The sequence below is a fragment of the uncultured Aliiroseovarius sp. genome, assembly GCF_947492455.1.
Lineage (GTDB): Bacteria > Pseudomonadota > Alphaproteobacteria > Rhodobacterales > Rhodobacteraceae > Aliiroseovarius.
In genome coordinates this window covers 111,814-168,265 of record NZ_CANLNB010000004.1, presented here as the reverse complement: position 1 = coordinate 168,265, position 56,452 = coordinate 111,814, and the positions used below count along the sequence as shown (strand labels likewise).

Here is a 56,452-nt window from a genome sequence, read left to right as displayed (position 1 = left end):
TTCTTTGGCCAAACCCCGACCTCTTTGGTTGTCGTCATCGCCGCCGCGTTTGGCGCCTATATGGCGCTGAACATCGGCGCGAATGACGTTGCCAACAACATGGGGCCTGCGGTGGGCGCAAACGCGCTGACGATGGGCGGCGCGATCGTGATTGCCGCGCTGTTTGAGAGCGCCGGTGCGCTTTTGGCGGGGGGTGATGTGGTCTCGACCATCTCGAAGGGGATTATCGACCCGTCGGGCTTTGACCACTCGCGCACCTTTGTCTGGGCGATGATGGCGGCGTTGATTTCGTCCGCGCTATGGGTGAACCTTGCAACTTGGGTTGGCGCTCCGGTCTCGACCACGCACTCGGTCGTGGGCGGCGTCATGGGCGCGGGCATCGCGGCGGCGGGTTTTGCTGCGGTAAGCTGGCCCACCATGGGTAAGATTGCCGCCAGCTGGGTGATCTCGCCGGTTCTGGGCGGTGTAATTGCGGCCTGCTTCCTTGCCCTGATCAAGCACAAGATTGTCTATCAGGAAGACAAGATTGCTGCTGCAAAACGCTGGGTGCCGATCCTGATAGGGATCATGGCCGCTGCTTTCGGCGCCTATCTATCGATCAAAGGTCTGAAGCGGATTATCAAGATTGACCTTGGCACTGCCCTGCTGATCGGCGCTGCCGTGGGTGGCGCGGCCTACGTGATCACCGCCCCGCTGATCGCCCGTCAGGCCGAAGGGCTTGAGAACCGCACCAAATCGCTAAAGACGCTGTTTGCCTTGCCGCTGATTTTCTCGGCAGCCCTGCTGTCCTTCGCACACGGCGCAAACGACGTGGCGAACGCGGTTGGCCCGCTGGCCGCCATCGTGCACGTGGAAAGCGTGGGCGACTTCGCCGCCAAGGTCTCGATCCCCACATGGGTGATGGTGATCGGCGCGTTCGGCATCAGCTTTGGCCTGATGCTGTTCGGCCCGAAGCTGATCCGCATGGTCGGCAGCCAGATCACCAAGCTGAACCCTATGCGCGCCTATTGCGTGGCACTGTCCGCCGCCATCACCGTGATTGTCGCCAGCTGGCTGGGCCTGCCCGTCAGCTCGACCCACATCGCAGTTGGGGGTGTCTTCGGCGTCGGTTTCTATCGCGAGTTCCACATGGAGCGCCGCCTGCGCAATTCACGCGCCGCCCGCCCCGAAGCCAAACGCATCGCGCCCGAAGAGCGCCGCCGCCGCAAACTGGTGCGCCGCTCGCACTTCATGACCATCGTGGCCGCATGGGTCATCACCGTGCCTGCCGCCGCGATGATGTCGGCAGTAATCTTCTACATCCTGAACGCGGTCGTGGCGTGATCAAACCCACATAGGATCAAAAAAGGGCGCCCAGCGAGGCGCCCTTTTCTATTGGAACAATAGTGCTGCTTACTTGCCCAAACACCAGCGCATGACGGCTTTCTGGGCATGCAGGCGGTTCTCGGCCTCGTCAAAGATCACCGACTGCGGACCATCCATGACAGAGTTCGTCACTTCCTCTTCCCTATGCGCGGGTAGGCAGTGCATGAACAGCGCGTCGGGTTTGGCGTGCGCCATCAGCTCGTCATTGATCTGATAGGGACGCAGCAGGTTGTGGCGACGTTCGCGGGCCGAGGGCGCGTCGTGCATCGACACCCAGGTATCGGCGACCAAAAGATCCGCACCTTCCACGGCCTTCACCGGATCGCGCACGATCTCGACATTCACGCCTTTGGCGCGGGCTTCCTCGACAAAGGCCATTTCCGGGTCCAGAGGTTCCGGTCCGGTGAAGGTCAGGTCAAACCCGAACTGGCCAGCGGCGTGCAGGAACGAGGCACAGACATTGTTGCCGTCACCCGCCCAGACCACTTTCTTGCCCTCGATCGAGCCGCGATGTTCCTCATACGTCAGGATGTCGGCCATGATCTGGCAGGGGTGCGAGCGGTTGGTCAGCCCGTTGATCACCGGCACGTCGGCATATTCCGCCATCTCGAGCAGGGTCGCTTCTTCGAAGGTCCGGATCATGATCATGTCAACATAGCGGGACAGCACCTTGGCGGTGTCGGCAACAGTTTCACCATGACCCAGCTGCATTTCAGAGCCGGACAGAACCATGGTTTCACCGCCCATCTGGCGCACACCCACGTCAAAGCTGACGCGCGTCCGGGTCGAGGGCTTTTCGAAAATCAGCGCGACCATGTGGCCGTCCAGCGGCTTTTCGTCGTCCAGGGCGCCTTTGGGGCGGCCCGCACGCGCGGCTTTGATCCGGTGCGCTTCCGAGATGATGTTTTTCAGCTCGCCCGTTTCCGTGGCGTTGATGTCGAGGAAATGTTTCATGCGCTTTGGCCCTCCACAGCCTTGGCAGCGGTTTCAAGGCGGGTGATCGCCTCGGCAATGTCTTCGTCTTCGATGGTCAGCGCGGGCAGGATGCGCAGCACGTTGTCGCCTGCGGGGACGCACAGCAGGTTCGCGTCATAGCATTTCGCCAGCACGTCCATGTTGGTCGCCTTACACTTCAGACCCAGCATCAGGCCCGACCCGCGGACGCTTTCGAAAACATCCGGGTGCGCAGCGACAAGGCCCTCCAGCTTCTGACGGAACAAACCGGCCTTGCGGCTGACCTCGGCCAGAAATTCGGGATCGGCGACGATCTGGGTCACTTTCGAGCCGATGGCACAGGCCAGCGGGTTGCCGCCATAGGTGGACCCGTGGGTGCCCGCGACCATGCCGCTTGCCGCGTCTTCGGTCGCCAGCACAGCACCCAACGGGAAGCCCCCGCCGATGCCTTTGGCGACCATCATGATGTCCGGTGTGACGCCCGAGAACTCGTGCGCGAACAGCTTGCCCGTCCGGCCCATGCCACATTGCACTTCATCAAAGATCAGCAATGCGCCAGCGGCGTCACAGGCGGCGCGGATGGCTTTCAGCTCGTCATCTGGGACGGGGCGGATGCCGCCCTCGCCCTGCACGGGTTCGATGATCACGGCGGCCACGTCGCCCTCGGCCAGTTCATTGGTCAGACCGTCGAGGTCGCCGAACGGCAGATGTGTGAAGCCGGGCAGAAGCGGGCCAAAACCCGCGGTCAGCTTTTCGCCACCCGCGGCGGCAATGCCCGCCGACGAGCGTCCGTGGAACGAGCCCTCAAAGCCGATGATCCGCGCGCGGTCTTCGCCTTTGTCCGACCAGTATTTCCGCGCCATCTTCACCGCCAGTTCGCACGCTTCGGTGCCCGAGTTGGTGAAGAACACGGTGTCGGCAAAGGTCAGATCGACCAGCTGATCGGCCAGCGTCTGCTGCTGCGGGATCTTATAGAGGTTCGACACATGCCACAGCTTCGCACCCTGCTCGGTCAGCGCCTCGACCAGCGCAGGATGGGCGTGGCCCAGCGCGTTCACCGCGATGCCCGCGCCTAGATCCAGATATCGCTCGCCCCCATCCGTGACAAGCCAGCTGCCCTGGCCACGCTCGAAAGCAAGGTCAACACGGTTATAGGTCGGCAGAAGCGACGGGATCATGGTGGTATCCTCTTCAAAAAGAAGCCTTTGGGTGCCGGATGGCGGGCCTCAAGTCAACAATTTCCAGATGGTTTTGGATGGGTTTGCGCAAACGTTGCGCAGGAACAAACGAACGGGACGTCAGGCGCGGGTGCGTCGGCGTCGGGTTTCAGCGATATGCAGGCGTTTGATCATGGGGGCGAGATAGGGGATCGCGCCTGTTCTGTCCAGCCTTTTCAATCGGGATGCGCACGCGTAGAGGGAAAGGATGGAAACGCGCAACTCTCCCCTCGCTGCTGTTGGCTTCATGCTGGTGGCCACCGTGTTCATCGCGGGCACGACGCTGATGGCGAAGCTGGCGGGAAAGGATTTGCTGGGCGATCCCCTACACCCGCTTCAGATCACGCACGGGCGGTTTACCTTCGCATTTCTGGCGATCGGCAGCTTCGCGCTGTTTCGACGGCTGCGCATCACGCGCCCCAACCTGAAACTCCACGCCGCGCGGTCTGCTGCCGGGTTCGCGGGTGTGACGCTGATGTTTGCCGCCGCCACGCTGATCCCGCTGGCGGATGCCACGGCAATCTCGTTCCTGAACCCTGTCTTCGCCATGCTGCTAGCAATCCCTCTGCTGGGCGAGCGCGTCGGCCCGTGGCGCTGGTTGTCGGTCGCGATGGCGCTGACCGGAGCGCTGATCCTGATCCGCCCGGGTGCCTCCAGCTTCGACCCGGCGGCGCTGCTCGCCCTTGGGGCCGCAGCAATCTTGGGGCTCGAAACCATCTTCATTAAACGACTGGCAGGGCGCGAGGCACCCCTGCAGATCCTCGTCATCAACAACGCGATCGGCCTAACCATCGCGTCCTGCGCGGTTCTGTTCGTGTGGCAGGCCCCCACCCCCGCGCAATGGACCGTGCTGGCAGCGCTTGGTTTCATGATGGCCGCGGCGCAGGCGTGCTATGTGCAGGCGATCCGGCGCGCCGATGCCAGCTTTGTCGTGCCGTTCTCGTATGCAACACTGATCTTCGCCGCCCTCTATGACTTTGGCCTGTTTGGCGTGGCGCCCGGGTGGCTCAGCGCGCTTGGTGCGGGGATTATCGTGGCGGGTGGTGCCATTCTGGCGTGGCGCGAAGGACGACAGGCCAAGTAAAGCGGCTTCTTGGCTTGTATCCGCCGCGTGGGTGACTAGTATAGGGGCTTGTGAATTCAAAGGGGCCTGACCGAGAACGGCCGCCCCCAAGCAGACGGGAAGAAAGCATGTCCTGGACAGACGAGCGCGTAGAAATCCTGAAGAAGATGTGGGGCGAGGGTCAATCGGCCTCGGTCATCGCGAAGGAACTTGGTGGCGTGACCCGCAATGCGGTCATCGGCAAGGTGCATCGTCTGGGCCTATCCAACCGCTCGAGCGGTGGCAGCAAAGCTCCTGCGGGCGACAAGGCAACGGCCAAGACAGCCGCCAAGCCTAAGGTAGCGGCCAAGCCCAAGGCTGCCCCGAAGAAAGCCGCTGAACCTGCGCCGAAAGCCGAAGAGGCGCCTGCAGCTGAAGCCAAGCCTGCAACGCCCGCGCGCAAGGCGATCATTCCGGCAGGCCAACCCCTGCCCCCGCAGCCTTCGGCCAACGAGATCAGCCCCGAGGCCCTGGCCAAGGTCAGCGAAGTGGAAAAAGGCGCCAAGCGCCTGAACCTGATGGAACTGACCGAGAAGACCTGCAAATGGCCCGTGGGTGACCCGGCCACCGATGACTTCTGGTTCTGCGGTCTGGCCGTGCAGCAGGGCAAGCCCTATTGCGAAGCACACGTGGGCGTGGCGTTCCAGCCGATGTCCTCGCGCCGCGACCGCAAGCGGTAAGCATCCGCGACACAGCATTTCGAAAGCGCGTCCCACCGGGCGCGCTTTTGCATTCCGGCCCCGCGCCCTTCCCATAACGTTCTGCTTTAGCTATACGGCCCGCCATGACAGATCCTGTAAATCCGCCCAACCTGCGCCCCGACCTTGCCCCCAAGGCCCGCTTTTCCGAGCCCGCCCGCGCGGGTCAGCCCACCGTGGGCATGGTCAGCCTTGGCTGCCCAAAGGCGCTGGTCGACAGCGAACGCATCCTGACGCGCCTGCGCGCCGAAGGTTATGCGATCAGCCCGGACTATTCCGGCGCGGATGCGGTGATCGTAAACACCTGCGGGTTTCTGGACTCGGCAAAGGCTGAAAGCCTTGAAGCCATTGGCGAAGCCCTGAACGAAAATGGCAAGGTGATCGTCACCGGCTGTCTGGGCGCGGAAGAGGATTACATCCGCGGCACCCACCCCAGCGTCTTGGCCGTCACCGGCCCGCATCAGTACGAGCAGGTGCTGGACGCCGTGCACGGCGCCGTACCGCCCAGCCCAGATCCCTTCATCGACCTGCTGCCAGCCACGGGCGTCAGCCTAACGCCGCGCCACTACAGCTATCTGAAGATTTCCGAGGGCTGTAACCACAAGTGCAAGTTCTGCATCATCCCCGATATGCGCGGGAAACTCGCCAGCCGTCCGGCCCATGCGGTCGTTCGTGAAGCTGGCAAGCTGGTAGAGGCTGGCGTGAAAGAGCTACTGGTGATTTCACAGGACACATCGGCCTATGGCGTCGACATCAAACACGCGGAAGAGCGCGGCCACCGCGCCCACATCACCGATCTGGCGCGCGACCTTGGCGCGCTGGGGGCGGGCAAAGACCTGTGGGTGCGCCTGCACTATGTCTATCCCTATCCGCATGTGCGCAATCTAATCCCACTCATGGCCGAAGGCCTGATCCTGCCCTATCTGGACATCCCCTTTCAGCACGCCCACCCGGACATCCTGAAACGTATGGCCCGCCCGGCAGCGGCCTCCAAAACACTGGACGAGATCGCCGCATGGCGTGCGGACTGCCCAGACATCACCCTGCGCTCGACCTTCATCGTGGGCTACCCCGGCGAGACCGAGGAAGAATTCCAAACCCTTCTGGATTGGATGGACGAGGCCCAACTGGATCGCGTCGGCTGCTTCCAATACGAAAACGTCGACGGCGCACGCTCCAACGACCTGCCCGATCACGTCCCCGCCGAGGTCAAACAAGACCGCTGGGAACGCTTCATGGAAAAGGCGCAGGCGATCTCGGAAGCCAAACTGGCCGCGAAAGTCGGACAGGTGATGGACGTGATCGTCGACGACATCGACGAAGACGGCATCGCCACCTGCCGCACCAAAGCCGACGCGCCGGAAATCGACGGCAACCTGTTCATCGACGACGGCACCAAGGGGCTTTCGGTCGGGGATATCGTGTCCGTCGAGGTCGACGAGGCGGGGGAATATGATTTGTGGGGACAACTCAAGTCTTAATCCAAGACTTGCCCCCGCCACCCCCTCGGCTAAATTGATGCCGGACTTATCGGGAGCATTTGCACATGAAGCTACGTATCGGAATGGCGTTCGCCTTTACTCTGGCCGCTTTGGCGGGCTGCAAATCCACCGGTGGGCTGGAAAGCCAGTTTATGCTTAGAACGTCCACCGCGACGGCCTGTGGTCCTATGGCGGCGGCAAGGGTCGAGCAAGAACTGGCAGCGGTTGAGACGTTGCGCCGTGGCTATGACCGTTTCCAGATCCTGCGCAACACCGTGGCCAACAGCACCCGCGCGACCGTGACGGGTCCGACCCATGCGAACCCCTATGCCACCGCCGATGCCTCCAGCCCTTCGGCAAATGGGAACGTCACCTATTTCGGCAATCAGCGGGTGGTCATGACCGGTGCGCATGAGGCCATGATGTATGTCCAAATGTTCAAGCCGCGCGACAAGGGCTATAAGACCGCGATCGACGCCCGCGAGGTGTTGGGCCCGGATTGGAAAGCGATCGTCGCGCGCGGCATCCGGTCCTGCAACTGATCCAAACCGCGCCTCACCCCGTAATCGTCTTCGTAAAGGAGGTGATACACATGAGGTTTCCGACATCTCTTCTGCTGGGCTTGGCGCTGATGCTGACCCCAGCCTATGCACAGGATCAGAGCATCGAGGATGTGATCTCGTCCCAGATCGACGCGTTCGGGGCGCAGGATACGGACAAGGCGTTTTCCTATGCCTCGCCCAATATCCAAAGCCTGTTCGGCACGCCTGAAAACTTCGGCATGATGGTGCAGAACGGCTATCCCATGGTGCAGAACCCGGCCGAGCTGGAATATGTCGATCAGATCACCAATGGCAGCTACACGCTTCAACGTCTGCGCATTCAGGACCAGTCCGGCAAGGACCATTGGTTCGCCTACGAAATGATCGTCATTGACGGCAAATGGCGGATCAACGGCGTCTATCGGATCGAGCCGATTGGGCTGAGCGCCTGAAGGGCCGGCGCACTCCCGCAAAACGAGAGTCCGGCACCAGATGTCATTATTCCCTTGCACTGTTGACCCGATAGTCTATCGGAATGGCCTACCACCACAAAAGTAGGCCCATGACAGAGCTCTCAAACATTCCGCTGCCGAAAGACGAAGACCTTACCGCCCGTGATTGGGTCAGAACGCTGGCAAAGTATCGCGAACCCAGCACGCTGCGCAGTTCGTTCGAACTGGCCGTCAGCGCGGTTCCGTTTCTGCTGCTTTGGGCGCTCGCGTGGTATTGCCTGTCGATCAGCCCGTGGCTGAGCCTTGGCATCGCGCTGTTCAACGCGGCCTTCCTTCTGCGCCTGTTCGCCATCCAGCATGACTGCGGACATGGCTCGGTCTTCAAAAGCCGCACGGTCAGCGATTGGGTTGGCCGTGTGATCGGCGTCGTTACCCTGACGCCCTATGATGTCTGGAAGCGCACGCATTCGATCCACCACAACTCGGCTGGCAATCTGGGCAAGCGTGGGATTGGCGACATCATGACCCTGACCGTGGACGAGTACAACGCGCTGTCGCCGCTGCGCAAATTCCAGTACCGGCTCTATCGCAACCCGATCACGCTGTTTGGCTTTGCGCCCGGATACCTGTTCCTGCTGCAAAACCGCCTGCCCTTCGGGTTGATGAATGCCGCGAAGTATTGGGTCAGTGCGATGGCGACGAACATCGTGATTGTCGCGGCGCTTGTGGTGATCTGGTATTTCGGCGGTCTGATGCCGGTGCTTCTGATCTTCTTGCCCACCACGTTGCTGGCGGCCACCGCGGGCATGTGGCTGTTCTATATCCAGCACCAGTTTGAAGAAACGCACTGGAAGGCCGAGGAAGACTGGCAGCTGCACGACGCGGCCCTGCATGGCAGCTCGCATTACGTGATGCCCGCGATCCTGCAATGGTTCAGCGCGAATATCGGCATCCACCACGTACATCACCTGCACAGCCGTATCCCGTTCTATCGCCTGACCGAAGTGCTGAAGGATCACGAGTATCTGTCGACGGTGAACCGCATGACGATCCGCGAGAGCCTGGCCAGCGTGCGCCTGCACCTGTGGGACGAGAAAAGCAAGAAGTTGATGTCGTTCACGCAGGCACAGCAGCTGTACGGTTAAGACCCACTGGGAACGCTGAACAGAACCCAGCCGTCAATCCGCGCGACCTCGATGCCGCCGGTATCCACTTGGAACACGCCCAGACCTTCATAGTCTGCCGGGCAGCCGACCAAGGTTGCCGTGTGGTCCAGATAGTTGATGGTAAGCTCGTTCTCGCCCAGCTTTTCGCATTCATCCGCAGGGCTGCGATACCCGCCCATCAGCGGCAGGTCCGTGACGTTGGTGGTGGGCGTAGTGATTGGTTGCATCGCCTGACATCCGGACAGAAGGCCGGCAATTGCAGCAGGCAAGATCATGGGGGCAAAGGGTTTCATCACTGCTCTCCTTCTTATTGAGGAAAGCATAGCACAGCCCGCGCAGATCGAACGAGATTTTCACCCAGCCACGAAAAAGGGCGCGGAATTGCCGCGCCCTTTGTTCTGTCTTTGCTGAGAGACTTACGCCTCTTGCAGCGGCTTCACCGTGATCTCGCGTTCACCGCGGATTTTCATGGCGCGGGCTGCGGCGTGGCTTGCTGCCAGCGTGGTGAAATACGGGATCTTGTCCATCAGCGCGACGTTGCGCATTTCGCGGCTGTCGCTGACGGACTGGGCGCCCTCGGTCGTGTTCATGACCAGATGCACTTCGCCATCTTTCATGATGTCGATGATCATGCGGCCCGGCTCGTATGCCTTTGCAACCACATCCGCCTCGACCGCGTTTCCGGCCAGGAACTTGGCCGTGCCCGAGGTCGCGATGATGCGGAAGCCCTGTTCGGCCAGCAATTGTGCGGTTTCCACCAGCTGCGGGGTCTTGTCGCCATCCTTGATCGACAGGAACACAGTGCCTTCGGTCGGCAGCATGGTGCCTGCGCCCAGCTGAGCCTTCAGGAAGGCCATGGCGAAATCCTTGTCCGCGCCCATAACCTCGCCGGTCGAGCGCATTTCCGGGCCAAGGATCGTGTCCACTCCGGGGAAGCGGGCGAAGGGCAGAACGGCCTCTTTCACCGCATAGGTGTCGATGTTGGGATCAACCAGATCGAACGCGTCCAGCTTCTCGCCCGCCATGACGCGCGCTGCGATCGAGGCGATGGGCGACAGAACCGCCTTGGCCACGAACGGCACGGTGCGCGAGGCACGCGGGTTCACTTCGATCAGATAGATCTCGCCGTCTTTCACGGCGAACTGCACGTTCATCAGGCCAACCACGTTCAGGGCCAGCGCAAGCTCGCGCGACTGACGGCGCAGCTCGGCAATGATGTCTTCCGACAGGCTGTAGGGCGGCAGCGAGCAGCCCGAGTCGCCCGAGTGGACACCAGCTTCTTCGATGTGCTGCATGATGCCGGCAACGTGGACATTCTCGCCATCACACAGCGCGTCCACGTCAACCTCGATCGCGCCGGCCAGATAGCTGTCCAGCAGAACCGGGCTGTCGCCCGACACCACAACGGCCTCGGCGATGTAGCGCTTCAGCTGACCCATATCGCGCACGATTTCCATCGCGCGGCCACCCAGAACATAGGACGGGCGAATGACCAGCGGGAAGCCGATTTCCTCGGCGATTTCCAGCGCCTGTTCGTCAGTCGAGGCGATGCCGTTCTTCGGCTGCTTCAGGCCCAGCTTGTTGACCAGATCCTGGAACCGCTCGCGGTCCTCGGCCAGGTCGATGGCGTCCGGCGTGGTGCCCAAGATCGGAATTCCCTCGGCTTCCAGCGCGTTGGCCAGCTTCAGCGGGGTTTGACCGCCGAACTGAACGATCACGCCGTGCAGCGTGCCGTTGTCTTGCTCGACACGCAGGATTTCCATCACGTGTTCGAAGGTCAGCGGCTCGAAATACAGACGGTCCGAGGTGTCATAGTCGGTCGACACAGTTTCGGGGTTACAGTTGACCATGATGGTCTCGTAACCCGCGTCGGTCAGCGCGAAACAGGCGTGACAGCAGCAGTAATCGAACTCGATCCCCTGTCCGATCCGGTTCGGACCACCGCCCAGAATGACGACCTTTTTGCGGTCCGAGGGACGCGCTTCGCATTCGACTTCGCCCATCATCGGGGCTTCATAGGTCGAGTACATATAGGGCGTCTGCGCTTCGAATTCCGCCGCGCAGGTGTCGATGCGCTTGAACACGGCGTTCACGCCAGCGTTCCGGCGTACATCGCGCACGTCTTTTTCAGTGCGGCCCGACAGTTTGGCCAGACGGGCATCGGTGAAGCCCAGCATCTTAAGCTTGCGCAGACCAAACTCCGTAGTCGGCAAACCGTTTACCTTTACATTTTTCTCGTGAATCACAATCTCACGGATCCGATCCAAGAACCATGCATCGAAGGATGTTATTCGCTGAATTTCAGAGTTTGAAAAACCGAGCCGCATTGCTTGAGCAATCTTCAAAATCCGATCAGGACGTTGTTCTGAAAGAGCCTTGGTCACAGCTGCCTTGTGCTCATCGGTAAGGTGCTCTCCGATATCGGTATCAGCCAACTTGGCCATTACTTCGAGTTCGTTCTGATCAACGCCTTCGATTTCGACCTCGTCAAAGCCGGTCAGGCCCGATTCCATCGAGGCCAGTGCCTTCTGCATCGACTCGTGGATGGTGCGGCCAATCGACATCGCCTCGCCCACGGATTTCATCGCGGTGGTCAGTTCGGGCTTGGAGCCGGGGAATTTCTCGAACGCGAATTTCGGGATCTTGGTGACGACATAGTCGATGGTCGGCTCGAACGAGGCGGGGGTGACCTTGGTGATGTCGTTGTCCAGCTCGTCCAGCGTATAGCCCACGGCCAGCTTCGCCGCGATCTTTGCAATCGGGAAACCGGTGGCTTTCGAGGCAAGCGCCGAGGAGCGCGACACGCGCGGGTTCATTTCGATGACGACCATACGGCCATCGGCGGGGTTCACGGCCCACTGTACGTTCGATCCGCCGGTTTCCACGCCGATCTCGCGCAGCACGTTGATCGAGTGCGTGCGCATCAGCTGGTATTCCTTGTCGGTCAGCGTCAGCGCGGGCGCGACGGTGATCGAGTCGCCGGTGTGTACACCCATCGGGTCCACGTTTTCGATGGAACAGACGATGATGGCGTTGTCGGCAGTGTCGCGCACAACCTCCATCTCGTATTCTTTCCAACCCAGCAGGCTTTCATCCACAAGGATCTGGTTCACCGGCGAGGCATCCATGCCGGTGCGGCAGTAATGTTCGTATTCTTCGCGGTTATACGCCACACCACCGCCGGTGCCGCCCAAGGTAAAGGCGGGGCGGATGATCGCGGGCAGACCGATTTCGTCCAGCGTCTCGAGCGCCATCTTCACGCCAGCGTCCAGATCCGCGTGACCCTTTTCGTTGGTCGGTGCGGTGACGATGGTTGCGCGGGGGTTTTCGATGCCCAGACGGTCCATCGCTTCGCGGAACAGTTTGCGGTCTTCTGCCATCTCGATGGCGTCGCGCTTGGCGCCGATCAGTTCCACGTTGAACTTGTCCAGAACACCCAGATCATCCAGTTCCAGCGCGGTGTTCAGACCGGTCTGACCACCCATGGTGGGTAGCAGCGCATCGGGGCGCTCTTTTTCGATGATCTTGGCGACGACTTCTGCGGTGATCGGCTCGATATAAGTCGCGTCGGCCAGACCGGGGTCGGTCATGATCGTCGCCGGGTTCGAGTTCACCAGAATGACGCGGTAGCCTTCTTCGCGCAGCGCCTTACAAGCTTGGGCACCAGAGTAGTCAAACTCGCAGGCTTGCCCAATAATGATGGGCCCCGCGCCGATGATCATGATCGAGTTGATATCGGTTCTTTTAGGCATGGTATCCCCCATCGGCAGACTGAACGCGCGCGGGAATCCCTGCCGCACGCAAATTGTCGTGGGTTATAGACACCAGCGGGGTTTCTGCAAGCCCTGTTTGTGCGGAACCCATCATTGTTTCAGGTTCAGACGGAATTCTCGTTCATTGTGCGATAAAGACCAAGAAAATTGCACCTTGTGGCGGCTCTTTTGCGCCATTGGTGCCGCTGCGCCTTGACTTTGCCCGCCAAGGCAGGTGTATCGGCCCGAGACTTAAATCCGCTCGTGGGAGCCTGACATGCACGCCTATCGCAGCCACACCTGTGCTGAACTGAACAAATCCAACGTCGGTGAGACCGTCCGCCTGTCGGGCTGGGTCCATCGTGTCCGCGACCATGGCGGCATCCTGTTCATCGACCTGCGCGACCATTACGGCGTGACGCAGGTTCTGTGTGACCCCGACAGCCCCGTCTTTGCCGAGATGGAGAAGGTGCGCTCGGAATGGTGTATCCGCATCGACGGCAACGTGAAGGCGCGTGACGAAGATCTGGTGAACCCGAAAATCCCGACCGGCGAAGTCGAAGTCTTCGTCCGTGATCTGGAGGTTCTGGGCGCCGCTGACGAACTGCCGCTGATGGTCTTTGGCGATCAGGAATACCCGGAAGAAACCCGTCTGAAGTACCGCTTCCTCGACCTGCGCCGCGAAGTGATGCAGGAAAACATGAAGCTGCGTTCGGACGTTGTGGCCTCGATGCGCAAGCGTATGTGGGATCAGGGCTTCCGCGAATACCAGACCCCGATCATCACCGCCTCGTCGCCGGAAGGTGCGCGTGACTTCCTGGTGCCGTCGCGTCTGCACCCGGGCAAGTTCTATGCGCTGCCGCAGGCCCCGCAGCAGTTCAAACAGCTGATGATGGTTGCTGGCTTCGACAAGTATTTCCAGATCGCACCGTGCTTCCGCGACGAAGACCCGCGTGCCGACCGCTCGCCCACCGACTTCTATCAGCTGGACATGGAGATGAGCTTCGTCACCCAGCAGGACGTGTTCGACACGATCGAGCCAGTTCTGCGCGGCATCTTCGAAGAATTCGGCAAGGGCCGCAAAGTTGACCAGACGTGGGAGCAGATCTCGTACGCGGATTCCGCCCTGTGGTACGGCACCGACAAGCCGGACCTGCGTAACCCGATCAAAATGCAGATCGTCTCGGACCACTTCCGTGGCTCGGGCTTTGCGATCTTCGCCAAGCTGCTGGAACAGGACGGTACTGAAATCCGCGCCATCCCGGCCCCGAAAGGTGGCTCGCGCAAGTTCTGCGACCGCATGAACAAGTTCGCACAGCAAGAAGGCCTGCCCGGCATGGGCTATATCTTCTGGCGCGAGAAAACCGCCGATGCCGTGGCGCAAGAGCTGGGCATCACCGTGAAAGAAGCCCAAGCCAAGCTGAAATCCGGCGAAGTCGAAGGCGGCATGGAAGCGGCCGGTCCGCTGGCCAAGAACATCGGCCCCGAGCGCACCGAAGCCATCCGCCAGCAACTGGGTCTGGACATCGGCGACGCGGCCTTCTTCCTGGGCGGCAAGCCGAAAGCCTTTGAAGGTGTCGCGGGCCGCGCCCGTACCGTCATCGGTGACGAGCTTGGCCTGACCGACAAGGACCGTTTCGCCTTTGCTTGGATCGTCGATTTCCCGATCTTCCAGCTGGACGAAGAAAACGGCGGTCTGGACTTCGACCACAACCCGTTCTCGATGCCGCAAGGCGGTCTGGACGCGCTGCTGGGCGATCCGCTGCACGTCAAAGGCTTCCAGTATGACCTGGCCTGTAACGGCTATGAACTGGTGTCGGGCGCAATCCGGAACCACCAGCCTGAAATCATGTTCAAAGCCTTTGAACTGGCCGGCTATGGCAAAGACGAAGTGATCAAGCGCTTCGGCGGTATGGTCAACGCGTTCCAGTACGGCGCACCCCCGCACGGTGGCTGTGCCGCTGGTGTCGACCGTATCGTGATGCTGTTGGCCGATCAGGAAAACATCCGCGAAGTGATGATGTTCCCGATGAACCAGCGCGCCGAAGACCTGATGATGAACGCACCGTCCGAACCGCAGAACGAACAGCTGCGCGAACTGCACCTGCGGGTTATTCCGCAAGAGTGATCTGATCACGGTCATCGCACGCAACTAGAAAAAACAGACGGCCCGCATATTTTATGCGGGTCGTTTTGCGTCGGGAAACACGATGATTTCCGCGTCACCTGCAGCGGAAAAATTGGTCCGCAAGGGGTCGGGCTGGGCCGACTGCCCGGTCATTGGGCATCGCTCAAAGGATTAGAAAACGAATAGGGCGCACTTCAAGAAGTGCGCCCGATACACATAACAACAGAACGTTTACAAATAGAGGTAGGGTTAACCAGCCAAGGGCTGAACGTTGATGATCTGGCCCGTTGCCTCACTCACGGGTGCATTGGGTTCGACCACCGCAAGAACCACAGCAGTCACCATCATGACCGCACCCACAATCAGTACGGTCCAGTCAATCACGGCGTTGCCCAGCTCTTCGTCAGCAAATTTCTTGATCAAGTCTTTCACGATATCAACCTCGCAAATTGATTCTTATACCCTTCCTCATTCTTCAGAGTGCCCCTGAAAAAGGGCGGAAATGAGGAGGGTCGAGGAATATTTCGTGCCGGGTATTTTCGCGAAAACTAACTAAAGCTGTCGTCGTTCCTTTAGTCGATCCGCAACCAAATGCGTCACATGGGCCATGTCTGTCCCCGTGGACCGCCCCGCATGGCGGGCCGCAGCAAGCCGTTTGGCAGCGGCCGCAAGCGCCTGATCATGAGCGGAAACGGCAAGCCCCCCCAGAAACTGCGCGACATAGTCTTGCGTCGCATCATCATCGCCCTCGCGCATGATCTGCGCCAGATGCGACAGGTCGTCCTGCAGCGCCAGCGCATCCGGTGCAATCACGTCATTCGGAAGCCTGCGCGGGGTCGCCGGTCCTTCTTGCTGTGGCAAGACGCTTAAAATTGCCTCTTGGAATACGGCAAGGCTTTCTACGGGCTTCTCAAGGAACCCGTCTGCACCAGCCTGAAGCGCAGCATCACACGTGCCGGCATCTCCGCTCATTCCAAGGATCACGGGGACGCGGATGGCATCGCCCGAAAGCTCTTCTATCAGATCCGCGCCAAACCCGTCAGGAAGGCCCATATCAACAATCACGACCGTCGGCCGATAGACACGAAGATGTCGATGTGCGGCGGACAGATTATCGGCCCGCCGAATGCGCGCGCCGGATCGCAAACACAGAAGGCGGATCGCCTCGGACGCGAAGCGACTGTCTTCGACCACCAAAACGGTCATCCCGTTCAGGGGGCGCTCAGCGGTCGGCGGTTGGGTCATCATGAAGGCTTCCAGTTTATCGCTCATCTTCATGCTCCTTTCAGGGATCACCTTGGCGCAAAACTGCCTAACAACCGGTTAACCCCAGAAACGCAACGGCATTACGCGCCTGTGGCACAGTGCCGCTTGCCCTGAAGGGGCCGCTTATGCATAAGCAGCACAGCATTTGAATTGGGAGAGACAAGATGATCGGACGCCTGAACCACGTAGCCATCGCCGTGCCGGACCTTGAGGCCGCCGCCGCTCAGTACCGCGACACGCTGGGCGCGAAGGTAAACGCACCGCAGGACGAACCCGATCACGGCGTGACCGTCGTGTTCATCGAACTTCCCAACACCAAGATCGAACTGCTCTACCCGCTGGGGGACAACTCGCCCATCGCCGGCTTCCTGGAAAAGAACCCGTCGGGTGGCATCCACCACATCTGCTATGAAGTCGACGACATTCTGGCCGCACGTGACCAACTGCAAGCCTCGGGCGCGCGCGTTCTGGGCACGGGCGAACCGAAGATCGGCGCGCACGGCAAGCCGGTTCTGTTCCTGCATCCGAAAGACTTCACCGGTACTCTGGTGGAACTGGAACAAGTCTGATGTCGATCACCGCCGCCGCCGTCCTTTATGTCGTAATCTGGTTCGTGACCATGTTCGTGGTCCTGCCGATCCGCTTGCGTACCCAAGGCGACGAGGGCGAGATCGTGCCCGGCACCCATGCAGGCGCCCCGGCCAACTTCAAGCTGGGACGCACGCTTTTGATCGTGACCATCGCGGGCACGATCGTCTGGGCGATCATCGCGGGGATCATCATCTCGGGCTGGATCGGGGTCGAGGATATCGACTGGTTCGACCGCTACGATGACACCAGCGGATAAGAAAAGGGCGCCCAGCGGGCGCCCTATTTCGTTCTAACGTCCTGCAAGACGGTGGAACATATGCGTGAAGCTCGCGGCTCCTAGAATGGGGATCAGCAGGTTCACCAGCGGCACCGACAGCGGCACCGCCATCAAACATCCGGCAAACCAGATCTGCGCGTTGTGACGACGGCGCAGGGCGTGGGCATCCGCACGGGGCATGCGGCGCATGGCGGCCATGGTGAAGTATTCCCGGCCCAGCAGGTATCCGTTCACCGCGTAGAACAAGATGGGGGCCAACGGACCCACAAAGAAGAACAGGATCAGTGCGATCAGGTTCACCCCGACGATCACGCCGAAAAAGCCAAGGCTTTCACGGACGTCATTCAGGATCGAGGTCTCGGGATTGGGCGGGAGGTGGGGATAGTACTTGGCCTCGACCGCATCGGCGACCTCATCCAGAAACAGACCGGTAAAGGCACCCGCGACGGGCACCATCAGAATGACCGACAGCACCAGCATCAAGAGCACCGACGCCCAAAGCGCCAGCCCGTTCACCCAAGAGATCTCGCCCACGAAGGGCAGCGACAGCGTGTCTGGGACCAGAAAGCCGACAAGCCACGTCATCGCCATGGTGATCGCCGCCAGAAGGCCGACGGTTAGGCCAAGCCCCTTCAGCAGCACATTACGAAAGCGCGGGTCGCCAAGCTGGCCGAGGGCGCGGAAGAAATCGTCAAACATTAGCTTTCAATCCAAGTGGTGATGGCGTCCAGATCCGGGCGCGGGCGCTCGGGCGGGGCAACGGTTTCGGTGCCGATATGGATGATCCCTGCAACGCTTTCGTGACTATCCACACCAAACGCATCGCGGGTGAAATCCGCGTCAAAGCTGGCCCAGCCAGACAGCCAGTTCGCCCCCCAGCCCGAGGCCAAGGCGGCGTTCAAGAGCGCCAGACAGACGGCACCGGCAGAATAGGTCTGCTCGATCGCTGGCACCTTCTCGCTGTCGACAGGGCTTTCCACCACCACGACGGCCAGGGGGCTGCGCTCATAAGCGATCTGTTCTTTCTCGATCTTGGCGGGGTCATGTCCCAGTGCCGCACCCCGTTCGGCCACCAGCGCATGGGCGCGCATCAAAGCGGGCTTTTCCAGAACCACGAAGCGCCACGGCTCAAGCTTGCCGTGATCCGGCGTGCGGGCGGCGGCAGTCAAGATGGTTGTCAGCGTGTCGCGATCCGGGCCGGGACCGGTCAGGGTTTTGGCGGGGCGGGACCGGCGGGTCAGAAGGAAATCAAGCGCCGCTTGGTTGCGTTCAGGCATCGTTTTGTCCTTGGTCAGAGCAATATCTTGCTTGGCCGCGGGCGCGGCTGGCTTGGGGGATATGTCGGGTCTGCGCGGCCCGACGTCAAGATGTTAAGTCACTTCACATTGAAGAAATCAGACAGGTCGGCCAACTGGCTGGAGAAGAACGCCTCGGCCTTGGCGTTGGGCTGCCGGATCGCGAAGGCCTCGGCCAGCGGATCAGCGGCGTGAATGCCCGCGCCCGACATCTCTTCCAGAACGGCGTGGCCACAGAACGGGACGTAGACCTCGGAATAGCCGCCTTCATGCGCCATCATCACGCGCCCGTCGCAGATGTCATCGGCCAGCGCCATGACCATGCGGGTCATCTGGCGGAACGTGTCAGCGGTGGCCAACATGCAGGACAAGGGATCAATCACCGCCGCGTCATAGCCGTTCGCCACCACGATCACCTCGGGCTCGTGGGCACGGATGGCGGGCAGGATGATCCGCTCCATTGCCTCCAGATAGGTCGCATGCCCCGCACCCGGCGGCAGCGGGAGGTTCATGTTGGCCCCTTCCCCTTTCCCCTCGCCGCGCACATCTGCATCGCCGGTATCCAGCGGGTAGTTCCGCTCTTGATGGATCGAGATGGTCAGCACGTCGGGATCATCCAGAAAGATCGCCTCGGTCCCGTTGCCGTGATGCACGTCCCAATCCAGCACAACAAAGCGTTTGGCCAGCCCCTTGGCCTGCGCGTTGCGGATCGCGATGCCAAGGTTGGCCAGCAGGCAGAACCCGTTGGGGAAATCCGGCAAACAATGATGCCCCGGCGGGCGCGACAGAGCATAGGCGTTATCGACCTCGCCCCGCAGAACGGCCTCAAGCGCCGCAACGGACAGACCTGCCGACAGCGCCGCGATCTCGAACCCGCCTTGGCCGAAGGGGGTGCGCAGGCCCAGCTCTCCCCCGCCCGTGTCCGAGGCCGCTTTGAAGTCGGACAGGAAGGACGCCGGGTGGACGCGTGCCAGCGTCTCGATATCTGCTTCGGCAGCGGTGCGTTGGACCAGTGCGCGCGACAGCCCGGTCACATACAGCAGGTTTTTCAAGCGCCGTTTGGTCTCGGGGCTTTCCGGCAAGCCACCTGCCGCCAAGGGCTGCACCAACCCGCCAACGGGCAAGTTGCCAGCATAGTTGCCGCCCGAATGCCAAAAACACTTCTCGTCCCAGAAAAACCCTGTCTTGCGCATGTCGCCCTCCGTCATTTTCTGCACAGTGACCTACAGCCCTTGCGCCGTCCAGCCCCGCGCGGCACTCTGCGCGCATGAAGAAGGGCGAGCTGTCATATCTGGCGAAGGAAGGCGCGCGGATCGCGGTGCGGGTCACCCCGAAAGCATCGCGCAACGAAGTCACTTTGCGGGATGGACAGATCCGCGTTCAGACCACCACCGCGCCCGAGAACGGCAAAGCCAACAAGGCAGTCGCGAAGTTGCTGGCAGACGCGCTTGGCATCGCAAAATCGCGCCTTGAACTGGTCCAAGGCGCGACATCGAAAGATAAGGTGTTTCAGATCACTGGGTGATCAGTCACCGACATTCGGGATCGACGACGGCGCATAGTCGCTGTCATCGTAATCAGCCGGACCATCGCCGAACGGATCGTTACCAAACTGGTTCGGGCCTTGGGTGCCGGGCTGGCACATCCAATAGATCAGAACGATCCAGCCAACAATCGGGATCAGGATCAGCAGCATCCACCAGGCCGATTTGTCGATATCGTGCAGACGGCGCGACGTGACAGCCAAGCTGGGCAAAATGGTCGCCAGCGAGAACAGGTCGCTCAGCGGCGAGAACATGCTTTCCCAACCAAAGAAAATACTGTCCACAATTCCCAGAGCGATCGACGCAAGGACGAGGAACAGGGAAAACCACCAATATTCACTTCGGATCGCGCGGCCTGAGAAGGTTACGTATTTCTGAAAGCAGATTCTAACTGATGTCTGAAAATCCATCGAGACTATTCCTTGTTACGTGCGGCGCTACTTGCGCCCAATACGCGGCTCTTCGCCCGCGATGATACGCGCGATATTCGCGCTGTGGCGGTAGAAAATCAAGGCAGCCAATGCAACTGAAATAAGAACAAGGCTGTTCCAGCCGAACGCCAACGCAATGACCGGCGACAGGGCTGCCGCGACCAAAGCGGCAAGCGAGGAAATGCGGAAGACCAGCGCGGTCACAAGCCACGTGGCACAAGCGGCCAGTCCCAGCGGGAAGGCCAGGGCCAGCATGGTGCCCAGCCATGTGGCGACACCCTTGCCGCCTTTGAAGCCCAGAAACACCGGAAAGCAGTGTCCAAGGAAGGCAGTGAAGCCCGCCAGTTGCGCGGCGTCTTCGGCAAAGAGCGCACGGGCCAGCAGAACGGCGGCGCCGCCTTTGCCGGCATCTCCGATCAGGGTCAGGAACGCGGCAACTTTATTACCCGTACGCAGCACGTTGGTCGCGCCGATATTGCCCGACCCTATCTGGCGCAAATCACCCAGACCGAACAGCCGCGCCATAACGATTCCAAAGGGGATCGAGCCCAGCAGATAGCCTGCGATGGCCACACCGATCAGCAGCGGAAACGAGGTGAGCAGATCAGGCATCATTGCCTCCAAACACGCGCTCGCCCGCGACCCATGTGCCCAGCACCTTGCCCTCCATCCGCGCGCCGTCGAACGGCGTGTTCTTGGATTTCGAGTTCAGCTTGAAACGGTCCAGAACGAACGGCGCATCAGGGTCGAACAGAACCAGATCTGCGGGGGCGCCGACGGTTAGCTCTCCGCCCGGCAGGTTAAACCGGCGGGCGGGGTTCAACGACAGCGCACGCCAAAGCGTCGGCAGGTCGATTAGCCCAGCATGCACCAGACGCATCGCAGCGGGCAGCAAGGTTTCCAAAGCCACCGCGCCCGAGGCCGCTTCCTCGAACGGCAGGCGTTTGCTTTCCTCATCCTGCGGGGTGTGCATGGACGAAATAATGTCGATCAGACCCGAGGCGACGGCCTCGACCATCGCCAAACGGTCGTCTTCGCTGCGCAAAGGCGGCTTCACCTTGAAGAAGGTGCGATAGTCGCCCACGTCCAGTTCGTTCAGGGTTAGGTGGTGAATGTTCACGCCTGCGGACACGTCAACGCCCGCGGCTTTGGCGCGCTCCAACGCAGGCAGCGATTTCGCGGTCGACAGGCTGTCGGCGTGATAGGCGACGCCCGTCATCTCGGCCAGAGCCAGATCGCGTTCCAGCCCCATGCGCTCGGCCAGTGGGTTCACAGCAGGCAACCCGCGCAAGGACGCAAACTTGCCCGAGGTCACAGCCGCCCCTTTCGACAGCTGCGGATCCTGCGGGTGGCCGATGATCAGCGCGCGCAGCGAACGGGCATAGGTCATGGCGCGGGAATAGACCTTATTGTCGGTGACGACGTGGTCGCAATCGGTGAAGGCAATCGCGCCTGCATCTAGCATGAAACCCATCTCGACCATCTCGCGGCCTTCGCGGCCTTTGGTCAACGCGCCCATGGAGTGCACGTTCACCGGCGTCACCTGCCCCGCGCGACGAGTGACAAAGGACAATGTCTCGGGCGTATCCACAGCGGGGGTGGTGTCGGGACGAATAACCATCGTGGTCACGCCGCCTGCCGCCGCCGCCAGACCGGCGGTGCGGAAGCTTTCCTTGTGCCGCTCGCCCGGCTCGCCGATCTTCACGCCGATATCCACGATGCCGGGGGCCAGACACTTGCCGCCGCAATCGATGACCTCGCCCGCCTCGCCCGCATTCAGGCCGACAATCAACCCGCCCTCGATGGTCAGGCTGCCAATCTCGTCCGTGCCGGTTTCCGGGTTGATCAGGCGGGCATTGGTGAAGGTGGTGGTCATGTCAGTCTCCTTACGCGCCTCGCGCACGATCAATCGCGGCTTGGGTGGCCTTGGCGTCGGCCTGATATTTCAGCATGTATTTGTCGCCCGTCAGGGTCACCATCTGCGCGGCGGTGAAAATCACGTTCACCTTGTCGATCGAGCTCAACAGAATGGTGCGCCCATCCGGGCCGATCAGGCGGCGGTTGGTCAGGTGCCACGTGAAGCCGAGCTGCTCCTTGGCGACATACAGCCCGCGCACCCCGATGGCTGCGACCGATCCGACGACACCCGTCCAGGCATGCGGATTGCCCATCGCCATCAACGCGCCCGAGATCGCGACCGCGCCCAGCGCGGCCAACATCACATGCTCTTTCACATAGGTCTTCGTGTTGCCCGAGAAGCTGTCGATCAGCTTTTCACCCGGTTCCAGATCAAGTGTGCGTTCCGACGTATCAGACATAGACGCCCTCGGTCCGGTTTTCGCGCTCCGCTTTCAGGTTGCGCGCAAGTAGGTCCATTGCGGCCATACGCACGGCGACGCCCATTTCCACCTGTTCCTGAATGACCGAACGGTTGATGTCGTCGGCGATGGTGCCGTCAATCTCGACCCCCCGGTTCATCGGGCCGGGGTGCATGACAATGGCGTCGTCCTTGGCATGGGCCAGTTTTTCGGCGTCCAGACCATAGCGGTGATAGTATTCGCGTTCCGAGGGGATAAATCCGCCATCCATACGCTCGCGTTGAAGGCGCAGCATCATGACGACGTCGGCGTCTTTCAGACCCTCTTCCATGTCGTCATAGACCTCGACCCCGAACTGGTCGATCTGGCTGGGCATCAGGGTCGGCGGACCCACAAGGCGCACGCGGTTTTCCATCTTGCCCAGCAGGATCAGGTTCGAACGCGCCACGCGCGAGTGCGCGATGTCACCGCAGATCGCCACGGTCAGACGATGCAGGCGGCCCTTCTCGCGCCGGATGGTCAACGCATCCAAAAGCGCTTGCGTGGGGTGTTCGTGCTTGCCGTCACCTGCGTTCAAGACGGCACAATTCACCTTCTCAGCCAGCAGGTTCACCGCGCCGGAATGCGGGTGGCGCACGACCAGCAGATCCGGGTGCATCGCATTCAGCGTCAGCGCCGTATCAATCAGCGTCTCGCCCTTCTTAATCGACGACGCCTGCATCGCCATGTTCATCACATCCGCACCCAGACGCTTGCCGGCGATCTCGAACGAGGCCTGCGTGCGGGTGGAGTTCTCGAAGAACATGTTGATCTGGGTCAGCCCGGCCAAAGCATCGGAATGCTTCACGGACGAGCGGTTCATCTCGGCATAGCTGTCGGCAAGATCGAGAACGGTTTTGATCTCTTCCGGGTGAAGCTGTTCGATCCCAAGAAGATGTCGTTGGCGGAATGTCATACGGGCCTCCGTCCTGTGTTCCACGCGCTTATAGGGTTGGGGCGCGGGTTCGTCTATCCCTTGTGTGCACGCATCGTGCGATCGTGGGGCGTTTACCTTCCCTTCGGCTGCACTTAGGCTGCGCACATGGAATCGGCACAAGACTGGCACAGCGCAAAAGCGCTTTTGGAATGGCAGATCGAGCTGGGCGCGGTGGATGCAATTTCCGACGCCCCGGTGGATCGCTATGCCTTGGCCCCGTCCGAGCCGAAACCCGCCCCCAAAGCCCAAGCATCCGCACCGGTCGAGCTGCCGAAACGGACCGCCCCAACACCGCCGCCTGCTGAGCCCAAGATCGACTATGTCGCGCTGGCCAAACAAGCCGCCGCAGGGGCGCAGGATCTGGACGGGCTGAAGGCCGCAATTAAAGCCTTTGACGGCTGCGAGCTGAAGAAAGGCGCACGCAACACGGTGATCTCGGACGGCAACCCCGCCGCGCGTGTGATGATCATCGGCGAAGCGCCGGGCCGGGACGAGGATATCGAAGGCCGACCCTTTGTTGGTCGCGCCGGTCAACTTCTGGACAAGATGTTCGCCGCCATCGGCATGGGCCGCGATGTGCCCCTGTCGAAAGACGCGATTTACATCACCAACGTCATGCCATGGCGCCCACCACAAAACCGCGATCCATCGCCCGAGGAAATGGCCATGATGGTCCCCTTCCTCGAACGTCACGTGCAGCTGGTCGCGCCCGAGCTGATCGTCTTGATGGGCAACACCCCGTGCCAAGCCGTCCTCGGCAAGCGCGGCATCACCCGCCTGCGCGGCCACTGGGACAACCAGTGGGGCAGGCCGATCATGCCGATGTTCCACCCCGCCTATCTGCTGCGCAACCCCGCGGCAAAACGCGAGGCATGGGCGGATCTTCTGGAAATCCAAGCAAAACTGAACGAGGGCGCATAGCCCGCCAAATCACAGGCCACATCATGTCCAAAGTTCCTGCCGACAACCAACGCGAGTTCATCCCGGTCCGCATCGCAGTTCTGACCGTGTCCGATAGCCGCTCGATGGACGAGGACCGCTCGGGCGATACGTTGGTCAAACGGTTGGAGGGGGCCGGGCATCTGCTGGCCGACCGCAAGATCATCCGGGACGAACGGGGCGAGATTGCCGACCAGCTGCGCGCATGGTCTTTGGACCCCGAGATTGACGTGGTGATTTCAACCGGCGGCACCGGCTTGACGGGCCGCGATGTCTCGGTCGAGGCGCATCGCGATGTCTATGAAAAAGAAATCGAGGCATTCGGGACAGTCTTCACCATCGTCTCGATGAAAAAGATCGGCACCTCGGCGGTGCAAAGCCGCGCCACGGGGGGCGTCGCCAACGGCACTTATTTCTTCGCCCTGCCCGGCAGCCCCGGTGCTTGCAAGGACGCTTGGGACGACATTCTGGTGCATCAGCTGGATTATCGCCACCACCCCTGCAACTTCGTCGAAATTTTTCCGCGTTTGGACGAACATAAGCGACGGAAGTAATCCGCTCATCCGTTTGATCCGTATGGATCATATGAGCCGACGCTATCGCACCTGTGACCACACGCCGCTTGCCCCGGCCTGAGGCGCGCGTCAGGATAGCATCGGATGAGACGGAGAGATGTATGCGATTTCTGGGACGCAGCCTGATTGGGCTTTTCCTGCTGGCTGCCACGATCGGCCTTTTGGCGATGGCCGGACTGATGGTGCAATCAGCCTTTAAGGCCCGCGCGGATCGCGACAACGCGGCCCCGTCTGGGCGCGAGCGGGTGTTTTCGGCCAATGTGGTCACGCTGGAGCCCGCGACCATTACCCCCATCCTGTCCTCGTTCGGGGAACTCGCCACGCGCCGGGGCCTGGACATCCGCGCCCGTGCCTCGGGCACCGTGGTTGAAATGTCCGAGACCTTCGTAAACGGCGGACAGGTCGAAGAAGGCGCGCTTTTGCTGCGCATCGACCCGACCGACTATAAAGCCGCGCTGGACTTGGCCGAGACAGACCTGACCCAAGCCAAGGCCGAGTTGCGTGATGCAACCGCCGCCTTGGATCTGGCCCGCGATGATCTGGACAACGCCCGACGTCAGGCCGAGCTGCGCGACGCCGCTTTGGCCCGACAAAATGACCTTGTTGAACGGGGTGTCGGCACCGAAGCGGCCGTCGAAAACGCAGCACTCGCAGCCTCGACCGCGGCGCAGGCCGTGCTGGGCAAGCGTCAGGCAGTCATCACAGCCGAAGCCCGTGTCGCCACCGCCGAAGCCACCCTATCCCGCCGCGAGATCGCCCGCGACGAAGCCCAGCGCCGACTGGACGAAACCGAGATACGCGCTTCATTTTCAGGAACTTTGACAGATGTAACCGTGTTGCTCGGCGGCCTTGTTACCCCGAACGAAAAGCTGGCACGCTTGGTCGACCCCAACAAGCTTGAGGTCGGCTTCCGCGTCTCGACCGCGCAATATGCACGGCTTCTGGCAGACAACGGCGCGCTTGCGGATCTACCGGTCACGGTCCGGCTGGAAGCCACCGGCGTAGACCTGACCGCCACCGGCCGCGTGGACCGTGAAAACGCCGATGTGGGTGAAGGACAAACGGGCCGGATGCTCTTTGCCAATCTCGACGCCACACCGGGCTTGCGTCCGGGCGATTTCGTGACCGTCGAACTGTCCGAGCCGCCGTTGGATCAGGTCGTTCGCCTGCCAGCAACCGCACTGGATGCGTCCGGCAATATCCTACTTCTGGGCGAAGGGGACCGGTTGGAAAGCGCACAGGTGACGCTTCTGCGTCGCCAAGGTGATGACGTGCTGGTCCGCGCCTCCGGCCTGAACGGGCGCGAAGCAATCACCAAGCGCAGCCCGGTTTTGGGGGAAGGCATTCGTGTGCGCCCGGTGCGCGATGGCAAACTCACCCCGGAAGCCAAGCCCGAAATGGTCGCGCTGGACCCGGCCCGCGTCGCGCTGTTGAAAAGCTTCGTGGAAAGCAACACGCGGATGCCGGAAAGCGCCCGTGATCGCATCCTGCGCCAGTTAGAGGAAGGCGAGTTGCCCGCTGACACTCTGGCGCGGCTTGAGAAGAACATGGAGAACTGATCCATGACCCCCGCCAACGGCATCCTGTCCTATTTTACCCGCCATGCCACGGTCGCCAATCTGCTGTTGGTGATCCTGATGGCGCTTGGCATCGCCAGCTATCCGCAAATGCGGGCACAGTTCTTCCCCGATGTCGTAGTCGAGACCGTTTCGGTCAACACCACATGGCAGGGCGCTGGTGCCGAGGACGTGGACACCGCCATCGTCCAAGTGCTGGAGCCTTCGCTTCTGGCCGTGGATGGCGTCTCTAGCGTCAGCTCGCGTGCCTTCGAAGGGCGGGCGAACATCACGATGGAGTTCGAGCCCGGCTGGAACGTCAATCAGGCCGCCGATGACATCCAGACTGCGGTAGACGAGATCACCGATCTGCCCGAAGACGCCGACACCCCCCAAGTCCGGCGCGGCGTCTGGCGCGATAGCGTAACGGATGTGGTGATCTCGGGTCCTGTGGCGATTGAACAGCTGGGCCGCTTTGCCGATGAAATGGTGATCCGCCTGTTTGAGCGCGGCGTGACGCGCACCTCGATCCGAGGTTTTGCCGCGCCGCAAACCGTGGTCGAGGTGACCTCGCTGTCGCTCATCGAAAACGATGTGACAATGGCCCAGATTGCCGAAGTCATCGCAGGCGCGGTCAGCACAAACCCGGCGGGCAATGTTTCGTCCGGCGCGGCGCGGGTACGCACGGGTGATCCAAAGCGGACGCCGGATGACATCGCTGCATTGGTCCTGCGCGCCAATGCCGACGGATCGAACCTGACCATCGGAGACGTCGCGACCGTCCGCGTCGAAGGCGTAGACCGCAACCGCTCTTATTTCGTGGGCGATAATCCGGCGATGGCGCTGAACGTCTCGCGATCCGCCCAAGGGGACGCAATCGAGCTGCAAGAGATCGTCGAGGACATCCGCGCCGAGATGCTGGAAACCCTGCCCGAAGGCGTCGAGATCGAACTGATGCGCACGCGGTCAGAGCTGATATCTGCGCGCCTGAAAATGCTGACCGAAAACGGGCTTCAAGGGCTTGGGTTGGTTCTGCTTCTGCTTTTCCTGTTCCTGAACGCCCGCACCGCGTTTTGGGTCGCGGCGGGCATCCCCGTCGCCATGACCACTGCTGTTTTCCTGATGTATATGTCTGGGATCACGATCAACATGATCTCGCTTTTCGCGTTGATCATCACGCTGGGGATCGTGGTGGATGACGCCATCGTGGTAGGCGAACACGCGGATTTTCGGGCCCGCCGGCTGGGCGAAAGCCCCTTCGCAGCGTCCGAGAACGCCGCAAAGCGGATGTTCCCGCCGGTCTTCTCGGCCACCCTGACCACCATCATCGCGTTCTTCGGCGTGACCTCGATCGGTGGACGGTTCGGAGACCTCATCACCGATATCCCCTTCACCGTGATCGTGGTGCTGGCGGCGTCCCTGATCGAGTGCTTCCTGATCCTGCCACACCACATGGCGCATGCGCTGACCCATACAGCGAAGGAACACTGGTATGACTGGCCCTCGCGACAGGTGAACAAAGGCTTCCGCTGGGTGCGTGACAATGCGTTCCGTCCCCTCATGGCGTTGGTGATCAAGGCGCGCTATCCGGTGATAGCGGCGACCATACTGATCTTGGTCAGCCAAGCGTCGATCTTCATTCGCGGCGACCTGACCTTCCGCTTCTTCAGCGCTCCGGAAAGCTCGACCATCACTGCCAACTTTGCCATGGCCGAAGGTGCAACCCGCGCCGATACGAGCGCCATGCTGGACAATCTGCAGCGCGCCGTCGAGAAGACGACAGCCCAGTTCGAGGAAGAATACGGCGCAGACCCCGTGGCCAGCGCACTGGCGCAAATCGGCGGTAACGCGGGGCGCGGCCTGTCGGGCGTGGACAACAAAGATGCGGATCTTCTGGGGTCGATCGTGGTCGAACTGATCGACGCCGACTTGCGCCCCTACTCCACGTTCGAGCTCGTCTCGGCCCTTCAGGACGAGATCGTGAATCACCCTCTACTTGAAGTCCTGTCCTTCCGCGGTGGCCGCTTCGGCCCGGGCGGCGACAGCCTTGATGTCGACCTGTTTGGGGCAACATCCGAGGCCCTGAAAGCCGCCGCCGAAGACCTGAAAACCCAGTTGATTCCATATCCCGAAGTGTCCGCGCTGGAAGACAGCCTGAGCTATGATAAGGAAGAGCTAATTTTGGACCTGACCGCGCAGGGCAAGGCACTTGGCTTCACCATTGATGACCTCAGCCGCGTGTTGCGCAATCGCTTGAACGGTGTCGAGGCTGCCACCTATCCCGACGGCACGCGCTCGGCCGAAATCCGCGTTGAGATTCCGGACGGCGAACGCTCCGCCGATTTCCTTGAACGGATGCAGCTGCGCACGCAGTCCGGTGCCTATGTTAGCCTCGCCGATCTGGTGTCGGTGCAAACGCGCCAGGGCTTCGCCACTGTCCAACGGGAAAACGGCATCCGGATGGTCAATGTCTCGGGTGATATCAGCGAGGACAACGCGGCCCGCGCCGAGGAAATCCAACGCACCATCGAGACCGAAATCCTGCCCGCGCTGGCCGAAACCCACTCGATCGAATACCGCATCGGCGGGCTGGCCGAGCAGCAGCGTGATTTCCTTTCGGATGCACGTACCGGTCTGATTCTGGTGCTGCTGGGGATCTTCCTGACGCTCGCATGGATCTTCTCAAGTTGGACGCGGCCTTTGGTGGTCATGTCGATCATTCCCTTCGGGCTGGTCGGGGCAATTTACGGGCATGTGCAATGGGGGGTTCCGTTGTCCATGTTCTCGGTCGTGGGGCTGATCGGGATGACGGGGATCATCATCAACGATTCCATCGTACTGGTGACCACCATCGACGAATACGCGAAGGAACGCGGGATCATCCCGGCGATCATCGAGGGCACCGCCGACCGCCTGCGCGCGGTGATGCTGACCACCCTGACCACCGTGCTGGGGCTGATGCCGCTGCTGTACGAGACCTCGCGGCAAGCGCAGTTCCTGAAACCCACGGTGATCACGTTGATCTATGGGCTTGGGTTCGGGATGTTTCTGGTACTGCTGATCGTACCATCGCTGATCGCCATTCAGACCGACATCGGTAAGATGCTAGGAACGCTGCGGCGTCTTTGGCACGGGCGCGGGCGTGCGGCGGCGAAACCGGCAGTGCGCGTGACCGGGGTGGCCGCAGGCGCAATGCTGCTGGCCTTCGCCGGGTCCGTCGCGATTTGGGGCGCCACAAACGGCGCGATCCTGCGGGCGGTCATGATGTGCGGAGCCATCGCGGTAATCAGTATGGCGGCGGCCTATTCCAGCCAACGCCGATCGGGGTGATAGAGCCGAGAAGGGGCTTTGCCCCTCTGCGCTTCGCGCATTCACCCCAGGATACTTGAAACAAGAAAAAGAGAGGGGGCTGCCCTCTCCTTCAAGCTTGCGCTTTTCCTTGTGCGGCCATCGGCGTCCCCGCCTGTACCGCTCCTTGAGGCTATATCGCGATAGTTAATATCCCGTTACGCGCTTTTCTTGTCACAAATATCCCTACCGGAGGCCTGAAATCTGCCGAGCGAAGCGAGGCCGCCCCAAACCAAGGGACAGGCCATCAGGCATGGCACATGGGCGGGAGGGTTTAGTCGAACGTCCCCGTCACGCGCCCCAGCAGCATGAACGCCCGCGCGGTGCGGGTGTCGGCCATTGCCGCCAGATCCGCGTCCGAGGCGTTCTTTTCGAACTGCGCGAAGGTCTGGTCGAAGCGACGCAGGAAATGGTGGGCCGTGTCGCGGAACACCGGATCCTTGCGCATCCGTCCCGCCGTCAAAGCCAAGGACGAACGATCCCGCACGCCACCCAACGCAGCAATCTCTTTTCCGCGTTCCCCTGCGGCGAACTTGCGCCAAACCTCGGGGCGGGCGCGGTCGGGGCGCAGGTCGTCCATATAGATGCCGTCTTGCGACATCAGCGTCAGGATATCTTGTGCCGCCTGCACCAGCCCCGCGACCTGACGATCTTCAAGGGCGCGACGCAGGGCGCGGAAGCCCTCGGCATCTTGGGCATGTTCGGGGAAGTGCATCGCGCGGATGAAGTCCTCGATCGACAGCGGCGGGATCATATCTTCGGCCGGCGTGCCAAGTTCGAGCTTCGTTTGATCAACCGGTTCTTTCGCCGTTTCCTCGGGCCCCATCGCTGGCGCTACCGGGTCCGGGTGCGGGTTGGCCAAGTTAGGCATTCCGGGGCGAATCGACACGAACGTCGCCAGCGCCGTTTCTGTCCGGCGCGAGACCTTGGCGATCTCTTCCAGCTTCTGTTCGACCTTCGACACCTGCGCGCCGGGGCCGCCCATGCTTTGTTGCTGCTGCAAATACGCGGTGCGCATCCCGTCGATTGCCGCTTTCAGCCGGGTGCTTTCCTGCCGCATAATCCGCGCCGAGCGCATCGCGGCGACAGCCACCCAGATCATCGCGACAGGCATCGCAATCGCCACGACAACCATCACGAACCGAAGCGGGTCAAAGCCACCCTCAGACGGACCGGTGCCCATCACCATGAAGAACATCGCACATCCCGCCAACCAGACGAAGGACAGGGCCAGACCGATTACCTCGGCCACCGAGAGCGTGGACGCTTCGTCCAGCATCTCTAACGGTGCGGTCCCCTTCGGGGGGAACCGCTTGGTGTCCGGTGTCTGGGGCTTGTCTGCCACGGTTAGATCCAGTCGATGCTCAGGATTTCATAAGCTTTCTCGCCGCCCGGCGTACGGACCTCGACGCTGTCGCCTTCTTCCTTGCCGATCAGGGCGCGGGCCAAGGGGGACTTGATGTTCAGCTTGCCGTTTTCGATATCGGCTTCGGGCTCGCCAACGATCTGATAGGTCTTCTCTTCGTCGGTGTCTTCGTCAACGATCGTGACGGTGGCCGAGAACTTGACGGTGCCAGACATGTTCGCCGGGTCGATCACTTCGGCCAGCGACAGGATGCCTTCGAGTTCCTTAATACGGCCTTCGATGAAGCCCTGCTTTTCGCGGGCCGAGTGGTATTCGGCGTTCTCTTTCAGGTCGCCAAGCTCGCGCGCGGTGGCAATCGCCTCGATGATCGCGGGGCGCTCTACAGTTTTCAGCTGCTTCAACTCGTCATTCAGCGCGGTGTGGCCCGCGCGGGTCAAAGGTATTTTTTCCATCAAACCTGTTCATTTATTGTCGCTCGGCACGAAGGTGCCCGCCAGCGTGGTCTCATTTCGGCTCGGTCGGGTCGAAAATCTAGCAATCCGGCGCGATTTGCAACGCCCTTGTTTGCTTGCACGATTGGATCCGAAATGCAGCATTTCACCCCCGCGCCGCTGGTGTCAGCGCAAACAAAGCCGTGGTTCGGCAAATTTGTCGGAAACACACCCTTGTAACGTCGTGTCCTGATTGACCCGCCCCGTGCGTCAAGCTAACGATCTTGCGAAACGGACCATCCGGGGAAAAGATTATGAGCGACATCGAACGCGAAAGCATGGAATACGACGTGGTGATCGTGGGCGCAGGCCCCGCTGGCCTGTCCGCCGCCATTCGACTGAAACAGCAAGACCCAGACCTTGAGGTTGTGGTGCTAGAGAAGGGCTCGGAAGTGGGCGCGCACATCCTGTCGGGTGCTGTGCTGGACACCTGCGGCTTGGACAAGCTGATCCCGGACTGGAAGGACAAAGGCGCACCGATCAAGACGGAAGTGAAGAAAGACAACTTCCTTGTTCTTGGACCGGCAGGTCACCTGCGCGTGCCGAATTGGCCGATGCCGCCCCTGATGAACAACCACGGCAAATACATCGTCTCGATGGCGAATGTTTGCCGCTGGATGGCCGAACAGGCTGAAGAGCTGGGCGTGGAAATCTTCCCCGGCATGGCCGCATCCGAACTGGTCTATGGCGACAATGGCGAAGTGAAGGGTGTCGTTGCTGGCGTCTTCGGTCTGGAAGCCGACGGATCCTATGGCCCCAACACCGAGCCGGGCATGGAACTACACGGCAAATACGTCTTCATCTCGGAAGGTGTGCGTGGATCGCTGGCGAAAGAGATCATCGCCAAATACGACCTGCAGGCTGGCCGCGACGTTCAGAAATTCGGCGTCGGCATGAAAGAGATCTGGGAGATCGACCCCGCCAAGCACCGCGAAGGCACCGTGACCCACACGATGGGCTGGCCGCTGGGCAAGAACGCAGGCGGTGGCTCGTTCATCTATCACCTGGAAAACAACCAGGTGTTTGTCGGCTTCGTTGTTCACCTGAACTACAAGAACCCGCACCTGTATCCCTACATGGAATTCCAGCGCTTCAAGCATCACCCGGAAATCGCCAAGCTGCTGGAAGGCGGCAAGCGCGTGGCCTACGGTGCGCGTGCGATCTCGGAAGGTGGCTATCAGTCGATGCCGAAAGCTTCGTTCCCCGGTGGCGCACTCTTGGGCTGCTCGGTCGGTCTGGTGAACGTGCCGCGCATCAAGGGCAACCACAACGCCATGCTGTCGGGCATTGCTGCGGCTGATGCGGCAGTGAAGGCCATCAAAGAAGGCCGTTCCAGCGACGAGCTGAACGATTACGAAGAAGAACTGCGCACCGGCGACGTCGCGAAAGACCTGAAGAAGGTCCGCAACGTCAAGCCGCTATGGTCGAAATACGGCCTGACCGCATCGCTGATGCTGGGCGGTCTGGACATGTGGGTCCAGTCGATCTTCAAGTTCTCGCCCTTCGGCACCGTGAAGCACGGCAAGTCCGATGCGGAAGCCACCGGCAAGGCCAAGGATTACCCGGAAATCGACTATCCGAAACCCGATGGCACGCTGTCCTTTGACCGCCTGACCAACGTATCCTTCGCGGCCACCAACCACGAAGAAAGCCAGCCGTGCCACCTGAAGCTGGCAAACCCGGATCTGCCGATCTCGGTCAACCTGCCCGAGTTCGCAGAACCCGCGCAGCGTTACTGCCCGGCCGGTGTGTACGAAGTCGTCGAAGAAGAAGGCAAAGACCCGCGCTTTGTCGTGAACTTCCAGAACTGCGTCCACTGCAAGACCTGCGACATCAAGGACCCCAGCCAGAACATCACTTGGACGGTTCCGCAGGGCGGCGACGGGCCGAACTATCCGAACATGTGATCGCAAGCGATCAAAAAAGCGACAAAGAGGGGCGGCCATGTGCTGCCCCTCATTGTTTTCAACTGGAAGGCACATTAGGTTTTGCAGACGTAACCCTGCTGCGACTTAAGGAATTTCTGCCCTTGTTCCGCCTGACATCCTCGGCTCTACGCCGCCTTGCCCTTCCGACCCTTCTGGCCGCGCACTGCGCTGTGGGAACCGCGGCTTACGCGGATAATGTCGCGGGGGCCTATCTGGCCGCACGGCACGCCGATCTGTCGCGCAATTTCCCCGAAATGGTTGAATATGGCACTCGTGCGATTGCGCAGGATCCGCAGAATCTGGACGTGCTGGAAGGGCTGATCGTCGCCCAGATTGCGCTTGGCAAGCTGGATGATGCGCTGCCCTATGCGCGCAGAATGGCCTCGGTCAGTAAAAACAACCAGATCGCCGCGCTGGTCCTGTTGGGCGATGCGCTGAAGAAAGGCGATTGGGACACGGCGACTGCGCTTGTGGGCACAAAGGTGTCGATCGCCCCGGTGATTGACCAGATGATTCAGGCCTGGATCCGCATTGGACAAGGCAAGATGTCAGAGGCACTGGCGATCTTCGATACGCTTGGGGAAGGCAATGCCAGCCACGGTTTCACTCTGTATCAAAAGGCGTTGATGCTGGCCTATGTCGGGGATTTCGAAGGCGCGGCCCACATTCTGGGCGGTGAGGACGGAGCGCTGCAACTGAACCGCTCGGGCCTGTTCGCGCATGCGCAGTCGCTTAGCCAAAGCGACCAACAGGGCAAAGCGCTTGAGCTGATGAAGGCCGCCCGGTCGGGCATGTCCGACGCCGAAGTCGAACAGGTGATCGCGGATCTCGAGGCGGGAAAAACGCTCGACTTCACCATCATTCGCGCGCCGCAAGACGGGATTGCCGAACTGTTGTTTGCCGTGGCCGAATCCGTCGGCCCCGAGGGCGACCAGACCGGCATCCTTCTCTACAATCGCGTGGCCGAACATCTTGCCCCAACCCATGCCGGTGTTTTGGTTCTATCGGCCCAGATCCTAGAAGATATAGGCCACCATGATCTGGCGATCGAGACCTATGGCCGGGTTCCGCAAGACAGTTTTGCGTATCAGCACGCTGCCCTTGGTCGCACCGATGTGCTGCGTCGCGCTGACCGGTTGGACGAAGCGACCGGAGAGCTACGCACGCTGGCCGAAACCTTCCCCGACACGCTGCGCTTTCGCGTGGCGCTTGGGGATACGTTGATGCAGCAGGACCGCTTTGCCGAGGCCCGCGATGCCTATGACCTTGCTATCGCCCGGTTCGAAGCCGACCTTCCCACCCAATGGCCCACCTATTTCCAGCGCGCCATTGCTGCCCACAAACTGGGCGACTGGCCCGCCGCCGAGGAAGGCTTCCGCAAAGCACTGGAGCTGAGCCCCGAGCAACCCACCGTCCTGAACTATCTGGGCTATTCGCTGGTTGAGCGGCGCGAGAAGCTGGACGAGGCATTGGGTATGATCGAACGCGCCGTCGCAGCCCGCCCGGATCGTGGCTATATCGTCGACAGTCTGGGCTGGGTTCTGTACCGCCTAGGCCGCTATGACGAGGCCGTCGTGCAGATGGAGCGCGCGGTCGAACTGGACCCGGTAGAACCGATCCTGAACGACCATCTGGGCGACACCTATTGGGCCGTTGGCCGCAAGCGCGAGGCCGAGTTCCAATGGAGCCGCGCCCTAAGCTTCATCACCGATGACACCGACCTGACCGAGCTTGATCCCGACCGCATTCGCCGCAAGCTCGAGGTTGGATTGGACGTGGTTCTGGAAGAAGAAGGGGCTGATCCCCTGCACGCGTCCGAATGAGCATCACAAAGGTTTTCGCCCCCGCCAAGGTGAACCTGACCCTGCATGTGACGGGGCAGCGGCGTGATGGCTATCACCTGCTGGACAGCCTTGTGGTCTTCGCCGATGTGGGCGATCGGATCACCGTGATGCCTGCCGAACAAAACCGGCTGGAGGTGATTGGCCCGAAAGCGGCGGGTGTCCCGGCGGATGGCTCAAACCTAGTTGCCCGCGCGGCAGACCTGTTTGGCGTCCCGGTGCATATCGTCTTGTCCAAACATCTGCCCGCAGCAGCAGGGATCGGGGGCGGAAGCTCGGACGCGGCGGCGACCATTTTGGCGCTGTCCGACCTGATCGGAGACACGCGCCTGCCCGAGGGCGTGGCAGAGCTGGGCGCAGACGTGCGCGTCTGCCTGATGCGGCAAGCCGCCCGGATGCGCGGGATTGGCGAAGACGTCGCCCCCTGCCCCGGTCTGCCGCCCTTGTTCGCGGTTCTGGCAAATCCGGGTGTGGACGTGCCAACCCCCGAGGTGTTCAAAGCGCTGGAGAGCAAACAAAACCCGCCCATGCCCAAACGGATCCCGCAGGGTATGAAAACGGGTGTGTTCATCGACTGGCTAGCAACCCAACGCAATGATTTGGAAGCCCCGGCGATTGCACGGTCCCCGGTCATTCAGGACGCGTTGGACGCGCTGACCGATCTGCCCGGCGCGCGATTGGCGCGGATGTCAGGATCCGGGGCAACGTGCTTTGCGTTGTTTGAAACCGAGGACGCGGCGCACGCCGGGGCGGCCGCGCTGGCAACGGCGCAGCCTGACTGGTGGGTAGAAGCGGCGAATCTGGCGTAAGGCTGTCGGCGGGCTGTCGGTGGCTCACTTCGTGAGCCTAGGGGGCGCTGCCCCCGCGCTGCGCGCTCCCCTGAGGTATTTAACGCAAGAGGAAGTTTAGTTCAGGCGCGCGACCACGTAGTCTGCGATGTCATGCAGCATGTGGCGGATAGGGGCGTCGGGTAGCGCGGTCAGGGCGGCTTTGGCTTTGTCTGCCCAGGCGATCGCCTCGGCCCGCGTGTCTTCCAGCGCGCCGTGTTTGTTCAACAGCTCCAACGCGCGCTCCAGATCACCCTCTTCCTGACGGCCTTTTTCGATCGTGCGGGTCCAAAAGGCACGCTCTTCGTCGTCGGCCTTGGCCACGGCCTTGATCAGCGGCAGGGTTAGCTTGCGTTCGCGGAAGTCGTCGCCGATGTTCTTGCCGGTGGCGTCGCCACCCCAATAGTCCAGCAGATCGTCCACGATCTGGAAGGAAATCCCCAGCGCGTCGCCATAGTCGAACAGCGCTTTCACCTGATCTTCCGGCGCGTCTGCGATGACACCGCCCACCTCGGTCGCCGCCGAGAACAGCGCGGCAGTCTTGCCTCGGACAACCTGACGGTAGATTTCCTCGTCCGTTGACAGGTCCTGCGCGGCGGTCAGCTGCAGAACTTCGCCTTCTGCAATCGTGGCCGAGGCATTGGATAGGATGCGCAGCACGTCCAGCGAGCCGGTATCAGTCATCAGCTGGAACGAGCGCGAGAACAGGTAGTCGCCCACCAATACGCTGGACTTGTTGTCCCACAGAAGGTTCGCGGTGGGTCGCCCACGCCGTTGGGCGCTTTCGTCCACCACATCATCATGCAGCAGCGTCGCGGTGTGAATAAACTCGACCGTCGCGGCCAAATGGATGTGATAAGGGCCGTCATAGCCACACAGACGCGCGGCGGCCAAGGTCAGCATCGGGCGCAGACGTTTGCCGCCTGCATCGACCAGATGCGCAGTCACTTCGGGAATACGCGGCGCATGTTTCGAGGCCATCCGCTCGCGAATCAGCGTGTTCACAGCATCCATATCCGCGGCCAGATGCTGGCCCAGACGCTCATGCGGTTTATGTGCAGCTTCGATCAGCATCTTCACCTTCCCGTCAACCGGCTCGACAAATGGGCGGGGATGCCCTTATCTCCGAAAGTATGAAAGAGCTTCTGAGAACCACGGATCCAACCATGATCCCCTTCGTCACCGCCCTTCTTACAGGCGAGGATATAGCTTGCTTTGCGATGGACGTCCATATGAGTGCGTTGGAAGGAAGCATTGGCATTTTGCCGCGCCGCTTGATGGTGCGGGACGAGGATTTGTTCATGGCGCAGGCGATCTTGCGCGACCACGACATCGCCTTTGAAAGCTAAGGGCCATGATGCATCCCGACGATCTGACACAGGATGATTTTCTGGGTGGGCAGCTTGTGCTGACGCAACCCAGAACCGGCTATCGCGCTGGGGTCGATCCGGTGTTTCTGGCAAGCGCCGTGGCCGCGCAGGCCGGCCAGTCTGTGTTAGAATTGGGCTGCGGCGTTGGGGCGGCATCCCTGTGTCTAGGGCGGCGGGTATCAGGGCTAACGCTGCACGGGATCGAGCGGCAGGCGGATCACGCGACCCTGGCGCGCAAGAATGCGGAAGATAACGGAATTTCCTTGACCGTGCATGACGGCGATCTGGCGCGGATGCCGGATGCGCTACGCGCCCTAAGCTTTGATCATGTGATCATGAACCCGCCCTATTTCGACCGCGCGCGTGGCAGCATGTCGCCACATGACGCCCGCGAACAGGCGATGGGGGAAGAGACCCCCTTGGCGGTCTGGATGGATCAAGCCACGCGCCGCCTGAAACCACGTGGGATGCTGACGATGATCAACGCGGCCGAGAGGTTGCCGGACATCCTATCAGCACTTGATGACCGACTGGGGTCGGTGGTGGTGCAACCGTTGTCCCCGCGCACCGGGCGCGCCGCGAAGCTGCTTCTGTTGCAAGCCCGCAAAGGCGGGCGCGCGGCGTTCCGTCTGGCCGCGCCGATTGTTCTGCATGAAGGCGCCGCGCATACTTCGGATCGCGAGCATTATACGCCCGAGATTCAGGCCATCCTGCGCGACGGGGCGGCATTGTGCTGGGGGTAAAGCCCACCAGTTAAATCCCGCGAAACCACGTCAGCGAATCCCCGCAAAGAATTGCAACGATTCCGTGACAAGCGAGGAAAAGTGTGGTGCACTCGGTACGTTCTATAAATCAACAGGAGGATCGCCATGAGCATGAGTTCGCATCTTGAAGAGCTGCGCAGGAAACACGAGGTCCTCTCGGATAAAGTCGAGGAAATCCAGCGCGCGCCCGGCACCACAGATGCCGAGATTACCGAACTAAAAAAGCAAAAGCTCCAGCTCAAGGAAGAGATTGAACGACTGACGACGGCCACGGCCTGACGGTTTTAGGCGCGGGTCAGCTCTGTTCAGACGAACCGGCACTGGCCCGTGCCGCCATCAAAGCACCCGCAGTGATCAACACCCCCGCGATCAGCAAAGATGGGTGAGGCTGCGCAACTCCCGCCAAAATCAACACAAGCGTAGACAGCAAGGGCGCGCCATAGCTTGCGACGCCCAGAAGTTGAATGTCTCCGCGTTTGACCCCCACATCCCAGACATAGAAGGCCAGCCCGACTGGCCCCAGACCAAGTCCTGCAACAGACGCCCAACCGAGCGCTCCGTTGGGCCAAACAGTGTCTTCCCACACAAGGTGCGCGCCGGTCGACAGGATGGCGGTGGCCAGACAGAACACCACGACTGACGCCGTGGGCGTATTCCCAAGCCGGCGCGACAGAACCGAATAGCCCGACCAGGTCAGCGCGCAGAGGAACGCCAGCACAAAACCCGGCAGCGCAGCCGCGTCAAAGCCGGTGGCGCCGCCCAGCACGATCAAGGCCGCACCGGCAAAGGACACCAACGCGCCGATCACATGCATTGGACGCAGGCTTTCGCCTGGCAGCAACCCTGAAAACAGCACGATGAACAGAGGCCACAGATAGGCGATCAACCCGGCCTCGGCCGCGGGTGCCATGCGCAGGGCCGAGAAATACAGCGCGTGATAGCCAAACAGCCCCAGCGTCCCGAACGCATAGACTCGCCAGCTGACCGTGCGCAAAACGCCCAACCCCTCGGTCGTAGCGATCCAGATCACGCCCAACGTTCCGCCGACCAGGAAGGTCATTGCCGCCAGTTGGAACGGCGGCACCGGGGCCGTGCCCACGGTGAACAGCGCCAGAAGCGACCACAGCAGCACAGCGATGAACCCAATCAAGGTGGCGGTTTTCCGCGTCACGCCATGTCCTCGACCGAAACGATTTTCAAGCTGTCCGTCACATGCGTGTTTTTGGCGATCTCGGCAAGCACCCAATCGCGGAACGCCGCAATCGCGGGTCGGTTTTCCTGCCCCTGACGGCACAGGAACCTAAACCGCGCCTTGGTCGACAACGCCAGCCCATAGGGCGCGACCAGGCGCCCTTCAGCCAAATACTTCACCACAAAGGCACGTCGCCCCAACACGACGCCCACCCCCGCCATCGCCGCATCCAGCGCGTGGTCGGGTTGGGAAAACACCGACGTGATCCGGGGCGTCCCATGAACGCCAGCCGCGCGTAACCACGCGGGCCAGTCACAGGGCGGGTTCAAGAAATCATCTGATGTGTTGTGGATCAAAGGCGCTGACAACAGGTCTTTCGGCTCTGGATATTTCTCGGCCAAAGCGGGCAGCATCACCGGGGTCAGCCATTCGCTCGCCAGCGGATGAGAATACAGCCCGTCATCGGGGCCATAGCCAAACCGGATGGCGACGTCGACTTCATCCCGGTTCAGGTCCACAAATTTCAAACCCGCCGCAAAGCGCAGCTCGATCTCGGGGTGATCCTGCGCGAAGTCGTAAAGCCGGGGCGCTAGCCATTTCGAGGTAAACGCCGGTCCCGCCGTCACAGTCAGCGTATTGCTGTCCAAGCTTCGCCGCGCATTCCGCCATGCGCTGGTCAGCATCTCGAACCCATCCGCCGCGCCGGGCGCCAGAAGACGGCCGGCCTCGGTCAGCTCGACGGCGCGGTTCAAGCGGTGAAACAGGGGCGCGCCAAAATGCTCTTCCAGCGACTTGATCTGAAAAGACAGGGCCGCCGGTGTCACATTCAGCTCGGCCGCAGCCTTCTGAAAAGACATATGGCGGGCCGCAGCATCAAAGGCGCGCAGGGCGGTTAAGGGGGGCAGGCGGTCACTCATTTCAGTTAAGTATCACTTATCTGAAGCCTTTGAAAGTCTCGTTTGTCGCATGTATTTCAACGCCCCATATTAAGAACACTCAAAGATGACTTAAGAGGACCAGGACCATGTTGGAGACCGCGACAAACCAGACCGAGCTTCATGCCGCCTATAAGCGCGCACATGCGGAGCGCGCCTTGGTCTTTCGGAATATTGGCCGCTGGATGTCGGCGCGTCTAGCGTCGCTGACACCTCAGTTGCCAACAAAAAGGGCCGGCCAAACTGGCCAGCCCCTGAATTGTGATTGTCCTGCGTAATTAAACGAAGAACTGCGCACCGTTGGCCGAGATGGTCGAGCCGTTGATGAAGCCAGCGTCGTCCGAGGCCAGGAAGGCTACGCAGCGCGCGATTTCTTCCGGTTCGCCCAGACGGCCTGCCGGGATGCCTGCAACGATCGAGTCGCGTACTTTTTCCGGGATCGCCATAACCATTTCGGTTGCGATGTAGCCGGGGCAGATAGCGTTGGCGGTGATGCCTGCGCGTGCGCCTTCTTGGGCCAGCGACTTGACGATACCCAGATCGCCCGCCTTGGTTGCAGCATAGTTCACCTGAGCGAACTGGCCTTTCTGACCGTTGATCGAGCTGATCACGATGATGCGGCCGAACTTGCGCTCGCGCATGCCGGGCCAGATCGGGTGAACGGTGTTGAACACGCCGGTCAGGTTGGTGTCGATGACTTCCTGCCACTGCTGCGGGGTCATCTTGTGGAACGGTGCGTCGCGGGTGATGCCAGCGTTGGCAACAACCACGTCGATCGGGCCAAGGTCAGCTTCGACCTGAGCGATACCGGCGGCGCTTTCTTCATAGCTGCCAACGTTCCACTTGTACGTCTTGATGCCGGTCTCGGCAGTGAAGGCGGCAGCTTTCTCTTCGTTGCCGGCATAGGTCGCGGCGACCTCGTAACCTTCAGCTTTCAGCGCTTTTGAAATTGATGCGCCAATACCGCGCGAACCACCGGTGACAAGTGCAACTCGGGCCATGTTTATCTCCACTTCGAATCTTGAGCCTGAAACTCTGTTACATTTTCAATTTAACTTGCGCAATATTATTGCGCAAACATTTTGCCGCAATGCAGAGTTTATTTTGCGGTTGCGACAAGAGCACGACAAAACATTTAACAAAAAAGGCGCCCGAAGGCGCCTTTTCTATCGTTCATGTCGACCTTACGGACGCTCGAGGCACATGGCCACGCCCATGCCGCCACCGATGCAGAGGGTCGCCAGACCCTTCTTGGCCTCGCGGCGCTTCATTTCGAACAGAAGCGTGTTCAGGATACGGCAGCCCGAGGCGCCGATCGGGTGACCGATGGCGATGGCCCCGCCGTTCACGTTCACTACGTCCGGGTTCCAATCCATGTCTTTGTTCACGGCACAGGCCTGTGCGGCGAAGGCTTCGTTGGCTTCAACCAGATCCAGATCCTGAGCTTTCCAGCCCGCCTTATCCAGCGCTTTGCCCGACGCGTGGATCGGGCCCACGCCCATGATCGACGGGTCCAGACCGGCAGTTGCATAGGACGCAATACGTGCCAGCGGCTCCAGCCCACGCTTCTCGGCCTCATCAGCCGACATCAGCAGCACGGCAGCCGCGCCGTCGTTGATGCCCGAGGCGTTTGCAGCGGTGACCGAACCGTCTTTGGTGAAGGCCGGACGCAGTTTTTGCATGGCTTCGATGGTGGCGCCGTGACGGATGTATTCGTCTTGGTCCACGATGATGTCGCCCTTGCGAGTTTTCACGGTGAAGGGCACGATCTCGTCCGCGAATTTGCCGGCTTTCTGAGCGGCTTCCGCCTTGTTTTGCGAGGCAACAGCGAATTCGTCCTGCATCTCGCGGGTGATCTGCCACTGCTCGGCCACGTTTTCAGCGGTCTGGCCCATGTGGTAGCCGTTGAACGCATCCCACAGACCGTCTTTGATCATGCAGTCGATGAATTTCATGTCGCCCATTTTGTGCCCGGCACGCAGGTGCGCGACGTGGGGGCTGAGGGTCATGTTCTCTTGGCCACCAGCAGCCACGATGGCAGCGTCGCCCAATTGCACGTGCTGTGCGCCCAGCGCAACGGTACGCAGACCCGAGCCACAGACCTGGTTGATGCCCCAAGCCGATGCCTCTTTCGCGAAACCAGCGTTGATATGCGCCTGACGTGCCGGGTTCTGACCCTGACCGGCCTGAAGCACCTGACCCAGAATGGTCTCGCTGACCTCGGACGGGTCAATCCCTGCGCGGGCGACGATCTCGGCCAGAACGGCTGCGCCGAGGTCATGGGCGGGCGTGTTCGCGAACGAACCCGAGAAACTGCCCACGGCGGTGCGCGCGGCCGATACGATTACGACATTGGTCATGATGCTTCCTTTTCCTCCAGACTTACGATCAGCACGCCACCGCGAATTTCAGAAATTTCCAAAACACACGCCATCATGCACGATCATTGCTGAGCGCATCCTGTGCTGCATTGCAGAGAAAATCAAGCGGCGTGAATGTGGTAGCGTTATCACGCCCACCTAGGCCGCTTTGCGCCAATAGGGATCCAAGGTCGGCACGCCGAAATAATAGCCCTGCATGCAGTCCACGCCGATCTGGGTCAGAAAGGCCGCATCTTCGGCCGTTTCGACGCTTTCGGCCACGGTGAACATATCAAAATGCCGCGCGACCGAGACCATCGCCTGTGTGAGGATCTGATTGTCCGGGTCGCTGTGGATCCCGCGGATGAACTCGCCATCAATCTTGATGATGTCGAAATAGAAATCCTTGAGGTATTTGAACGAGGTATAGCCTGCCCCAAAGTCATCCAGCGCAAAGCTGATACCGTGACTTTGCATCTCGGCCATGAAGACGCGGACAAGTTCGGGCATGGTGATGGCAGTGCGTTCGGTGATCTCAAGGATCAGACGTTCACCCAGATGCGGGTCGTCTTCCAGCCCACGCTCCAACACCTTCTTCCACCCCGGATACCCAATCGACCGCGCAGACATGTTGATGGACAAACGCAGGTTGGGTTCGGCCTGCAGCGCCTCCAGCCCTTTTTCCAGCGCAAGCGCATCCAGTTTGCGCCCCATCTCTTTATCTTCGACCGAGTCGATGAAGTCCTTTGCGGGAATCACCCGCCCGTTTGGATCCAGAACGCGGATCAGCCCTTCGAAAAACGCACGGCGATCTGGCTTGGTCGTTTGCACGACAGGCTGAAAGGCCAGCCGGACGCGTTTTTTGCGCAATGCCTCGCGCACAAGGTTGATCGCGTCCTTGTCCCGCATCCCGATGGCCGAGCTGAGCGGATCGCCCACTGGCCCACCCACAGGGTCTTGCATCTGTGTGTCCGGGGATGTCTTACTTCCGAAGTTGAACATGGTGTCACCTGTGCTGCCGTACGACCATAAGTGGCAATTCAGTGCTAACGAGACGTAAATCAGATAGTTTGTCTAAAAGTGTAATGGATCCGAGAACATGACCGACTCCCACGCGCAAACCACTGACTTGATCCGCTGTTCTTGGTGCGGGAGCGAGCCGATTTATCAGGAATATCATGACCTTGAGTGGGGCGTGCCGGAATGGGACGGACGCGCACTTTGGGAAAAGTTAATCCTTGATGGCTTTCAGGCCGGGCTCAGCTGGATCACGATCCTTAAAAAGCGAGATAATTTTCGCGCAGCGTTTGAAGGGTTTGATCCCGAGCGCATCGCCACGTGGGGCGAGCCCGAGATCGAGCGCCTTTTGCAGGACAAAGGCATCATTCGGCACCGCGGGAAGATCGCAGCGGCCATCACCAATGCACAGGCCTATCTGGATTTGGGCGGCGCGGACGCCTTTCGGGATATGATGTGGGGCTATGTGGATGGGAAACCGCTGAACGGGCGCTACAAGGCGCTCGACGAGGTGCCGACCTCGTCCCCGTTGTCGACACAGATCTCGAAAGACCTGAAGAAAGCCGGGTTCAAGTTCTGTGGTCCGACAATTGTCTATGCGTGGATGGAGGCCTGCGGGCTGTTCAACAACCATCTGGTCAGCTGCCATCGGCACGATCAGGTCTAGCTGAGGCTCGCCAAAAGCTGGGTACTGGGCACGCCGGTTACGGGCATGCCGCGCGACGCCTCGTAGGCGCGGATGGCGGCGCGGCCTTTTTCTCCGATCACGCCATCTGGGCGCCCTGCCTGAAACCCCAGTTCGTTCAGACGCTTCTGAAGCGCCTGACGTTCGGCGGTGCTCATCCCCCAAGGCTTCTTGGGATAGCCGGCCCGGATCGCACTGCCCCCCGCCAGACGGTCGGACAGGTGGCCCACACCGATCACATAGCTGTCGGCATAGTTATAGGTCTTCAGAACGTGGAAATTCTGGAAGATCATAAAGACGGGACCACTCGGACCAGCTGGCAGAATCAGTGCGCCGCTGGCGGCACCGGTCAGCGGGTGCCCAGCTACATTCGTCACGCCCAACTTCCCCCAATCGCGCAACCGGCGCGAATAGATCCGCCCGGTCAGGGCCAGATCAAACCCTTTGGGCAAGCGGACCTCAATCGCCCAGGGCTGGCCTTTCACCCACCCCTTGGCGCGCAGATAGGCTGCCGTTGACGCCAGCGCATCTGTCGGATCATCCGACCAGATGTCGCGCGCACCGTCACGGTTGAAGTCCTCGGCATGAGCCAGATACGAACTGGGCATGAACTGCGTGTGCCCCATCGCCCCGGCATAGGACCCCTTCATGCGGGATGGCGACACATCACCCGCGGTCAGGATCTGCAAGGCGGCCAACAGCTCGGCCTCGAACAGATCGCGGCGGCGGCCTTCATAGGCAAGTGTAGCCAGCGTCGACAGCACCGAGGCCGATCCGCGCACCGCACCATAGCTGCTTTCCATACCCCAGATCGCAACGATGACCTCTTTCGGAACACCGTATTTCCGCTCAATCTTCTTCAGAAGCGTCGGATAGCGCGACAGTGCCCTCTGCCCGCCCTTGATCCGCTGGGGCGAGGCCGCCGACGAAATATAGTCCTGCAAGCTGCGCGCGGTTTCCGCCGGTCGGCGGTCCGACTTGATGACCGAGGGCAAATACTCCGCCCGTCCAAGCGCCTTTAGCGCCGCATCACTCACCCCCGCCGAACGTGCGTTGGATGAAAACCCCGACAGCCACCCCGTGAACCCGCTATCGGCCAGCACGCGCCCCGGCATCACCGCCGCAGCGGTCAGCGTGGCCATCGCCATACGGCGGCTCAAGGACGGGATAGGTCGGGTCATCGGGGATCCTGTTGGCAGCAGCGTGTCCGGCCACTTTAGGGACAGTCCATGACGACACAAAGGCAATCCGGCCCGATCGGCAAAAGCGTGCCATGAACAAGCAGAGCTACAGCAATTGCACCTACCCGCCTTGCCGCGTATAGCATGCAGTCAGCAGAAATATGTCCTGAAAGGCAGATCATGAGCGACGACACGAAATCCGCGAATGAAATGTGGGGCGGCCGGTTCTCGGCAGGGCCCGACGCGATCATGGAGGCAATCAACGCCTCGATCGGCTATGACCAGCGCATGGCGCGACAGGACATCGAAGGTTCGCGCGCGCATGCCGCGATGCTGGCCGCGACGGGTGTAATCACCGAGGACGACGCCAAGGTCATCCGCGAAGGCCTGCTGACCGTGCTGGCCGAGATCGAAGCGGGCAATTTCGCCTTCTCGACCGCGCTGGAAGACATCCACATGAATGTCGAAGCGCGCCTGAAAGAAATCGTCGGCGAACCCGCTGGCCGTCTGCACACCGCGCGGTCACGCAACGACCAAGTCGCCACCGATTTCAAACTGTGGGTCCGCGACCAGATGGACGCCGCGATTGATGGGCTCGAAGCCCTGATCCGCGCGCTTTTGGGGCAGGCCGAAGCGGGTGCCGACTGGGTCATGCCCGGCTTCACGCACCTGCAAACCGCACAGCCTGTGACATGGGGCCACCACATGATGGCCTATGTCGAGATGTTTGGCCGCGACATGTCCCGCTTCCGTGACGCCCGCGCCCGGATGAACGAAAGCCCGCTGGGATCTGCTGCGCTTGCAGGCACGTCCTTCCCCATCGACCGTCACATGACCGCCGAGGCGCTTGGCTTTGACCGCCCGACCGCGAACTCGCTGGACGCTGTGGCCGACCGTGATTTCGCGCTGGAATTCCTGTCCTCGGCCACCATCTGCGCCATGCACCTGTCGCGCTTCGCTGAAGAGCTGGTGATCTGGTCCTCGGCCCAGTTCCGCTTCGTGCGCATGTCGGACAAATGGTCGACCGGCTCGTCGATCATGCCGCAGAAACGCAACCCGGATGCCGCCGAGCTGATCCGCGCCAAGATCGGCCGGATCATGGGCGCCAACATCGGCCTGATGACCGTGATGAAGGGGCTGCCGCTGGCCTATTCCAAGGACATGCAGGAAGACAAAGAGCAAGTCTTTGACGCAGCCGACAACCTGATGCTGGCGCTGGCCGCGATGACCGGGATGGTCAGCGACATGACCGCCAACACCGAAAGCCTTGAGGCTGCGGCCTCGTCTGGGTTCTCGACCGCGACCGATCTGGCCGATTGGTGCGTGCGTGCGCTGAACATGCCGTTCCGCGACGCCCACCACGTCACCGGATCGCTGGTCGCGATGGCCGAGGATCGCGGCTGCGACCTGCCGGACCTGTCGCTGGAAGACATGCAGTCGGTCAACGCGCAAATCACCGAGGAAGTCTTCGGGGTTCTGGGCGTCCACAACTCGGTCGCCTCGCGCACCAGCTATGGCGGCACTGCACCGTCGGAAGTACGCAAGCAGATCGCACGTTGGAAAGAAAAACTGGGGAAAGAGGTGCTGGCATGATCCGCGCGCTTCTGATCACCGCCCTTTTGGGGCTGGCGGCCTGTGGCGCGGATGGCGAGCCAATCCGTCCGGGATCGCCCGAGGATACCCAAGCAGAGTAGCTTCAAACGCCGGTCCACGTGGCCGGCGTTTGCTTTTGCGAGGCTCTGCCTCGCGCTCCGGGATATTTATGACAAGAAAAAGAGCAGGCCCGGAGGGTTGAGCGGCAGGCGCAGTTCCGCTAGGGCAGTCGGGAAGCGCAGACAGACGAGGCCCAAGATGGACCATTTCCTTTACCGTGACGGCGTGTTGCACGCCGAAGACGTATCGATTGAAGAGATCGCTGCCGAAGTTGGCACGCCCTTCTATGTCTATTCCGCGGCCACGTTGAAACGTCATATCGGGCTGTTCAATGAAGCGCTAGACTGGGCCGATCATCTGGTCTGTTTCGCCGTGAAATCGAACTCGAACCTTGCCGTGCTGAAACTGCTGGGTGAGATGGGCGCAGGGATGGACGTTGTCTCGGGCGGGGAATACCGCCGGGCGATTGCGGCGGGCGTACCGGGGGATCGGATCGTCTTTTCCGGCGTTGGCAAAACCCGCGAGGAGATGCGTCTGGCGCTGACGGGTGGCATCCGCCAGTTCAATCTGGAAAGCGAACCGGAAATGCGGGTTCTGTCCGAAGTGGCCAGTGAAATGGGCGTCGTCGCCCCCGTCACCGTGCGCGTGAACCCGGATGTGGACGCGAAGACCCACGCCAAGATCTCGACCGGGAAATCGGAGAACAAGTTCGGCATCCCGATCGCCCGCGCGCGCGAGGTCTATGCAGAAATCGCATCCCTGCCCGGGCTGAAGGCCGTCGGCATCGACGTGCATATTGGCTCGCAGCTGACTGAGTTGGAGCCGTTCCGTCAGGCCTATCAGAAAGTGGCCGAACTGACCGAAGCCCTGCGCGCAGACGGGCACGACATCACGCGTCTGGATTTGGGCGGTGGGCTTGGCATTCCCTATGAACGCTCGAACGAAGCGCCGCCATTGCCCATCGAATACGGCCAAATGGTGAAGGAAACAGTTGGCCATCTGGGGTGCGAGATCGAGATCGAGCCTGGGCGTCTGGTCTCGGGCAATGCCGGGATCATGGTCACATCCGTGATCTATGTGAAAGAGGGCGAAGGTCAGGACTTCCTAATCGTGGACGCTGCGATGAACGATCTTGTACGTCCGGCCATGTACGAGGCGCATCACGACATCATCCCCGTGGTGGAGGCCGCCCCCGGCGAGGACAAGTCGCGCTACGACATCGTTGGACCGATTTGCGAGACCGGCGACACCTTCGCCAAAGGCCGCGATCTGGACAGTCTGAAGCCTGACGATTTGATCGCTTTCCGCTCGGCAGGCGCATATGGCGCGGTGATGGCGTCCGAGTACAACTCGCGCCCCTTGATCCCCGAAGTGCTGGTGATGGGCGATCAATATGCCGTCATCCGCGCACGTCCCACCTATGAAGAAATGCTGGGACGCGATACCATTCCAGAATGGCTCTGATGACCCCACGGGTCCGGTGACCCGGCCCGACCTGTCCCAGAAGGTGCAAAAGCGCCTTCGTTGGCCCTTGGCACTGACAAGGGGCGGGATGGTTTTGGAGCGGCTCTGGCAGGTCGGATGGCCTTTGGCGAGTGTCGTCTTGGTCACGATTGCGCTGGCAGGCTTCGGTGGGTTGCGGGGCTGGGCGGCGCCTGTGGTGCTTGTCCTTGCCGCGCTGATCTTCCTTATCCGCGCCACGCGCCGCTTTGTCTGGCCCACGTCAGGCCATGCGCTCCGGCGATTAGATGACAGCCTGACCGGCCACCCGATTGCTGCGGTTCAAGATGATCAGGCAACGGGTGTGGGCGACGCGGCCTCGGCCCAGTTGTGGCACGCGCATCAGGATCGGATGCTGGCGCGGCTGGGCGATGTAAAGGCGGCCCCGCCCGATCTGCGGGTGGCGGAAAAAGACCCCTATGCATTGCGATTGATCGCAGCGACTGGGGCGGTCATGGCGATTGGGTTCGGCTCGTGGAACAGCACGGCGCCCACGGGCGCACCCGGTGCGGCGGCGCAAATTGCCGCCAGTTGGGAAGGCTGGATCGAGCCGCCGTCTTATACCGGGCAACCCAGCCTCTATCTTGATGACCAACCCGATGGCGCACTGACCATCCCGAAGGACAGCCGTCTGACCCTGCGCCGCTATGGCGACCCTCTGGCCTTGGCTTTCACCGGATCAGTTCTGGACAGTGAAGCGGGCGCGGCCTCGAGCCTCAGCCAACGGATCACCCGCAGCGGTACGTTGTCCATCGATGGCCCAACGGCGCGCAGTTGGACGCTGACTGCGCTACAGGATACGCCCCCGACCATCCGCCCAAGCGGACCGCTGACCCGGCAATTGAACGGGGATTTCACGCTCAATTTCGTGGCCACCGATGACTATGGCATCACAGGAGGTGCCGTCATCATCACCCTGTCGCTGGACGATGTGACACGGGCGTATGGGCTGTCCATCGATCCAGAACCCCGGACCGAAGTCGCTGTAGACCTGCCCCTGCCCTATCGCGGGGCGCGCAAATTGATCGAAGGGACGCTTCAGGAGAATCTGGTCGAACACCCTTTCGCAGGCCTGCCCGTGACGCTTACCTTTGTCGCGCAGGACGGGGCGGGTCAGGAAGGCGACAGCCAGCCCTACCCGATGATCCTGCCCGCCCGGCGCTTTCTGAACCCGATGGCCAAGGCGCTGATCGAACAGCGCCGCGACCTCTTGTGGAACCGCGCCAACGCCCGACGTGTCACGCAAGTTCTGCGCGCCACGCTGTTTCAGCCCGAAGACCTGTCCCTGCCCGAAGGCATCTATCTACAACTTCGCGGCGCGATCCGGCGGCTCGAGGCGGGGCTGGCCTTTACCGATGTGGCGGGCGGCGTCCCCGGCGATCTTCGCGACGAGGTGGCGCAGGTTCTTTGGGATGTAGCGGTCGAGCTGGAAGACGGTCAGCTGGACGACGCCCGCGCCCGCATGGAAGAGGCGCAGCGGCGTCTGGAACAAGCCATGCGCGACGGGGCTACACCCGAGGAACTGGCCGAGCTGATGGACGAATACCGCGACGCGATGCGGGACTATATGGACCAGTTGGCCCAGCAAGCCCCGGAAGGCGATCCCAACGCGCCGCAGCCTGACAATATGATCGAACTCAGCCAATCCGATCTGGACGCGATGATGGACCGGATCGAGGAACTCATGCGTGAAGGCCGCACCGACGAAGCGATGGAGCTGCTCGATCAGATGCGCCGGATGATGGAGAACATGCAGGCCCAGCGCGGCGGCGAAAGCCAGCGCCCCGGCGAAGCGGCGCGCGACGAACTGCGCGAGACCATGCGCCAGCAGCAGGGCCTGTCGGATCAGGCCTTCCGCGATCTTCAGGAACAAGGGCAAGGGTCCGCCGCCGGTGAAAACCAAGAGAACGAAGGGCGCGATGGCGGTCAGGGGCGCGGGCAGAGCCACGAGGGATCGGGCGGCGAGCAGGGTCAGGATGGACAGGGCGGCGCGCAGGAAGGTCAAGACAGTCAAGGCCGTGGCGGCGATCCGGGCACCAGCCTTGCCGACCGGCAACGCGCACTGCAAGACCAGCTAGACGCCCAAAGGCGCAACCTGCCCGGCGCGGGCGATCCCGCAGGACAAGCCGCCCGTGACGCGCTGGACGAAGCGGGCCGCGCCATGGGAGAAGCCGCCGATGCGCTGGAACAAGGCGACATCCCCGAAGCCTTGAACCAACAAGCGGACGCGATGGAAGCCATGCGCGAAGGCCTGCGCCAGTTTGATCAGGCGATGGCAAACCAACAAGCCCGCGAGAACGGTCAGCAGGGTGAAAACCCGGGCGAAAGCAATCAGGCCTCGGATCAGGATCCGCTGGGACGCAGCGCATCAGGACGCGGCGGCGCGACCTCGACCGACAGTCCTTTGGGGGACACGGACGAGATCTATCGCCGGGCCGAAGAGTTGATGCAGGAATTGCGCAAACGCTCGGGCGAGTCAGACCGCCCGCAATTGGAACGCGATTATTTGGAACGTCTGTTGGATCAGTTCTGATCCGCAGTTACATCCGCTTGCGTGCAGACAACGCGGCCGAGATCGTGCCCTCGTCCAGATAATCCAGCTCGCCCCCGATGGGGACACCCTGCGCAAGGGATGACACCACGCAGCGGCCTTCGAGTTCATCCGCGATATAATGTGCGGTGGTTTGGCCATCGACGGTGGCGTTCAGGGCCAAGATGACCTCGCTGATGTTGTCATCAACCACCCGCTGCACCAGACGCGGAATGCCCAGATCATCGGGGCCAACGGCGTCCAGCGCCGACAACGTGCCGCCCAGCACATGATAGCGGCCCTTGAACAGGCCCGCGCGCTCCATCGCCCACAGGTCGGCCACATCTTCGACCACGCAGATCTCGCCCGTCGCACGTTTTTCCGACACGCAAATGTCGCAACGATCCGAGGTCGAGACATTGCCGCAGGTCACGCATTCCCGCGCGGTTTCCGCCACCGCCTGCATCGCATCCGCCAAAGGCGTCAGCACCAGCGCGCGCTTGCGGATCAGATATAGCACCGCCCGACGCGCCGAGCGCGGACCCAGCCCCGGCAGCTTCGCCATCAGCTCGATCAGGTTCTCGATATCGCGCGGTGCTTCTGACATGCGTTAGAACGGCAGGTTCATATCTTTAGGCAGGCCCAGCTCTTCCGTCAGACGCGACATTTCGCTTTCCGAACGCTGTGCAGCTTTCGCCTGAGCATCCTTGATCGCGGCAAGGATCAGATCCTCAACCACTTCTTTTTCATCCGGATTGAAGATGGTGGGGTCGATGTCCAGACCGGTCAGCACACCTTTGGCAGTAGCGGTCGCCTTGACCAGACCCGCGCCGCTTTCGCCCACGACGGTCATCGTCTCGAGGTTCTCCTGCAGCTCGGCCATCTTGGCCTGCATTTCCTGCGCTTTCTTCATCATCCCGGCCATATCGCCGAGACCGCCCAGTCCTTTGAACATGTGATGCTCCTGTTATGTCACTTGAGCTTTAGATACGGGGCGCAGGCACCGGATACAAGGCAGGGCCTAGTCTTCCTCGAACGGATCCCATTCGTCTTCGACCTCGGCCAGACCCTCTTCGGCGGCTTCTTGCACCATATCCTCGGCAGATCGGATTTCGGTGATGCGCGCCTTTGGGAAGGCGGCGATCACGGCCTGCACCAAGGGATGCGCCTTGGCCTCTTCCTCCAGCGCCAGCTTTTCGCCATCGCGGGTTTCGGTGATGGTCGGCGCCTCGCAGCCATTGACCAGCGTCACGCCCCAGCGCACACCAGTCCAGCCATGCAGGCGCTGCGCCAAACGCGCCGCCAGATCCTGCGGGGCACTGTCCGAGGGCGTGAATTCGATCCGTCCCGGTTGGTATGCGGCCAAACGCACTCCGCCTTCGACCTCAACCAACAGCTTCACGTCGCGGTTGGTGCGGATCAACTCGACCACATCCTCAAACCGCGCATATCGCGCAAGCGAGGTTTCGGCATCCGCCGCCACGGCCAAGGCCGTCGCCCCGCCGCCCGGTCCTGAAGGCATAGATTGCGTCGACATGGCCGGCGCTCCCATCGGCGCGCCATTGCCCGCTGGCATCCCGCCACCACCACCCGGGCCTGCAGGCGGCGTGGGGCTATCTTTCAGCTTGCGCACCAGTTCCTCGGGCGAGGGCAGATCTGCCACATGGGTCAGACGAATAACCGCCATTTCCGCCGCCATCATCGCGTTGGGCGCACGGCCAACTTCCTCGATCGAGGTCAGAAGCATTTGCCACATCCGCGCCAGCACACGCATTGGCAAAGCCTGCGCCATCTGCTGCCCGCGCGTGCGTTCGTCGGGCGAGACCGTCGGATCCTCGACCGCTTCCGGCGTGATCTTGATGACGCTGACCCAGTGCGAAACCTCGGCCAAATCGCGCAGCACCGCCATCGGGTCGGCCCCGTCGGCATATTGCGCGCCCAGCTCGGTCAACGCACCCGCAGCGTCACCCTTCAGGATCATATCAAACAAGTCCAAAACCCGGCCACGGTCTGCCAAGCCCAGCATCGCGCGCACCTGATCGGCGGTGGTTTCCCCCGCCCCGTGCGAAATCGCCTGATCCAGCAATGACTGCGCATCACGGGCAGATCCCTCGGCGGCCCGCGTGATCAGCGCCAGCGCATCATCTGCAATCTCGGCCTTCTCGGCATCGGCAATCCGGCGCAGCATGGCCAGCATGTCTTCAGGTTCAATCCGACGCAGGTCAAAACGCTGACAACGGGACAGCACGGTCACCGGAACTTTGCGAATCTCGGTCGTCGCGAAGATGAATTTCACATGTGCCGGTGGCTCTTCCAGCGTCTTCAACAGCGCGTTGAACGCACTGGTCGACAGCATGTGCACCTCATCGATGATATAGATCTTGTACCGGGCCGAGGCCGCCCGGTAGTGCACGCTTTCAATGATTTCGCGAATGTCGCCAACCCCGGTGCGGGATGCGGCGTCCATCTCCATCACGTCCACGTGCCGCCCTTCGGCAATCGCGACGCAGTGCTCACACTCGCCACAGGGCTCAACCGTCGGGCCGCCCTGCCCATCCGGACCGATACAGTTCATCCCCTTGGCGATAATCCGCGCCGTGGTCGTCTTACCGACCCCGCGAATGCCGGTCATCACAAAGGCTTGCGCAATCCGATCCGCCTCGAACGCATTCTTCAGCGTGCGGACCATCGCCTCTTGCCCGACCAGATCGGCAAAGGTTTCAGGGCGATATTTACGCGCCAGAACCTGATAGGCGGGGGCGTCGGATTGCGTGTCGGTCATGGAATGCCTTCGGGCCGGATTCGTGTCCGGGCCAGACTATGCGGCCAAAGCCGCGCCGTCCACCGAAAGCCAATTGGCGGATGGCTTTCTGCGTGCTACGCCAAGCGCATGGAACCGCTCTTTCCCATCGCACACCTGCCCGCAGGCAACGGCATCCTTGGCATCTGCCCCATCCCCGGCCGAAGCGGAGTTTACCGCGAAGACTTGGAAACGCTGCTTGATTGGGCACCAGACATGGTTCTGACCATGACCACCACGCGCGAAATGGATAGTTTTGGCGCTGCCGATTTGGGCCGCGACCTGACACAGGCGGGCGTCATCTGGCACCACCTCCCCATTCAGGATTTCGGCGCCCCCTCTGCGAAAATCATTGCAAGCTGGGAAGGTATCTCACCCGAAGCCCACCGCACCCTCGCCCGAGGCGGCAAAGTGCTGGCCCATTGCAAAGGCGGCTGCGGACGGTCCGGCATGATGCTTCTGCGTATCCTGTGTGAAACCGGAGAAGCCCCGAACAAGGCCCTCAACCGCCTACGCGCCGTGCGTCCCTGCGCCGTCGAGACCGACGCACAGAAAAACTGGGCCAGCAGCCCCTAACCCGCATTTTCTTGTCCTAAATATCCTGGGGAAGAGGGAAAGCACCCGCTTTCCCTCTGGGGCGAAGCCCCTCAGGCTCGCGAAGCGAGCTATCGACCTTTGCGCTTACCGGCCCCACGCACATGCGCATTGACCATCTTCGAGAACTTCTTCTCCCGCGACCGCGACTGCGCCACGGTTTCCGAGTTCTTCTTCTCGCCCTTGCGCAGCTTCATCCAGCGATCCAACCGTTCTAGATCCAGATCCCCCGCCGCAATCGCCGCCTGAACAGCACAGCCTGGCTCGGTCTCATGGGCGCAATCGGAAAAGCGGCACTGCGCTTCCAGCTCGGCCAGATCGTCAAAGACGTTGTCGATGCCCTCGCGCGAGTCCAACAGCCGCAGCGCACGCATGCCCGGCATGTCGATGATCCACCCGCCCTGCAACATGGGTCGCATCGAGCGTGCCGTGGTCACGTGACGGCCCTTGGCGTCATCCTCGCGGATCCCGCCTGTGGCCGCATCGCCGCCGGTCAGCGCATTGGTCAGCGTGGTTTTCCCCACACCAGACGAGCCAATGAAGGCAGCGGTTTGCGGCGCCTTGCACCACGCAGCCACTTCGGCCGCACTTTCGGGATCCCGCGCGTTTACAGTCAGAATCGTCAACATCGGATCCAGCGCCTGCGCCTCGCGCTCGTACTCACGCGGGTCATCGCAGAGGTCGGCCTTGGTCAGTACCAGAACCGGATAGCACCCGGCCTCGTGCGCCAATGCCAGAAAGCGTTCCAGACGCGCGACGTTGAAATCATCGTTGCACGAAGTCACGATGAACAGCGTGTCCACGTTGGCCGCGATCAGCTGCACATGAGCATCGGTGCCCGCGCCACGTCGCTGAAGCAACGACCGGCGTTCAAGGATATGCTGAATGCGCATTTCCGGGTCCGCCAGAACCCAGTCGCCCACCGCAAGCTCACCAGCCGAGAACTTCGGCGTGGTCAGAATCACGGGGCCATCCGCGCCAAGCGCATTCATCTGCGCGCGGTGGATTTCGGTCAATCGGTAAGGGGTCAGCGTGTCCGGGTATTCGGCGCGCGCCTGTTCGAAGGATGCGGACCAGCCAAGGTCCATAAGTGTCAAAGTCATTGATCTGCCTGATTTAGCACAAAAGAACACCCATCGCGCAGACGCGGCGTAGGGTGCATGGGGTCAGGCAGGGCCGGATCACTCCGACGGGCGACAACCTGCCTGAAAGGCGGTGACGACACTCATAAAATCCCTCCGTTCGAATGCGTGGCGAATATCGGGGATCGCCGCGCGGGCTTTGGTCCGACTGTGTGAAACGGTGTTTCATGTGTCGGGGCTGGTGTCCCTCTCGGGGAAACTGCGTTTCCCCTGTCGGGTGCTTCAAATCCTGCGGATTTGAAGCTGGGTGAGAGGCTGAACACGACCCAGACGGGGCTCGTTGTGGCTGCTTCCTTCCGGACC

53 protein-coding genes and 1 other RNA gene (2 of these 54 running past the window's edge) are annotated in these 56,452 nt (G+C 61.4%); 26 read left to right on the top strand and 28 right to left on the bottom strand.

Annotated elements, in window-relative coordinates:
* A protein-coding gene (locus Q0677_RS10720) for an inorganic phosphate transporter (RefSeq protein WP_298909531.1) crosses the window boundary here: on the top strand, positions 1-1,323 show its 3' portion. Its footprint begins 159 nt before the window's first position; only the last 1,323 of its 1,482 coding nucleotides appear in the window; the start codon falls outside the window, past its left edge; its stop codon occupies positions 1,321-1,323.
* Positions 1,324-1,392: 69 nt separating this feature from the next.
* On the opposite strand, the gene argF is transcribed toward Q0677_RS10720, so the two are convergent.
* Together argF and Q0677_RS10710 are read right to left on the bottom strand one after the other, a co-directional pair.
* A complete protein-coding gene (gene argF, locus Q0677_RS10715; protein WP_133489211.1) occupies positions 1,393-2,319 on the bottom strand; it encodes an ornithine carbamoyltransferase in 927 nt (308 codons plus the stop codon).
* Complete coding sequence (locus Q0677_RS10710; RefSeq protein WP_298909527.1) at positions 2,316-3,497, bottom strand: aspartate aminotransferase family protein; 1,182 nt, start codon at positions 3,495-3,497, stop codon at positions 2,316-2,318. Before Q0677_RS10710 ends, argF begins: the two co-directional genes overlap by 4 nt.
* A gap of 247 nt (positions 3,498-3,744) precedes the next feature.
* On the opposite strand from Q0677_RS10710, the gene Q0677_RS10705 reads away from it, so the two are divergent.
* From Q0677_RS10705 to Q0677_RS10680, 6 genes are all read left to right on the top strand, one after another.
* Entirely contained in the window at positions 3,745-4,620 is an 876-nt protein-coding gene (locus Q0677_RS10705; protein ID WP_298909524.1) for a DMT family transporter, read from the top strand.
* Positions 4,621-4,727: 107 nt separating this feature from the next.
* Positions 4,728-5,318 (top strand): GcrA family cell cycle regulator, encoded by a 591-nt coding sequence (locus tag Q0677_RS10700; protein ID WP_298909521.1) that lies wholly within the window; start codon positions 4,728-4,730, stop codon positions 5,316-5,318.
* 104 nt (positions 5,319-5,422) lie between these two features.
* Entirely contained in the window at positions 5,423-6,817 is a 1,395-nt protein-coding gene (gene rimO / locus Q0677_RS10695) for a 30S ribosomal protein S12 methylthiotransferase RimO (RefSeq protein ID WP_298909518.1), read from the top strand.
* Between the two features lie 65 nt (positions 6,818-6,882).
* The gene (locus Q0677_RS10690; protein ID WP_298909515.1) at positions 6,883-7,359 is read left to right on the top strand and encodes a hypothetical protein; all 477 of its coding nucleotides are present in this window, start codon (positions 6,883-6,885) and stop codon (positions 7,357-7,359) included.
* 50 nt (positions 7,360-7,409) lie between these two features.
* The gene (locus Q0677_RS10685; RefSeq protein WP_298909510.1) at positions 7,410-7,811 is read left to right on the top strand and encodes a DUF4864 domain-containing protein; all 402 of its coding nucleotides are present in this window, start codon (positions 7,410-7,412) and stop codon (positions 7,809-7,811) included.
* A gap of 110 nt (positions 7,812-7,921) precedes the next feature.
* A complete protein-coding gene (locus Q0677_RS10680) occupies positions 7,922-8,956 on the top strand; it encodes a fatty acid desaturase (RefSeq protein ID WP_298909505.1) in 1,035 nt (344 codons plus the stop codon).
* Here the strand turns inward: Q0677_RS10680 and Q0677_RS10675 are convergent.
* Positions 8,953-9,270, bottom strand: coding sequence for a hypothetical protein (locus tag Q0677_RS10675; protein WP_298909502.1), 318 nt, complete (start codon positions 9,268-9,270; stop codon positions 8,953-8,955). The two genes, Q0677_RS10680 and Q0677_RS10675, sit on opposite strands and share 4 nt — an antisense overlap.
* Positions 9,271-9,393: 123 nt before the next feature.
* Positions 9,394-12,729, bottom strand: coding sequence for a carbamoyl-phosphate synthase large subunit (gene carB, locus Q0677_RS10670; protein ID WP_298909499.1), 3,336 nt, complete (start codon positions 12,727-12,729; stop codon positions 9,394-9,396).
* A 277-nt stretch (positions 12,730-13,006) separates the two neighbouring features.
* Between carB and aspS the strand changes: the two genes are divergently transcribed.
* Positions 13,007-14,857, top strand: coding sequence for an aspartate--tRNA ligase (aspS, locus tag Q0677_RS10665; protein WP_298909497.1), 1,851 nt, complete (start codon positions 13,007-13,009; stop codon positions 14,855-14,857).
* 249 nt (positions 14,858-15,106) lie between these two features.
* Here aspS and Q0677_RS10660 read toward each other — a convergent pair whose 3' ends face one another.
* Together Q0677_RS10660 and Q0677_RS10655 are read right to left on the bottom strand one after the other, a co-directional pair.
* Positions 15,107-15,289: a hypothetical protein gene (locus Q0677_RS10660; protein WP_298909494.1), complete on the bottom strand. Its 183-nt coding sequence runs from the start codon at positions 15,287-15,289 to the stop codon at positions 15,107-15,109.
* 120 nt (positions 15,290-15,409) lie between these two features.
* Positions 15,410-16,129 carry a response regulator gene (locus tag Q0677_RS10655; protein WP_298909491.1) on the bottom strand — a complete coding sequence of 240 codons (720 nt, stop codon included), beginning with the start codon at positions 16,127-16,129 and terminating at the stop codon, positions 15,410-15,412.
* A 158-nt stretch (positions 16,130-16,287) separates the two neighbouring features.
* On the opposite strand from Q0677_RS10655, the gene mce reads away from it, so the two are divergent.
* Together mce and Q0677_RS10645 are read left to right on the top strand one after the other, a co-directional pair.
* Positions 16,288-16,692, top strand: a complete 405-nt coding sequence (gene mce, locus Q0677_RS10650; protein WP_133489179.1) for a methylmalonyl-CoA epimerase — start codon at positions 16,288-16,290, stop codon at positions 16,690-16,692.
* The gene (locus Q0677_RS10645) at positions 16,692-16,970 is read left to right on the top strand and encodes a DUF1467 family protein (protein ID WP_133489177.1); all 279 of its coding nucleotides are present in this window, start codon (positions 16,692-16,694) and stop codon (positions 16,968-16,970) included. Before mce ends, Q0677_RS10645 begins: the two co-directional genes overlap by 1 nt.
* A gap of 33 nt (positions 16,971-17,003) precedes the next feature.
* Here the strand turns inward: Q0677_RS10645 and Q0677_RS10640 are convergent, their stop codons facing one another.
* From Q0677_RS10640 to Q0677_RS10630, 3 genes are all read right to left on the bottom strand, one after another.
* Positions 17,004-17,690 (bottom strand): EI24 domain-containing protein, encoded by a 687-nt coding sequence (locus Q0677_RS10640; RefSeq protein WP_298909487.1) that lies wholly within the window; start codon positions 17,688-17,690, stop codon positions 17,004-17,006.
* Complete coding sequence (locus Q0677_RS10635; RefSeq protein WP_298909485.1) at positions 17,690-18,268, bottom strand: nitroreductase; 579 nt, start codon at positions 18,266-18,268, stop codon at positions 17,690-17,692. Before Q0677_RS10635 ends, Q0677_RS10640 begins: the two co-directional genes overlap by 1 nt.
* A 98-nt stretch (positions 18,269-18,366) precedes the next feature.
* On the bottom strand, positions 18,367-19,479 hold the full coding sequence (locus Q0677_RS10630) for a class II histone deacetylase (protein ID WP_298909483.1): 1,113 nt from the start codon (positions 19,477-19,479) through the stop codon (positions 18,367-18,369).
* A 74-nt stretch (positions 19,480-19,553) separates the two neighbouring features.
* Here Q0677_RS10630 and Q0677_RS10625 point away from each other — a divergent pair, with 74 nt between their 5' ends.
* Positions 19,554-19,811, top strand: coding sequence for a DUF167 domain-containing protein (locus Q0677_RS10625; RefSeq protein ID WP_298909480.1), 258 nt, complete (start codon positions 19,554-19,556; stop codon positions 19,809-19,811).
* Here the strand turns inward: Q0677_RS10625 and Q0677_RS10620 are convergent, their stop codons facing one another.
* From Q0677_RS10620 to Q0677_RS10600, 5 genes are read right to left on the bottom strand one after another with little or no spacing between them, the layout of a single operon-like run.
* A complete protein-coding gene (locus Q0677_RS10620; RefSeq protein ID WP_133489167.1) occupies positions 19,812-20,240 on the bottom strand; it encodes a DUF805 domain-containing protein in 429 nt (142 codons plus the stop codon).
* Positions 20,241-20,267: 27 nt separating this feature from the next.
* Positions 20,268-20,873, bottom strand: a complete 606-nt coding sequence (gene plsY / locus Q0677_RS10615; protein ID WP_298909474.1) for a glycerol-3-phosphate 1-O-acyltransferase PlsY — start codon at positions 20,871-20,873, stop codon at positions 20,268-20,270.
* Entirely contained in the window at positions 20,866-22,137 is a 1,272-nt protein-coding gene (gene pyrC, locus Q0677_RS10610) for a dihydroorotase (protein ID WP_298909471.1), read from the bottom strand. Before pyrC ends, plsY begins: the two co-directional genes overlap by 8 nt.
* Before the next feature lie 10 nt (positions 22,138-22,147).
* On the bottom strand, positions 22,148-22,579 hold the full coding sequence (locus Q0677_RS10605) for a hypothetical protein (protein WP_298909469.1): 432 nt from the start codon (positions 22,577-22,579) through the stop codon (positions 22,148-22,150).
* Positions 22,572-23,534, bottom strand: coding sequence for an aspartate carbamoyltransferase catalytic subunit (locus tag Q0677_RS10600; RefSeq protein WP_133489159.1), 963 nt, complete (start codon positions 23,532-23,534; stop codon positions 22,572-22,574). Before Q0677_RS10600 ends, Q0677_RS10605 begins: the two co-directional genes overlap by 8 nt.
* Before the next feature lie 126 nt (positions 23,535-23,660).
* On the opposite strand from Q0677_RS10600, the gene Q0677_RS10595 reads away from it, so the two are divergent.
* The 4 genes from Q0677_RS10595 to Q0677_RS10580 all read left to right on the top strand — a co-directional run bounded on the left by Q0677_RS10595 (position 23,661) and on the right by Q0677_RS10580 (position 29,955).
* Positions 23,661-24,476 carry a uracil-DNA glycosylase gene (locus tag Q0677_RS10595; protein ID WP_298909466.1) on the top strand — a complete coding sequence of 272 codons (816 nt, stop codon included), beginning with the start codon at positions 23,661-23,663 and terminating at the stop codon, positions 24,474-24,476.
* Positions 24,477-24,499: 23 nt separating this feature from the next.
* The gene (gene moaB / locus Q0677_RS10590; protein WP_298909464.1) at positions 24,500-25,048 is read left to right on the top strand and encodes a molybdenum cofactor biosynthesis protein B; all 549 of its coding nucleotides are present in this window, start codon (positions 24,500-24,502) and stop codon (positions 25,046-25,048) included.
* A 122-nt stretch (positions 25,049-25,170) separates the two neighbouring features.
* A complete protein-coding gene (locus Q0677_RS10585; RefSeq protein WP_298909462.1) occupies positions 25,171-26,628 on the top strand; it encodes an HlyD family efflux transporter periplasmic adaptor subunit in 1,458 nt (485 codons plus the stop codon).
* 3 nt (positions 26,629-26,631) lie between these two features.
* The gene (locus Q0677_RS10580; protein ID WP_298909459.1) at positions 26,632-29,955 is read left to right on the top strand and encodes an efflux RND transporter permease subunit; all 3,324 of its coding nucleotides are present in this window, start codon (positions 26,632-26,634) and stop codon (positions 29,953-29,955) included.
* Positions 29,956-30,247: 292 nt separating this feature from the next.
* Here Q0677_RS10580 and Q0677_RS10575 read toward each other — a convergent pair whose 3' ends face one another.
* Both Q0677_RS10575 and greA read right to left on the bottom strand, forming a co-directional pair.
* The gene (locus Q0677_RS10575; RefSeq protein ID WP_298910449.1) at positions 30,248-31,252 is read right to left on the bottom strand and encodes a hypothetical protein; all 1,005 of its coding nucleotides are present in this window, start codon (positions 31,250-31,252) and stop codon (positions 30,248-30,250) included.
* Between the two features lie 68 nt (positions 31,253-31,320).
* Positions 31,321-31,791 (bottom strand): transcription elongation factor GreA, encoded by a 471-nt coding sequence (gene greA, locus Q0677_RS10570; RefSeq protein WP_133489149.1) that lies wholly within the window; start codon positions 31,789-31,791, stop codon positions 31,321-31,323.
* 293 nt (positions 31,792-32,084) lie between these two features.
* Here greA and Q0677_RS10565 point away from each other — a divergent pair, with 293 nt between their 5' ends.
* The 3 genes from Q0677_RS10565 to Q0677_RS10555 all read left to right on the top strand — a co-directional run bounded on the left by Q0677_RS10565 (position 32,085) and on the right by Q0677_RS10555 (position 36,408).
* Entirely contained in the window at positions 32,085-33,737 is a 1,653-nt protein-coding gene (locus tag Q0677_RS10565) for an electron transfer flavoprotein-ubiquinone oxidoreductase (RefSeq protein WP_298909456.1), read from the top strand.
* Positions 33,738-33,859: 122 nt separating this feature from the next.
* Positions 33,860-35,581: a tetratricopeptide repeat protein gene (locus Q0677_RS10560; RefSeq protein WP_298909455.1), complete on the top strand. Its 1,722-nt coding sequence runs from the start codon at positions 33,860-33,862 to the stop codon at positions 35,579-35,581.
* Positions 35,578-36,408 (top strand): 4-(cytidine 5'-diphospho)-2-C-methyl-D-erythritol kinase, encoded by an 831-nt coding sequence (locus Q0677_RS10555; RefSeq protein ID WP_298909449.1) that lies wholly within the window; start codon positions 35,578-35,580, stop codon positions 36,406-36,408. Before Q0677_RS10560 ends, Q0677_RS10555 begins: the two co-directional genes overlap by 4 nt.
* Positions 36,409-36,504: 96 nt before the next feature.
* Here the strand turns inward: Q0677_RS10555 and Q0677_RS10550 are convergent, their stop codons facing one another.
* On the bottom strand, positions 36,505-37,500 hold the full coding sequence (locus Q0677_RS10550; protein WP_298909446.1) for a polyprenyl synthetase family protein: 996 nt from the start codon (positions 37,498-37,500) through the stop codon (positions 36,505-36,507).
* 59 nt (positions 37,501-37,559) lie between these two features.
* On the opposite strand from Q0677_RS10550, the gene Q0677_RS10545 reads away from it, so the two are divergent.
* From Q0677_RS10545 to Q0677_RS10535, 3 genes are all read left to right on the top strand, one after another.
* Positions 37,560-37,775: a DUF2007 domain-containing protein gene (locus Q0677_RS10545; RefSeq protein WP_133489139.1), complete on the top strand. Its 216-nt coding sequence runs from the start codon at positions 37,560-37,562 to the stop codon at positions 37,773-37,775.
* A gap of 5 nt (positions 37,776-37,780) precedes the next feature.
* The gene (locus Q0677_RS10540; RefSeq protein ID WP_298909441.1) at positions 37,781-38,539 is read left to right on the top strand and encodes a methyltransferase; all 759 of its coding nucleotides are present in this window, start codon (positions 37,781-37,783) and stop codon (positions 38,537-38,539) included.
* A 126-nt stretch (positions 38,540-38,665) separates the two neighbouring features.
* The gene (locus tag Q0677_RS10535; protein WP_163037945.1) at positions 38,666-38,839 is read left to right on the top strand and encodes a YdcH family protein; all 174 of its coding nucleotides are present in this window, start codon (positions 38,666-38,668) and stop codon (positions 38,837-38,839) included.
* A 16-nt stretch (positions 38,840-38,855) separates the two neighbouring features.
* Here the strand turns inward: Q0677_RS10535 and Q0677_RS10530 are convergent, their stop codons facing one another.
* The 5 genes from Q0677_RS10530 to Q0677_RS10510 form a co-directional block, all read right to left on the bottom strand.
* Positions 38,856-39,731, bottom strand: a complete 876-nt coding sequence (locus Q0677_RS10530; protein ID WP_298909433.1) for an EamA family transporter — start codon at positions 39,729-39,731, stop codon at positions 38,856-38,858.
* Entirely contained in the window at positions 39,728-40,669 is a 942-nt protein-coding gene (locus tag Q0677_RS10525) for a transcriptional regulator GcvA (RefSeq protein WP_298909430.1), read from the bottom strand. The genes Q0677_RS10530 and Q0677_RS10525 overlap by 4 nt, the downstream gene beginning before the upstream one ends.
* Before the next feature lie 296 nt (positions 40,670-40,965).
* Positions 40,966-41,688 (bottom strand): acetoacetyl-CoA reductase, encoded by a 723-nt coding sequence (gene phbB, locus Q0677_RS10520; protein ID WP_298909428.1) that lies wholly within the window; start codon positions 41,686-41,688, stop codon positions 40,966-40,968.
* 183 nt (positions 41,689-41,871) lie between these two features.
* Entirely contained in the window at positions 41,872-43,047 is a 1,176-nt protein-coding gene (locus tag Q0677_RS10515; RefSeq protein WP_298909425.1) for an acetyl-CoA C-acetyltransferase, read from the bottom strand.
* 159 nt (positions 43,048-43,206) lie between these two features.
* Complete coding sequence (locus tag Q0677_RS10510) at positions 43,207-44,010, bottom strand: EAL domain-containing protein (protein WP_298909422.1); 804 nt, start codon at positions 44,008-44,010, stop codon at positions 43,207-43,209.
* Between the two features lie 136 nt (positions 44,011-44,146).
* Between Q0677_RS10510 and Q0677_RS10505 the strand changes: the two genes are divergently transcribed.
* Complete coding sequence (locus Q0677_RS10505) at positions 44,147-44,731, top strand: DNA-3-methyladenine glycosylase I (RefSeq protein WP_298909419.1); 585 nt, start codon at positions 44,147-44,149, stop codon at positions 44,729-44,731.
* Here Q0677_RS10505 and Q0677_RS10500 read toward each other — a convergent pair.
* A complete protein-coding gene (locus tag Q0677_RS10500; protein ID WP_298909416.1) occupies positions 44,728-45,930 on the bottom strand; it encodes a lytic murein transglycosylase in 1,203 nt (400 codons plus the stop codon). The genes Q0677_RS10505 and Q0677_RS10500 overlap by 4 nt on opposite strands.
* Positions 45,931-46,110: 180 nt before the next feature.
* On the opposite strand from Q0677_RS10500, the gene argH reads away from it, so the two are divergent.
* The 3 genes from argH (at position 46,111) to Q0677_RS10485 (ending at position 51,616) form a co-directional block, all read left to right on the top strand.
* Positions 46,111-47,523, top strand: coding sequence for an argininosuccinate lyase (gene argH, locus Q0677_RS10495; RefSeq protein ID WP_298909414.1), 1,413 nt, complete (start codon positions 46,111-46,113; stop codon positions 47,521-47,523).
* Between the two features lie 258 nt (positions 47,524-47,781).
* Entirely contained in the window at positions 47,782-49,047 is a 1,266-nt protein-coding gene (lysA, locus tag Q0677_RS10490; RefSeq protein WP_298909410.1) for a diaminopimelate decarboxylase, read from the top strand.
* Positions 48,977-51,616, top strand: coding sequence for a TIGR02302 family protein (locus Q0677_RS10485; RefSeq protein ID WP_366940966.1), 2,640 nt, complete (start codon positions 48,977-48,979; stop codon positions 51,614-51,616). The genes lysA and Q0677_RS10485 overlap by 71 nt, the downstream gene beginning before the upstream one ends.
* Positions 51,617-51,623: 7 nt before the next feature.
* Here the strand turns inward: Q0677_RS10485 and recR are convergent, their stop codons facing one another.
* The 3 genes from recR to Q0677_RS10470 all read right to left on the bottom strand — a co-directional run bounded on the left by recR (position 51,624) and on the right by Q0677_RS10470 (position 54,395).
* On the bottom strand, positions 51,624-52,220 hold the full coding sequence (gene recR, locus Q0677_RS10480) for a recombination mediator RecR (RefSeq protein WP_298909405.1): 597 nt from the start codon (positions 52,218-52,220) through the stop codon (positions 51,624-51,626).
* A 3-nt stretch (positions 52,221-52,223) separates the two neighbouring features.
* Complete coding sequence (locus Q0677_RS10475) at positions 52,224-52,568, bottom strand: YbaB/EbfC family nucleoid-associated protein (protein WP_133489112.1); 345 nt, start codon at positions 52,566-52,568, stop codon at positions 52,224-52,226.
* 66 nt (positions 52,569-52,634) lie between these two features.
* Positions 52,635-54,395 (bottom strand): DNA polymerase III subunit gamma/tau, encoded by a 1,761-nt coding sequence (locus Q0677_RS10470; RefSeq protein ID WP_298909403.1) that lies wholly within the window; start codon positions 54,393-54,395, stop codon positions 52,635-52,637.
* Between the two features lie 108 nt (positions 54,396-54,503).
* Between Q0677_RS10470 and Q0677_RS10465 the strand changes: the two genes are divergently transcribed.
* Entirely contained in the window at positions 54,504-54,989 is a 486-nt protein-coding gene (locus Q0677_RS10465; protein WP_298909401.1) for a protein phosphatase, read from the top strand.
* An 89-nt stretch (positions 54,990-55,078) separates the two neighbouring features.
* Here Q0677_RS10465 and rsgA read toward each other — a convergent pair whose 3' ends face one another.
* Together rsgA and ffs are read right to left on the bottom strand one after the other, a co-directional pair.
* Positions 55,079-56,110 carry a ribosome small subunit-dependent GTPase A gene (rsgA, locus tag Q0677_RS10460; protein ID WP_298909398.1) on the bottom strand — a complete coding sequence of 344 codons (1,032 nt, stop codon included), beginning with the start codon at positions 56,108-56,110 and terminating at the stop codon, positions 55,079-55,081.
* 284 nt (positions 56,111-56,394) lie between these two features.
* Positions 56,395-56,452: signal recognition particle sRNA small type (gene ffs / locus Q0677_RS10455), an RNA gene on the bottom strand (it continues 40 nt past the right edge of the window).

Excerpts from the sequence above, each read along its gene's own strand:
- argF (WP_133489211.1), bottom strand. The coding sequence starts at position 2,319 with ATGAAACATTTCCTCGACATCAACGCCACGGAAACGGGCGAGCTGAAA.
- Q0677_RS10710 (WP_298909527.1), bottom strand. The coding sequence starts at position 3,497 with ATGATCCCGTCGCTTCTGCCGACCTATAACCGTGTTGACCTTGCTTTC.
- Q0677_RS10705 (WP_298909524.1), top strand. The coding sequence starts at position 3,745 with ATGGAAACGCGCAACTCTCCCCTCGCTGCTGTTGGCTTCATGCTGGTG.
- Q0677_RS10700 (WP_298909521.1), top strand. The coding sequence starts at position 4,728 with ATGTCCTGGACAGACGAGCGCGTAGAAATCCTGAAGAAGATGTGGGGC.
- rimO (WP_298909518.1), top strand. The coding sequence starts at position 5,423 with ATGACAGATCCTGTAAATCCGCCCAACCTGCGCCCCGACCTTGCCCCC.
- Q0677_RS10690 (WP_298909515.1), top strand. The coding sequence starts at position 6,883 with ATGAAGCTACGTATCGGAATGGCGTTCGCCTTTACTCTGGCCGCTTTG.
- Q0677_RS10685 (WP_298909510.1), top strand. The coding sequence starts at position 7,410 with ATGAGGTTTCCGACATCTCTTCTGCTGGGCTTGGCGCTGATGCTGACC.
- Q0677_RS10680 (WP_298909505.1), top strand. The coding sequence starts at position 7,922 with ATGACAGAGCTCTCAAACATTCCGCTGCCGAAAGACGAAGACCTTACC.
- Q0677_RS10675 (WP_298909502.1), bottom strand. The coding sequence starts at position 9,270 with ATGAAACCCTTTGCCCCCATGATCTTGCCTGCTGCAATTGCCGGCCTT.
- carB (WP_298909499.1), bottom strand. The coding sequence starts at position 12,729 with ATGCCTAAAAGAACCGATATCAACTCGATCATGATCATCGGCGCGGGG.
- aspS (WP_298909497.1), top strand. The coding sequence starts at position 13,007 with ATGCACGCCTATCGCAGCCACACCTGTGCTGAACTGAACAAATCCAAC.
- Q0677_RS10655 (WP_298909491.1), bottom strand. The coding sequence starts at position 16,129 with ATGAGCGATAAACTGGAAGCCTTCATGATGACCCAACCGCCGACCGCT.
- mce (WP_133489179.1), top strand. The coding sequence starts at position 16,288 with ATGATCGGACGCCTGAACCACGTAGCCATCGCCGTGCCGGACCTTGAG.
- Q0677_RS10645 (WP_133489177.1), top strand. The coding sequence starts at position 16,692 with ATGTCGATCACCGCCGCCGCCGTCCTTTATGTCGTAATCTGGTTCGTG.
- Q0677_RS10640 (WP_298909487.1), bottom strand. The coding sequence starts at position 17,690 with ATGTTTGACGATTTCTTCCGCGCCCTCGGCCAGCTTGGCGACCCGCGC.
- Q0677_RS10635 (WP_298909485.1), bottom strand. The coding sequence starts at position 18,268 with ATGCCTGAACGCAACCAAGCGGCGCTTGATTTCCTTCTGACCCGCCGG.
- Q0677_RS10630 (WP_298909483.1), bottom strand. The coding sequence starts at position 19,479 with ATGCGCAAGACAGGGTTTTTCTGGGACGAGAAGTGTTTTTGGCATTCG.
- Q0677_RS10625 (WP_298909480.1), top strand. The coding sequence starts at position 19,554 with ATGAAGAAGGGCGAGCTGTCATATCTGGCGAAGGAAGGCGCGCGGATC.
- Q0677_RS10620 (WP_133489167.1), bottom strand. The coding sequence starts at position 20,240 with ATGGATTTTCAGACATCAGTTAGAATCTGCTTTCAGAAATACGTAACC.
- plsY (WP_298909474.1), bottom strand. The coding sequence starts at position 20,873 with ATGCCTGATCTGCTCACCTCGTTTCCGCTGCTGATCGGTGTGGCCATC.
- pyrC (WP_298909471.1), bottom strand. The coding sequence starts at position 22,137 with ATGACCACCACCTTCACCAATGCCCGCCTGATCAACCCGGAAACCGGC.
- Q0677_RS10605 (WP_298909469.1), bottom strand. The coding sequence starts at position 22,579 with ATGTCTGATACGTCGGAACGCACACTTGATCTGGAACCGGGTGAAAAG.
- Q0677_RS10600 (WP_133489159.1), bottom strand. The coding sequence starts at position 23,534 with ATGACATTCCGCCAACGACATCTTCTTGGGATCGAACAGCTTCACCCG.
- Q0677_RS10595 (WP_298909466.1), top strand. The coding sequence starts at position 23,661 with ATGGAATCGGCACAAGACTGGCACAGCGCAAAAGCGCTTTTGGAATGG.
- moaB (WP_298909464.1), top strand. The coding sequence starts at position 24,500 with ATGTCCAAAGTTCCTGCCGACAACCAACGCGAGTTCATCCCGGTCCGC.
- Q0677_RS10585 (WP_298909462.1), top strand. The coding sequence starts at position 25,171 with ATGCGATTTCTGGGACGCAGCCTGATTGGGCTTTTCCTGCTGGCTGCC.
- Q0677_RS10580 (WP_298909459.1), top strand. The coding sequence starts at position 26,632 with ATGACCCCCGCCAACGGCATCCTGTCCTATTTTACCCGCCATGCCACG.
- Q0677_RS10575 (WP_298910449.1), bottom strand. The coding sequence starts at position 31,252 with ATGCTGGACGAAGCGTCCACGCTCTCGGTGGCCGAGGTAATCGGTCTG.
- greA (WP_133489149.1), bottom strand. The coding sequence starts at position 31,791 with ATGGAAAAAATACCTTTGACCCGCGCGGGCCACACCGCGCTGAATGAC.
- Q0677_RS10565 (WP_298909456.1), top strand. The coding sequence starts at position 32,085 with ATGAGCGACATCGAACGCGAAAGCATGGAATACGACGTGGTGATCGTG.
- Q0677_RS10555 (WP_298909449.1), top strand. The coding sequence starts at position 35,578 with ATGAGCATCACAAAGGTTTTCGCCCCCGCCAAGGTGAACCTGACCCTG.
- Q0677_RS10550 (WP_298909446.1), bottom strand. The coding sequence starts at position 37,500 with ATGCTGATCGAAGCTGCACATAAACCGCATGAGCGTCTGGGCCAGCAT.
- Q0677_RS10545 (WP_133489139.1), top strand. The coding sequence starts at position 37,560 with ATGAAAGAGCTTCTGAGAACCACGGATCCAACCATGATCCCCTTCGTC.
- Q0677_RS10540 (WP_298909441.1), top strand. The coding sequence starts at position 37,781 with ATGATGCATCCCGACGATCTGACACAGGATGATTTTCTGGGTGGGCAG.
- Q0677_RS10535 (WP_163037945.1), top strand. The coding sequence starts at position 38,666 with ATGAGCATGAGTTCGCATCTTGAAGAGCTGCGCAGGAAACACGAGGTC.
- Q0677_RS10525 (WP_298909430.1), bottom strand. The coding sequence starts at position 40,669 with ATGAGTGACCGCCTGCCCCCCTTAACCGCCCTGCGCGCCTTTGATGCT.
- phbB (WP_298909428.1), bottom strand. The coding sequence starts at position 41,688 with ATGGCCCGAGTTGCACTTGTCACCGGTGGTTCGCGCGGTATTGGCGCA.
- Q0677_RS10515 (WP_298909425.1), bottom strand. The coding sequence starts at position 43,047 with ATGACCAATGTCGTAATCGTATCGGCCGCGCGCACCGCCGTGGGCAGT.
- Q0677_RS10510 (WP_298909422.1), bottom strand. The coding sequence starts at position 44,010 with ATGCAAGACCCTGTGGGTGGGCCAGTGGGCGATCCGCTCAGCTCGGCC.
- Q0677_RS10505 (WP_298909419.1), top strand. The coding sequence starts at position 44,147 with ATGACCGACTCCCACGCGCAAACCACTGACTTGATCCGCTGTTCTTGG.
- Q0677_RS10500 (WP_298909416.1), bottom strand. The coding sequence starts at position 45,930 with ATGACCCGACCTATCCCGTCCTTGAGCCGCCGTATGGCGATGGCCACG.
- argH (WP_298909414.1), top strand. The coding sequence starts at position 46,111 with ATGAGCGACGACACGAAATCCGCGAATGAAATGTGGGGCGGCCGGTTC.
- lysA (WP_298909410.1), top strand. The coding sequence starts at position 47,782 with ATGGACCATTTCCTTTACCGTGACGGCGTGTTGCACGCCGAAGACGTA.
- Q0677_RS10485 (WP_366940966.1), top strand. The coding sequence starts at position 48,977 with ATGCCGTCATCCGCGCACGTCCCACCTATGAAGAAATGCTGGGACGCG.
- recR (WP_298909405.1), bottom strand. The coding sequence starts at position 52,220 with ATGTCAGAAGCACCGCGCGATATCGAGAACCTGATCGAGCTGATGGCG.
- Q0677_RS10475 (WP_133489112.1), bottom strand. The coding sequence starts at position 52,568 with ATGTTCAAAGGACTGGGCGGTCTCGGCGATATGGCCGGGATGATGAAG.
- Q0677_RS10470 (WP_298909403.1), bottom strand. The coding sequence starts at position 54,395 with ATGACCGACACGCAATCCGACGCCCCCGCCTATCAGGTTCTGGCGCGT.
- Q0677_RS10465 (WP_298909401.1), top strand. The coding sequence starts at position 54,504 with ATGGAACCGCTCTTTCCCATCGCACACCTGCCCGCAGGCAACGGCATC.
- rsgA (WP_298909398.1), bottom strand. The coding sequence starts at position 56,110 with ATGACTTTGACACTTATGGACCTTGGCTGGTCCGCATCCTTCGAACAG.